The organism is Arthrobacter sp. NicSoilB4 (assembly GCF_019977335.1).
Lineage (GTDB): Bacteria > Actinomycetota > Actinomycetes > Actinomycetales > Micrococcaceae > Arthrobacter.
In genome coordinates this window covers 915,442-973,112 of record NZ_AP024653.1, presented here as the reverse complement: position 1 = coordinate 973,112, position 57,671 = coordinate 915,442, and the positions used below count along the sequence as shown (strand labels likewise).

General features: G+C 66.9%; 47 protein-coding genes and 3 rRNA genes (2 of these 50 only partly in view). 32 read left to right on the top strand and 18 right to left on the bottom strand.

The genetic code is table 11. The features are described from left to right. The 4 genes in view from LDO13_RS04425 to LDO13_RS04410 are tightly spaced (at most 9 nt apart) and all read left to right on the top strand, a layout consistent with a single transcriptional unit that may run on beyond the window. Positions 1-826: the final stretch of an ABC transporter ATP-binding protein gene (locus LDO13_RS04425; RefSeq protein ID WP_224048852.1), read on the top strand. Its footprint begins 878 nt before the window's first position; the window shows 826 of its 1,704 coding nt (coding positions 879-1,704); the start codon falls outside the window, past its left edge; the stop codon is at positions 824-826. Then, complete coding sequence (locus tag LDO13_RS04420) at positions 823-1,776, top strand: LD-carboxypeptidase (protein ID WP_224048851.1); 954 nt, start codon at positions 823-825, stop codon at positions 1,774-1,776. The genes LDO13_RS04425 and LDO13_RS04420 overlap by 4 nt, the downstream gene beginning before the upstream one ends. After that, positions 1,776-2,873 carry a serine hydrolase domain-containing protein gene (locus LDO13_RS04415; RefSeq protein ID WP_224048850.1) on the top strand — a complete coding sequence of 366 codons (1,098 nt, stop codon included), beginning with the start codon at positions 1,776-1,778 and terminating at the stop codon, positions 2,871-2,873. The genes LDO13_RS04420 and LDO13_RS04415 overlap by 1 nt, the downstream gene beginning before the upstream one ends. 9 nt (positions 2,874-2,882) lie before the next feature. Next, positions 2,883-3,737, top strand: a complete 855-nt coding sequence (locus LDO13_RS04410; RefSeq protein WP_224048849.1) for a serine hydrolase — start codon at positions 2,883-2,885, stop codon at positions 3,735-3,737. Here the strand turns inward: LDO13_RS04410 and LDO13_RS04405 are convergent. Both LDO13_RS04405 and purH read right to left on the bottom strand, forming a co-directional pair. Then, entirely contained in the window at positions 3,721-4,899 is a 1,179-nt protein-coding gene (locus LDO13_RS04405) for an enolase C-terminal domain-like protein (protein WP_224048848.1), read from the bottom strand. The genes LDO13_RS04410 and LDO13_RS04405 overlap by 17 nt on opposite strands. Before the next feature lie 37 nt (positions 4,900-4,936). Then, on the bottom strand, positions 4,937-6,631 hold the full coding sequence (purH, locus tag LDO13_RS04400; RefSeq protein ID WP_224048847.1) for a bifunctional phosphoribosylaminoimidazolecarboxamide formyltransferase/IMP cyclohydrolase: 1,695 nt from the start codon (positions 6,629-6,631) through the stop codon (positions 4,937-4,939). Positions 6,632-6,793: 162 nt separating this feature from the next. Here purH and LDO13_RS04395 point away from each other — a divergent pair, with 162 nt between their 5' ends. After that, positions 6,794-8,146, top strand: coding sequence for an MFS transporter (locus LDO13_RS04395; RefSeq protein WP_224048846.1), 1,353 nt, complete (start codon positions 6,794-6,796; stop codon positions 8,144-8,146). Between the two features lie 74 nt (positions 8,147-8,220). On the opposite strand, the gene purN is transcribed toward LDO13_RS04395, so the two are convergent. Next, the gene (purN, locus tag LDO13_RS04390; protein ID WP_224048845.1) at positions 8,221-8,805 is read right to left on the bottom strand and encodes a phosphoribosylglycinamide formyltransferase; all 585 of its coding nucleotides are present in this window, start codon (positions 8,803-8,805) and stop codon (positions 8,221-8,223) included. 39 nt (positions 8,806-8,844) lie between these two features. On the opposite strand from purN, the gene LDO13_RS04385 reads away from it, so the two are divergent. Then, the gene (locus LDO13_RS04385; protein ID WP_224048844.1) at positions 8,845-9,282 is read left to right on the top strand and encodes a hypothetical protein; all 438 of its coding nucleotides are present in this window, start codon (positions 8,845-8,847) and stop codon (positions 9,280-9,282) included. A gap of 24 nt (positions 9,283-9,306) precedes the next feature. Here the strand turns inward: LDO13_RS04385 and LDO13_RS04380 are convergent, their stop codons facing one another. Continuing rightward, complete coding sequence (locus LDO13_RS04380) at positions 9,307-10,623, bottom strand: DUF6350 family protein (protein WP_224048843.1); 1,317 nt, start codon at positions 10,621-10,623, stop codon at positions 9,307-9,309. A gap of 142 nt (positions 10,624-10,765) precedes the next feature. Between LDO13_RS04380 and LDO13_RS04375 the strand changes: the two genes are divergently transcribed. From LDO13_RS04375 to fdxA, 11 genes are all read left to right on the top strand, one after another. Continuing rightward, the gene (locus LDO13_RS04375; protein WP_224048842.1) at positions 10,766-11,968 is read left to right on the top strand and encodes an acyltransferase; all 1,203 of its coding nucleotides are present in this window, start codon (positions 10,766-10,768) and stop codon (positions 11,966-11,968) included. 103 nt (positions 11,969-12,071) lie between these two features. Continuing rightward, entirely contained in the window at positions 12,072-12,476 is a 405-nt protein-coding gene (locus LDO13_RS04370; protein WP_263422143.1) for a DUF4383 domain-containing protein, read from the top strand. A 607-nt stretch (positions 12,477-13,083) separates the two neighbouring features. Continuing rightward, on the top strand, positions 13,084-13,692 hold the full coding sequence (locus LDO13_RS04365) for a cupin domain-containing protein (protein ID WP_224048840.1): 609 nt from the start codon (positions 13,084-13,086) through the stop codon (positions 13,690-13,692). Between the two features lie 176 nt (positions 13,693-13,868). After that, positions 13,869-15,200 carry an MFS transporter gene (locus tag LDO13_RS04360; RefSeq protein WP_346347037.1) on the top strand — a complete coding sequence of 444 codons (1,332 nt, stop codon included), beginning with the start codon at positions 13,869-13,871 and terminating at the stop codon, positions 15,198-15,200. An 11-nt stretch (positions 15,201-15,211) separates the two neighbouring features. Then, positions 15,212-16,594, top strand: coding sequence for an FAD-dependent oxidoreductase (locus tag LDO13_RS04355; RefSeq protein ID WP_224048838.1), 1,383 nt, complete (start codon positions 15,212-15,214; stop codon positions 16,592-16,594). Continuing rightward, positions 16,591-17,868, top strand: coding sequence for a CaiB/BaiF CoA-transferase family protein (locus LDO13_RS04350; protein ID WP_224048837.1), 1,278 nt, complete (start codon positions 16,591-16,593; stop codon positions 17,866-17,868). The genes LDO13_RS04355 and LDO13_RS04350 overlap by 4 nt, the downstream gene beginning before the upstream one ends. Continuing rightward, positions 17,865-18,686, top strand: a complete 822-nt coding sequence (locus LDO13_RS04345; RefSeq protein ID WP_224048836.1) for an enoyl-CoA hydratase-related protein — start codon at positions 17,865-17,867, stop codon at positions 18,684-18,686. Before LDO13_RS04350 ends, LDO13_RS04345 begins: the two co-directional genes overlap by 4 nt. A 32-nt stretch (positions 18,687-18,718) precedes the next feature. Next, positions 18,719-19,663, top strand: coding sequence for a dihydrodipicolinate synthase family protein (locus LDO13_RS04340; protein ID WP_224048835.1), 945 nt, complete (start codon positions 18,719-18,721; stop codon positions 19,661-19,663). Next, positions 19,663-20,451, top strand: coding sequence for an SDR family oxidoreductase (locus LDO13_RS04335; protein ID WP_224048834.1), 789 nt, complete (start codon positions 19,663-19,665; stop codon positions 20,449-20,451). Before LDO13_RS04340 ends, LDO13_RS04335 begins: the two co-directional genes overlap by 1 nt. Before the next feature lie 37 nt (positions 20,452-20,488). Continuing rightward, positions 20,489-21,973: an aldehyde dehydrogenase family protein gene (locus LDO13_RS04330; protein ID WP_224048833.1), complete on the top strand. Its 1,485-nt coding sequence runs from the start codon at positions 20,489-20,491 to the stop codon at positions 21,971-21,973. Positions 21,974-21,979: 6 nt separating this feature from the next. Beyond that, positions 21,980-22,300, top strand: coding sequence for a ferredoxin (fdxA, locus tag LDO13_RS04325; protein WP_224048832.1), 321 nt, complete (start codon positions 21,980-21,982; stop codon positions 22,298-22,300). A gap of 73 nt (positions 22,301-22,373) precedes the next feature. Here the strand turns inward: fdxA and LDO13_RS04320 are convergent, their stop codons facing one another. Then, on the bottom strand, positions 22,374-22,568 hold the full coding sequence (locus tag LDO13_RS04320; RefSeq protein WP_224048831.1) for a hypothetical protein: 195 nt from the start codon (positions 22,566-22,568) through the stop codon (positions 22,374-22,376). A 55-nt stretch (positions 22,569-22,623) separates the two neighbouring features. Between LDO13_RS04320 and LDO13_RS04315 the strand changes: the two genes are divergently transcribed. Continuing rightward, the gene (locus LDO13_RS04315) at positions 22,624-23,493 is read left to right on the top strand and encodes an HNH endonuclease (RefSeq protein ID WP_224048830.1); all 870 of its coding nucleotides are present in this window, start codon (positions 22,624-22,626) and stop codon (positions 23,491-23,493) included. Positions 23,494-23,615: 122 nt separating this feature from the next. Here the strand turns inward: LDO13_RS04315 and LDO13_RS04310 are convergent, their stop codons facing one another. After that, positions 23,616-24,998, bottom strand: a complete 1,383-nt coding sequence (locus LDO13_RS04310; RefSeq protein WP_224048829.1) for a phenylacetate--CoA ligase family protein — start codon at positions 24,996-24,998, stop codon at positions 23,616-23,618. A 1,075-nt stretch (positions 24,999-26,073) separates the two neighbouring features. Here LDO13_RS04310 and LDO13_RS04305 point away from each other — a divergent pair. The 5 genes from LDO13_RS04305 to LDO13_RS04285 all read left to right on the top strand — a co-directional run bounded on the left by LDO13_RS04305 (position 26,074) and on the right by LDO13_RS04285 (position 35,354). Next, positions 26,074-27,240 (top strand): glycosyltransferase family 1 protein, encoded by a 1,167-nt coding sequence (locus LDO13_RS04305; RefSeq protein ID WP_224048828.1) that lies wholly within the window; start codon positions 26,074-26,076, stop codon positions 27,238-27,240. Further along, positions 27,237-28,715: a UDP-glucose/GDP-mannose dehydrogenase family protein gene (locus tag LDO13_RS04300; RefSeq protein WP_224048827.1), complete on the top strand. Its 1,479-nt coding sequence runs from the start codon at positions 27,237-27,239 to the stop codon at positions 28,713-28,715. The genes LDO13_RS04305 and LDO13_RS04300 overlap by 4 nt, the downstream gene beginning before the upstream one ends. A gap of 177 nt (positions 28,716-28,892) precedes the next feature. After that, entirely contained in the window at positions 28,893-31,067 is a 2,175-nt protein-coding gene (locus tag LDO13_RS04295) for an EAL domain-containing protein (protein WP_224048826.1), read from the top strand. Positions 31,068-31,218: 151 nt separating this feature from the next. Continuing rightward, complete coding sequence (locus tag LDO13_RS04290; RefSeq protein ID WP_224048825.1) at positions 31,219-33,321, top strand: EAL domain-containing protein; 2,103 nt, start codon at positions 31,219-31,221, stop codon at positions 33,319-33,321. Between the two features lie 191 nt (positions 33,322-33,512). After that, positions 33,513-35,354: a bifunctional diguanylate cyclase/phosphodiesterase gene (locus LDO13_RS04285; protein ID WP_224048824.1), complete on the top strand. Its 1,842-nt coding sequence runs from the start codon at positions 33,513-33,515 to the stop codon at positions 35,352-35,354. A 99-nt stretch (positions 35,355-35,453) separates the two neighbouring features. Here the strand turns inward: LDO13_RS04285 and LDO13_RS04280 are convergent, their stop codons facing one another. The 5 genes from LDO13_RS04280 to LDO13_RS04260 all read right to left on the bottom strand — a co-directional run bounded on the left by LDO13_RS04280 (position 35,454) and on the right by LDO13_RS04260 (position 43,241). Continuing rightward, on the bottom strand, positions 35,454-36,302 hold the full coding sequence (locus tag LDO13_RS04280) for an SDR family NAD(P)-dependent oxidoreductase (RefSeq protein WP_224048823.1): 849 nt from the start codon (positions 36,300-36,302) through the stop codon (positions 35,454-35,456). Between the two features lie 165 nt (positions 36,303-36,467). Further along, a 5S ribosomal RNA gene (gene rrf, locus LDO13_RS04275) occupies positions 36,468-36,584 on the bottom strand. A 230-nt stretch (positions 36,585-36,814) separates the two neighbouring features. Further along, positions 36,815-39,951 (bottom strand): 23S ribosomal RNA (locus LDO13_RS04270). 479 nt (positions 39,952-40,430) lie between these two features. Then, positions 40,431-41,954, bottom strand: a 16S ribosomal RNA gene (locus LDO13_RS04265). The 16S, 23S and 5S rRNA genes sit together here, the layout of an rRNA operon. A gap of 642 nt (positions 41,955-42,596) precedes the next feature. Continuing rightward, complete coding sequence (locus LDO13_RS04260) at positions 42,597-43,241, bottom strand: hypothetical protein (protein ID WP_224048822.1); 645 nt, start codon at positions 43,239-43,241, stop codon at positions 42,597-42,599. Between the two features lie 138 nt (positions 43,242-43,379). On the opposite strand from LDO13_RS04260, the gene LDO13_RS04255 reads away from it, so the two are divergent. Beyond that, entirely contained in the window at positions 43,380-43,562 is a 183-nt protein-coding gene (locus tag LDO13_RS04255; protein ID WP_224048821.1) for a PspC domain-containing protein, read from the top strand. A 126-nt stretch (positions 43,563-43,688) separates the two neighbouring features. On the opposite strand, the gene LDO13_RS04250 is transcribed toward LDO13_RS04255, so the two are convergent. After that, positions 43,689-43,883: a hypothetical protein gene (locus tag LDO13_RS04250; protein WP_224048820.1), complete on the bottom strand. Its 195-nt coding sequence runs from the start codon at positions 43,881-43,883 to the stop codon at positions 43,689-43,691. Positions 43,884-44,013: 130 nt separating this feature from the next. Here LDO13_RS04250 and LDO13_RS04245 point away from each other — a divergent pair, with 130 nt between their 5' ends. Continuing rightward, entirely contained in the window at positions 44,014-45,822 is a 1,809-nt protein-coding gene (locus LDO13_RS04245; RefSeq protein ID WP_224048819.1) for an SARP family transcriptional regulator, read from the top strand. 198 nt (positions 45,823-46,020) lie between these two features. Here the strand turns inward: LDO13_RS04245 and LDO13_RS04240 are convergent, their stop codons facing one another. Then, on the bottom strand, positions 46,021-46,224 hold the full coding sequence (locus LDO13_RS04240; protein ID WP_024365339.1) for a cold-shock protein: 204 nt from the start codon (positions 46,222-46,224) through the stop codon (positions 46,021-46,023). A 328-nt stretch (positions 46,225-46,552) separates the two neighbouring features. Between LDO13_RS04240 and LDO13_RS04235 the strand changes: the two genes are divergently transcribed. Further along, on the top strand, positions 46,553-46,936 hold the full coding sequence (locus LDO13_RS04235) for a TfoX/Sxy family protein (protein WP_224048818.1): 384 nt from the start codon (positions 46,553-46,555) through the stop codon (positions 46,934-46,936). An 88-nt stretch (positions 46,937-47,024) separates the two neighbouring features. Here the strand turns inward: LDO13_RS04235 and LDO13_RS04230 are convergent, their stop codons facing one another. The 3 genes from LDO13_RS04230 to LDO13_RS04220 all read right to left on the bottom strand — a co-directional run bounded on the left by LDO13_RS04230 (position 47,025) and on the right by LDO13_RS04220 (position 50,446). Beyond that, positions 47,025-47,762 carry a hypothetical protein gene (locus tag LDO13_RS04230; protein ID WP_224048817.1) on the bottom strand — a complete coding sequence of 246 codons (738 nt, stop codon included), beginning with the start codon at positions 47,760-47,762 and terminating at the stop codon, positions 47,025-47,027. A 149-nt stretch (positions 47,763-47,911) separates the two neighbouring features. Beyond that, positions 47,912-49,138, bottom strand: a complete 1,227-nt coding sequence (locus LDO13_RS04225) for an acyltransferase (protein ID WP_224048816.1) — start codon at positions 49,136-49,138, stop codon at positions 47,912-47,914. Positions 49,139-49,159: 21 nt separating this feature from the next. After that, on the bottom strand, positions 49,160-50,446 hold the full coding sequence (locus LDO13_RS04220; RefSeq protein WP_224048815.1) for a S8 family serine peptidase: 1,287 nt from the start codon (positions 50,444-50,446) through the stop codon (positions 49,160-49,162). Between the two features lie 203 nt (positions 50,447-50,649). On the opposite strand from LDO13_RS04220, the gene LDO13_RS04215 reads away from it, so the two are divergent. The 4 genes from LDO13_RS04215 (at position 50,650) to LDO13_RS04200 (ending at position 53,609) form a co-directional block, all read left to right on the top strand. Next, positions 50,650-51,129, top strand: coding sequence for a hypothetical protein (locus LDO13_RS04215; RefSeq protein WP_224048814.1), 480 nt, complete (start codon positions 50,650-50,652; stop codon positions 51,127-51,129). Between the two features lie 137 nt (positions 51,130-51,266). Further along, complete coding sequence (locus tag LDO13_RS04210) at positions 51,267-52,847, top strand: alkaline phosphatase D family protein (protein WP_224048813.1); 1,581 nt, start codon at positions 51,267-51,269, stop codon at positions 52,845-52,847. 43 nt (positions 52,848-52,890) lie between these two features. Continuing rightward, a complete protein-coding gene (locus LDO13_RS04205; protein ID WP_224048812.1) occupies positions 52,891-53,040 on the top strand; it encodes a hypothetical protein in 150 nt (49 codons plus the stop codon). 116 nt (positions 53,041-53,156) lie between these two features. After that, on the top strand, positions 53,157-53,609 hold the full coding sequence (locus tag LDO13_RS04200) for a DUF4383 domain-containing protein (protein WP_224048811.1): 453 nt from the start codon (positions 53,157-53,159) through the stop codon (positions 53,607-53,609). A gap of 219 nt (positions 53,610-53,828) precedes the next feature. Here the strand turns inward: LDO13_RS04200 and LDO13_RS04195 are convergent, their stop codons facing one another. Both LDO13_RS04195 and LDO13_RS04190 read right to left on the bottom strand, forming a co-directional pair. Next, the gene (locus tag LDO13_RS04195) at positions 53,829-55,070 is read right to left on the bottom strand and encodes a glycosyltransferase (RefSeq protein ID WP_224048810.1); all 1,242 of its coding nucleotides are present in this window, start codon (positions 55,068-55,070) and stop codon (positions 53,829-53,831) included. Positions 55,071-55,175: 105 nt separating this feature from the next. Continuing rightward, positions 55,176-56,024, bottom strand: a complete 849-nt coding sequence (locus LDO13_RS04190) for an alpha/beta fold hydrolase (protein ID WP_224048809.1) — start codon at positions 56,022-56,024, stop codon at positions 55,176-55,178. 408 nt (positions 56,025-56,432) lie between these two features. On the opposite strand from LDO13_RS04190, the gene LDO13_RS18575 reads away from it, so the two are divergent. After that, entirely contained in the window at positions 56,433-56,561 is a 129-nt protein-coding gene (locus LDO13_RS18575) for a hypothetical protein (protein WP_263422142.1), read from the top strand. An 11-nt stretch (positions 56,562-56,572) separates the two neighbouring features. After that, on the top strand, positions 56,573-57,671 hold the 5' portion of the coding sequence (locus LDO13_RS04185) for an NAD(P)/FAD-dependent oxidoreductase (protein ID WP_224048808.1). Its footprint extends 167 nt past the window's final position; 1,099 of the gene's 1,266 nt are visible here — the first part of the coding sequence; it begins with the start codon at positions 56,573-56,575; its stop codon lies off the right edge, out of view.

Genomic DNA, 57,671 nt, shown 5'->3' with positions numbered 1-57,671 from the left:
GTTCACGGCACCGGATCCGGCGGACGTGGTGCTCGAGGCCCGGAACCTGTCGGTGACGTTCGCCGGCCGGGGCGGCAACGTCAAGGCCGTGGACTCGGTCAACCTCACATGCGGCCGCGGCGAAATCGTGGCGCTCGTGGGGCAGTCCGGCTCCGGCAAGACCACCCTGGCCCGCACCCTGCTGGCCCTGCAGCGGCCGAGTGCGGGCGAGGTGCTCTTCGAGGGCAAGGTCCTCTCCCACGACCGGAAGGCCCTCAAGGACTACCGGCGGAGCGTCCAGTTCGTGCTCCAGGACCCGTCCGCGGCGCTGAACCCCAAACACTCGGTCTATGAGGCCGTCGCCGAGGGCCCCCGGCTGCACAAGCTGCCCGGCAACGAACGGGACATCGTCGCAGCGGCACTGCGGAAAGCGGAGCTGAATCCGCCGGAGCGCTACCTCACCGCCATCCCGCAGGAGCTCTCCGGCGGGCAACGGCAGCGCGTCGTCATTGCCGGCGCCCTGGCCCTGGACCCGGAATTCCTCGTGGCGGACGAGCCCGTGGCCAGCCTGGACGCCTCCGTGCGCGCCGAAATCCTGGCCCTGCTCCTGCGGCTGCGCTGCGAGCTGGGCCTCGGCGCCCTGGTCATCACGCACGACCTCGGCCTGGCCTGGAACATCGCCGACCGGGTGGTGGTGATGTTCGAGGGCCGGATCGTCGAGGAGGGCCGGGTCGAAGACGTGCTGCTGAACCCGCAGCACGAGTACACCCGGAAGCTGCTCAGCGTGGTGCCCACCAACAACGTCGTGGAGGACGACGCCAGCGTCGCGATCGGCGCCGGATCATGACGGCACCGCTGGGCATGTCCCCCGCGCCGGCCGCCGGACCGGCCCTGGCACCGCTCAGGCCCGGCGACCGGGTCGGGCTCGTGGCGAGCTCGGGGCCGCCGCTGCCGGCCATGCTGGAACGGTCCATCGCCTTGCTCGAATCGTGGGGCCTCGTGCCGGTGCCCGGGGAGAACCTCCGGGCCACGCACCCCCGCGCGGCGTACCTCGCCGGCGCGGATGCCCAGCGCGCCGCCGACCTGCAGGACGCGTGGTGTGATCCGACGTTGTCCGCCGTTTTCGTGATCCGCGGCGGTTACGGCGCAGTGCGCCTCCTGGACCTGCTCGACGTCGACAAGCTCCGCGCCGCCGCCCCGAAACCGCTGTTCGGGTCCTCCGACGTCACCGGGATCCACGAATTCTGGGCCGAACGGCTGGACATGCCCTCCTGGTTCACGCCCATGCTCGCCACCGGCGCGCTGCTCGATGACCCCGCCGCGACCGCCAGCCTGAAGCAGTCCGTGTTCGAACCCCATGCCGGCCGCCGCTACACAGCGGAGGCCGCCGAGACCCTCGTCCCGGGCACCGCCCACGGAACCCTGACCGGCGGGAACCTGAGCCTGCTCGGGATGACCCTCGGCGCCCGGGGCAGGCCGCCCCTGGACAACGCGGGCCGGATCGGCCTGCTGGAGGATGTCACGGAAGCGCCCTACAAGATTGACGGGATGCTCCACTCGCTGCTGCGGGCCGGCTGGTTCGACGGGCTTGCCGGACTCGCCCTGGGCTCCTGGCAGGACTGCGGCGACCTGACCGAGGTCAAAGACCTCTGCCTCGAGCTGCTCGCCCCGCTGGGCATCCCGCTGGTCTGGGAACTCGGTTTTGGCCACGGCCCGGCGGCCCACAGCATCCCGCTCGGCGTTGCCGCCACCCTGCACGCACCCGCCGCCGGCAGTCCCAGCCTGGTGCTCGGCTGATGGCGGCCCTTCCCGAACTGCACGCCGGGCTCCAGCGCCTCCTCGACTCCGCCGTGGCGGACGGCATCACACCGTCGGCGGTCTGCGCCGTCGCGGTCGACGGCGAACGGCTGCCGGTCATCACCGCCGGTGACGGGGTGCGCTTCGGCCCTGACGGCGTCGAACTCCCGGAGGGACAGCGCACCGCGGCCGACGCCGGGACGTACTACGACCTCGCCTCCGTCACCAAGGTGTTCACCGCGGTCACGGCCCTGGCCCTGGTGGACGGCGGTGTGCTGGCGCTCGACTCACCGGTGCCGGTCCCGGTGGGCCGATCCGGCGTGACGCTCCGCCATCTCCTCACCCACACCTCGGGGCTGCCCGGGATCTGGGAAGGCTGGCGCGCTCCGCTGGCCGCCGGGGCGGGTTTTGACCGGGGGGCGCTGCTGGCGGACCTGCTCGCCCTGGAGCCCGTGCACCCACTGGGGACACGCTTCGAGTACTCCTGCGCCGGGTTCAACACCATCATGGTCCTGGCCGAACAGGCCACTGGACGGCCGTGGCCGGAGCTGGTCGCTGAGCATGTCCTCTCCAGGCTGGCCCCGGATGCCGCGCTGACCTTCGTCCCGGACCCCGGGCGCAGCGCCGCGACCGAATACCAGCCCGGACACGGCCGGGGCATGGTCCGCGGCACCGTGCACGACGAGGCGGCCTGGTCCCTCGGCGGGGCCAGCGGCAACGCCGGCCTGTTCGGCACCGCCCCGGCGCTGCTGGACTTCGGCGAGGCGCTGCGGTCGGGCCTGCCGGGCATGCTCTCCCCCACGACGGCGGATGCCATGTGGACGGACCAGCTCCCGGCGGTGCTGGGCGCGTCCCTGCCGACCTCCGGCGCCGAATACGGCCACGGCCTTGGGCTGCGGATTGGGCAGGCCGCGTGGATGGGCTCCCCCACCGCCCGCGGCCACAACGGTTTCACCGGGACCTCGCTGCTGGTTGACCGCGACGCCGGAATCAGCATCGCCCTGCTGAGCAACCGGGTCCACCCGCGCCGCGAGCTCTCCGACGTCCAGCCCGTCCGCCTGGCCGTGTCCCGCGCGGTCTACTCCGCCCTCAGCTAGGAGCACCCCGTGCCTGTTACCTCCGACTACAGCGACGGTGTCCCCGCGATCGCCTACTGCCTCACGGCGATGGACGGCACCGTCCTGGCGCAAAGGGACGCGGACCTGCCCTTCTATTCAGCGAGCACCATCAAGCTCGGCGTGCTGGTGGCAGCCATCCAGGCGGTGGAACACGGCGGGCTGGACCTGGCGCAGCCGGTCGCCGCGGCACACACCTTCCCCTCCGGCGCCGGCGGAGGGGAAACCTTCAGCTTCGAGCCCGGGGAGCGCGACGCCGGCATGCCCTCCCCAGGAACCGCCATGCCCCTGGGTGCCGTGCTGCGGCGGATGATCACAGTCTCCTCGAACGAGGCCACCAACCTTGCCGTGCAGCTTGTCGGGCTGCCGGCGGTCAACGCTGCCCTCGCCGCCTGCGGCGCCGGCTCGTCGCGGATGGAGCGGCTGATCGGTGACATTCCGGCGCTGCGGGCCGGACTGAGCCACCAGGTCACGGCCCGGGACCTGACCGCCGTCGTCCGGGCGATCGTCACCGGGGCCGCCGCCGGCCCGGCGCTGACCCGGCTCATGACGGAGTGGCTCGCCGCGCAGGAGTACGGCGACCTCGGCGCGGAGCTGGACGCCGCGGGCGCCGACGCCGTCTGGGGCAGCAAATCGGGCTGGGTCACCGGAATCCAGCACGACGTCGCGTTTGTCGCCCCGCGCGGCGCCCCGCTCAGTGCGGGGTACGTGCTGGCCGCCTGCACCCGGGCGTACGCCGAACAGGACGCGCTGCCGGCCATCCGGTCGATCTCGCGGCTGGCCTGGGAACTGCACGGGTTGAAGGCGCCGGTCCCCGCTCCGTCGGACCTTAGCTCAGCGCGGTGATCCCCAGCCCGGGAGCCGGGGCAAGCCGGATGGTCCGGCCGCTGTAGCCGGCGCCGCCGAGCACGGGGGACGCGGCCAGCCACAGTCCGCCGTCAAGGTCCTGGGCTGCGGACCGGCCTGTGGTGGCCGGGAGCAGCGAGGCCAGCGAGGCTGCCGAGGCGATCCCCACCGAGCTTTCCAGCATGCAGCCGATCACCACACCCAGACCCTCCGCCCGGGCGCGTTCCAGCAGCCTGCGGCCATGACGCAGTCCGCCGGATTTCGCCAGTTTGATGTTGACCAGGGGCGCGGCCCGGTGCTTGAGCAGCCGGTCCAGGTCCGCGAGGGTCCAGAGGCTTTCGTCGGCCATCACGGGGGTGTCGACGGCGGCGCTGACCTGCGCCAGTGCCGCCCAGTCACCGGCCGGTACGGGCTGTTCCGCGAGTTCGATCTCCAGCCCGGCGTCTTCCAGTCCGCGGATGATCCGGATGGCCGTCCCGGCGTCGAACGCCTGGTTCGCGTCGATCCGGAGCACGACGTCCGGCCCCGCCGCGGCCCGCACGGCGCGCAGCGACGCGAGGACGTCCATCCGGGCATCCAGTTTCACCTTCAGGCAGCGGAAACCGGCGGCCACGTGCGCCGCCGCCTTCGCCGCGAGTTCCTCCGGCGGCGCGACGGAGAGCGTCATGTCCGTCTCGACAGTTACGGCGGGAGCTGTCCCGGGATCGCCGGCCCCGGGCCCGGTCCCGGGCCCGGACTCAGACGCCGCCCCTGCCCCGGCAAGGTATGCGCCGAGCGTCAGCCCGAGCTGCTGGGCGGCCAGGTCATGCAGGGCACAGTCCACCGCCATCCGGGCCGCCGCCGGTTCGCTGCTTTGTTCCAGCCCTGCCAGTACCCCGTCGATTTCCTCGGCGGCGGGGCCGGCTGCACCGGTTCCTGCTGTTCCAGCGGGCCGGCCCAGCACCAGGGCAGCCAGCGGGCCCTGGATGCTGGCCACCGCCTGCTCGGTGGAGAGCCGGGTGACCCGGCTGATCGGCGCCTCGCCCCAGCCGCTGCGGCCGTCGGAATCGACGGCTTCCACGAGCACGGTCTCCAGTTCCGTCGCGCTGCGCACGGCGGTGGTGAAGTGCCCCACCAGCGGCACGCGGACGCGGTGGACGCGCAGCCCTGTCAGCCTGGCCATCCGGCTCCTCTCCCCCAATTTGTCCGGTTGGTGCAGCCTAGTGGAAGAAGTGCCGGGCGCCGGTGAAGTACATCATGATGCCCGCGGCGTTGGCGGCGGCGATGACTTCCTCGTCCCGGACCGAACCGCCGGGCTGGACGACGGCGCGGACGCCGGCGTCGATCAGGATCTGCAGGCCGTCGGCGAACGGGAAGAACGCGTCGGACGCCGCCACGGCACCGCGGGCACGCTCGGGGGCGCCGGTGGCGCCGGTGGCATCAGCGTTGGAGGCACCGCCGGCGCCCTCGACGTCGGAGTCCACCGAAACGCCCAGCGAGTTGGCCCGCTCGACGGCGAGCTTGCAGGAATCGAGCCGGTTCACCTGGCCCATGCCGATGCCCACGGCGGCACCGTGGTTGGCCAGCAGGATGGCGTTGGACTTGGCCGCGCGGCAGGCGGTCCAGGCGAACGCGAGATCGGCCAGGGTGTCGGCGTCGGCGGCTGCACCGGCGGCGAGGGTCCAGTTGGCGGGGTTGTCGCCCTCGGCGTCGACCCGGTCCGACATCTGCACCAGCACGCCGCCGGACACCTGGCGGATTTCGGAGGGGTAGCGGCCGTAGCCCTCGGGCAGGGCCAGGAGCCGGATGTTCTTCTTCTTGGACAGGATCTCCACGGCCTCGTCCTCGAAGCCCGGGGCAATGACGACCTCGGTGAAGATGCCGGCGACGGTCCGGGCCATGCCGGCGGTGACCGTGCGGTTGGCAGCGATAACGCCGCCGAACGCGGAAACGGGATCGCAGGCGTGCGCCTTGGCGTGCGCGTCGGCGATGGGGTCCGCCGCGGCGGCCGAACCCACGGCCACGCCGCAGGGGTTGGCGTGCTTGATGATCGCGACGGCGGGCTCGGCGAAGTCGAACGCGGCGCGCAGGGCGGCGTCGGCGTCGACGAAGTTGTTGTAGCTCATGGCCTTGCCGTGCAGCTGGTCGGCCTGCGCGATGCCGGCCGGGGCGGCCTTGTCCACGTAGAGGGCGGCCTGCTGGTGCGGGTTTTCGCCGTAGCGGAGCACCTCGGAGCGCTCCAGGGCCAGGCCGGCGTAGGCGGGCCAGTCGATGACGCCGTCGCCGTCCTCGTCGAGGAACTGGCTCGCGGTCCAGCTGGCCACGGCGGTGTCGTAGGTCGCGGTGTGCGCGAAGGCCTTGGCGGCGAGCCGGCGCCGGGTCTTCAGGTCAAAGCCGCCGGACGCGGCGGCAGCCACGACGTCGTGGTACGAGGACGGGTCCACCACAATCGCGACGGCGGCGTGGTTCTTCGCGGCGGAGCGCACCATCGCGGGGCCCCCAATGTCGATCTGCTCGACGACATCGTCCTGCGCGGCGCCCGACTTCACCGTTTCCACGAACGGGTAGAGGTTCACGACGACCAGGTCGAACGGCTCGATGTCCATGTCCTCAAGTGTCTGCATGTGGGCCGGGACGCGGCGGTCGGCGAGGATGCCGCCGTGGACGCGCGGGTGGAGGGTCTTGACGCGGCCGTCCAGCATTTCCGGGGAGCCGGTGACTTCCTCGACTTCCTGCACCGGGATGCCGGCGGCGGCGATCTTCTTAGCGGTGGAACCGGTGGAGACGATCTTGACGCCGGCGTCGTGCAGGCCCCTCGCGAGCTCCTCCAGACCGGTCTTGTCGTAGACCGAAATCAGGGCCCGGCGGATGGGAACACGGTCGATGGATACACGGTCAAGCTGCGTGAAGCTCACAAAAGTCTCCGTCTTATATCGCGGCGGGGCCGCGGGTGGTGGGGATGCGGCCAGTTTATCGCGTCGGCGCGCCCTACCTCCCCGCGGCCTGCCAGCGCGCCGGAGTATGAAGCGCACCGCACCCCGCGCCCGGGCCACGTAGAGTTTTCCCAGGAGGCTGAGATGAATACGTACACCACTGTGCCCAGCGGCGAACAGGTGGTCCAGGAACTGCCCTGGCGCTGGAAAGTGCAGGGCCGGATCTTCCTGATCGGCGGCCTGGGCTTTATGTTCGACGCCTGGGACGTCACGCTCAACGGCATCCTGATTCCGCTGCTGTCCAAGCACTGGTCCCTCAGCCCGGGCGAAGCCGCGTGGATCGGCGCCTCGAACCTGATCGGCATGGCCCTGGGCGCCTTCATCTGGGGCACCATCGCGGACACCATCGGGCGCAAAAAGGCCTTCACGGCCACGCTGCTGATTTTCTCGGTCTTCACCGTGCTCGGCGCGTTCTCCCCCGACTTCCTCTGGTTCGTCGCGTTCCGTTTTATGGCCGGCTTCGGCCTGGGCGGCTGCATCCCGGTGGATTACGCGCTGGTGGGCGAGTTCACGCCCCGCAAGCAGCGCGGCAAGGTCCTCACCGCGATGGACGGCTGGTGGCCGATCGGCGCCGCGCTCTGCGGCTTCGTGTCAGCAGGGCTCGTGGCCCTGTACGCGGACTGGCGGCTGACCATGCTGGTGATGGTGCTGCCGGCGCTGCTGGTGTTCTGGGTCCGCCGCAGCGTCCCCGAATCCCCGCTGTTCCTGATCCGCAAGGGCCGCCGGGACGAGGCCGCCAAGGTGATCGACGACCTCGTCGAAGCCACCGGGGCCGAACCCCGCGTCTACAGCCTGCCCGAGGCGCAGGACGCCCCGCGGCTCTCCGCCGGCAGCGCCTGGACCCAACTGCGCCTGCTCTGGCAGTACGACTGGAAGATCACGACGGCGGCCTGGTCGCTGTTCTTCAGCATCCTGCTGGTCTACTACCTGTCCCTGACCTGGATGCCGCGGATCCTCATCGGCGCCGGCTTCGAGGAGTACAAGGCCTTCCTCACCACCGCCTCCATGGCCGCCGTCGGGCTCCTGGGTGTGGTGGTGGCGGCGCTGCTGGTGGAGCGCGTGGGCCGCAAGTGGATCCTGGCAATCACCGGCCCGCTGTCCGCGCTGACCCTGGTGATCGTGGCGATCGTGGTGGACATCCCGACGGCGGCCGTGTTCTGGCTGCTGGTGTTCGGCTTTGTGGTGCAGGTGGCCATCCCGGTGCTCTACGCCTACGTGTCCGAGCTGTATCCGACGGAGCTGCGCGGCTCTGGCTTCGGCTGGGCCTCGACGTTTTCCCGGCTCGGGGCAGGCTTCGGCCCGCTGGTGTTCGCGGCGTTCCTCTGGCCGGAGCTGGGCCTCGCGACGTCGTTCGCCATCGCCGGTGTGCTGGTGCTGCTGAGTGTCCTGTGGATGGCGTTCTTCGCCCCGGAGACGAAACAGCGCCACCTCGCCTGAGCCCGCCCCTCCCCCGCGGATGCGCTATCACTTTTAGTGCTTCTGAGCCTCTGTGAAGCACCAAAAGTGATAGCTCAACGGGCTGTTTCGGCGGCCTTCTCCGCGGCAAGGGCGGCCAGGGTGGAGACCAGGAGCCGGCGCTCCACAACCTTGATCCGTTCGTGCAGGGAGTCCTCGGTCTCGCCATCCCCCACCGCCACGGCCTCCTGGGCGATGATCGGGCCCGTGTCCACGCCGGCGTCGGCCCAGTGCACCGTGCAGCCGGTGACCTTCACGCCATAGGCCAGCGCGTCGCGGACCCCGTGCGCGCCGGGGAAGGACGGCAGCAGGGCCGGGTGGGTGTTCAGGTACTTGCCGCCGAACGCGTCGATGAAGTCCGCGCTCACGATCCGCATGAACCCGGAGGACACGACGACGTCGGGCGAGTACGCGGCGACGGCTTCGGTGAGCGCGGCGTTCCAGGCGGCCCGGTCCGGGTAGGCCTTGAAGTCCACCACGAAGGTCGGGATTCCGGCGGCGGCCGAGCGCTCCACCCCGTAGGTTCCCGGCCGGTCCGCGCCGACGGCGGCAATCTCGACGTCGAGCCTGCCCTCTTTCACGGCGTCGATGACGGCCTGGAGGTTGGAGCCGGTGCCGGAGACGAGGACTACGATGCGCATTGTCCTAGCTTATGGGGCCGCTCGCGTAGGCTGGAAAACATGAATCCCCCGAACTCCGCCGGCAGCCAGGGCGGCCAGCCGCAGGGCCCGCACCCGCTCAGTGAAGCGGCCAAGGCCTCGGAGGCGAAAACCCACCTTCTGTTCCGCAGCTTCATCGTGGCGGTGCTGGGATCGTTCTTCGTCTACCAGCTGGACATCAATTACCTCTGGCTGAGCGCGCTCCTCACCGCGGCCGCCATCGTGCTGGGCATCATGGTGCTGGTCCGGTACGCCAAGTTCAAGGAATCCAAGTTCGTGCTGTTCGGGACGATTTCCGGCCTTGTGGTCCTGGCCGTCCAGGTGCTGCTGCTCCTGTCCTCGGCGCTGTTCTTCAACCAGGTCCGGGACTACCAGCAGTGCAGCCGCCAGGCCCTCACCCAGCAGGCAGCCTCCATGTGCCAGACCCAGCTGGAAAAGTCGTTGCCGCAGTTCCGTTAAGCCCCCGCCGGACAGCACGCCGCGTCACACGGACGCCGTCTCCAGGTCCGCTTCACGCAGCTTCTGCTGGCGTTCCAGCCACGGCCCGGCAGCGTAACCGATCACGACGCCGATCCCCACCTCCGCGGCCACGAACAGTGCCGTCTGGAGCGGGTCGGGTCCGATCTCCGTGAGCCGTCCGATGCCCGCGGAACCCCGGGCCAGCCAGGCCAGGCCTGCCGCGAACAGCCCGGCAACGCAGCCGACCATCACGCCCAGGCACAGCGTGGAGACAGCGGCGGTGAACCAGCGCGCACGGATCTTGATCGACAGCCATTCGTCAAAATGGTTTTCGCCCTCCCGCAGGAACCACCAGCCGGCCAGGGTCCCGGCGAGGACCGGCACCACCAGCGCCGCAACCCCGTAGTCCAGCGACCCGGCCGGCAGCGCCGCGAAGACCGGGATCGACGGCAGCGGCCCGACGGCGGTCCCGAGCGCCCCGGCCTGGGACCCGACGCCGAGGGCCACGCCCGCACCGGAGGTCCAGGCGAGCGCGAACACGGCAAGGTTGGGCAGGAAGCCGAGTTGCGCGATGGTGAGCACGGCACCGCCCAGGGCGCCGGCGTCGAGCGCTTCATAAACCGCGATCACAAGGTTCCAGTGGATGATCACCGTGGCGGCGAGGAGCGCGCAGGACATTGCCAGGCTGGCCAGGACCGCCACGAAGCCGGCTTTGACCGCGGAGCCGAGGTAGGAGCCGGCCCAGCGAGAATGCTGGCTGGTGCGGGAGAGCCAGGCGACGGCGTCGACGCCGATCAGCCGGCTCCAGGAACCTGCTTCGCGGCGGGCGCCGATCACCATGCCGAGTCCGAACGGGATCAGCGGAATGAGGGCGGCGGACCAGAGGCCCACGCCGACGTCGTCCGTGCGGCAGACGAAACCAGTGGCCAGCCCGAACCCGGCGTACATCAGCCAGGACCCGAGCAGCGCCTGCCAGAGCTGGTCCGTGTAGGACGCCCGGGCGAGCCGCCGGCCCGCCCGCCAGGCGAGCAGGAACGGGATGAGGGTCAGCCCGAGCGGCGTGAGCGACAGGACGCCGGATTCCGGCTGGGCGGCGGAGCCGGCACCGACCGTTTCGAGCAGCAGCGGAACGCCGTGGATCAGCAGCCAGGCCTGGCCGGCGAGGCGGGCCAGGACGTCGGCCGCGCCATTCAGGAAACCCGCGGTGGCCCACACTGCGACAATCGGAGCGGCCACCACCAAGGCGGAGATGATGGCTGCCTGCGCGGACTCGAGGGCTCCCTGCAGCCACAACGGCATCGGAAGTCCACGGTCCCCGGTCTGATCAGCGCGCAGTTTCATCGTGATCCATGGTGCCACGTGCGGGGCGCGCCACCGGGATCCGACAGGCTCTTGAGGAAAATCACGACGGCGCCACCCCTCCCCCGGGGACACGCGCCGTTTTGGGGGCCGCTAACCTGTCCGAGACTCGGCATCCCCGGCTATGCTCGCACCACTATTGGTTTGGGCGGGGGCTGCAGTGGCTTTGACTGGCGGGCGTGTTCATTTACGGAGCCTCACGGGGTTTCGTTTTTACGCGGCGATGGCGGTGGTGCTGTTCCACCTTGCGCTCTATCTCCCTGGCCTCGGGCCCGCACTCGATGTATTCAGATACGGGTTCACCGGCGTGAGTTTCTTCTTTATCTTGTCCGGGTTTGTTTTGACCTGGTCGCATGGTGAGGGGGACCGGACGGGGAAGTTCTACTGGAACCGCTTTGCCCGGGTCTGGCCGCTCCACGCCGTGACCACCTTCCTGGCGGTCCTCGTTCCACCGTTGGCGTCCACAACGACCATCTGGCCTGCGCTCCCCTTCGTCCTAACCCTCACCCAGTCGTGGATCCCCGGGGGAGGCTTTGTCACGGCATTCAACGGAGTGTCCTGGTCGCTCTCCTGCGAGGCCTTCTTCTACCTGCTGTTCCCGCTGCTCATCAGGGGACTTCGAAACCACCGAAGGCCGGGGCTTGCCGCCGGAGCCCTGTTCACGGCCATGGTCGGCGTGGGAGTTGCCGTCTCGGTGTCAGTTTCCGGGCCGGTCGTGGGCTATTTGCTCGGCTGGCTGCCGCTGTATCGCCTGGGTGAATTCGCCCTGGGCATCTGCCTTGCACTGCTGATCCAGCAAGGATGGCGTCCGCGGTTTACGCTTGCCCACGCCGTCGGCTTTACCGGCGTCCTCTACGCAGCACTGCTCGCAGCATCCTTGATCACGTCCGGCAAGCCCGGTTCCGTGCCGGTAACCTATGCCGACCTCACGATGATGCCCGGGTTCCTGGCCATGATCGCGGCGGCCGCCGCGTCCGATCTGACGGGCAACGCCAGCAGCCTCAGCTCGAACACCATCGTCCGGTTGGGGCAATGGTCATTCGCCCTCTACCTGGTTCACGAACTGGTCATCCGCATGGTCAGGCCACTGGTGGCCGGGTCGCCGACTGGGGTCGTGCTCATCGCGTCGGCACTTGTCATTGCAGCCTCCGTGGTTCTCTCCGGCGCGTTGCACGAACTGGTGGAGAGGCCCGCTGAGCGCTGGCTCAGAGCGTGGGGAACCACCAGGAGGGGGCGGCATCGGACAGGATCAAGGTCCGGCCCTCCCCTAGCCGGCGATTGCCAATCAGGGCCCTCCGGCGGCGCTTTTTCCGCTACTCAGCCGTAAAATTGTACTGTCCGCAATCATTGGTTGGAGGCAGAAAATGACTACCGCATCTCCACATGCACATGGCGTTCACTTCGGACGGACAGATGTCCAGAACGTCGGCATGGGTGTAGGTATTGTCCTTATTGTCGTGGGCATCCTGGGGTTCATCCCCGGCATCACCACGCAGTACAACTCATTGGCGATCATTGGACCGAATTCCACGGCCCTGTTCCTGGGCCTGTTCCAGGTATCGATGCTGCTGAACGTTATTCAGGCCCTCATTGGCACCATCGGCGTGGTGATGTCCCGGAACAACCCCATGGGCGCCCGGAACTTCCTGATGGGGTTTGGCCTGCTGTACGTCGTCCTCAGCGTCTACTCGCTCATTGTCGGTGTGGGGGCAGCGGCCAATTTCCTGTCGCTGAACGTCATGGGTGCGTGGGGCTTTATGATCTTGGGCGTAGCAATGGTCCTCGCCGGCTGGCTGATGTCAAGGCATCTGGCCGACGACGCAAAAACCCGGTAAGCGAACACCGGGACAAAGGGAGCCGCGAATGAGTAACGTTTCATAGCAATCTGAAAATTCGTACTACCTGCTGGTGCAGTCGCCTCGCGGAAACGCAGCGACTGCACCAGCTTTCTTTGTGTGTGGGGCGCTGTGCTGTGGCGCGGGCGGGTTGGTCGTGGGCGGGGTGTGGGTGCCGTGGGACCCAAGCGGTCGAACCCTCATCCATTCACCACGAATGGCCGCTACGAACGTCCGCATAGCGGCCACATGCGTCAGATCGCCGTGTGCGCGTCGCAAGAACTCACCCGCGACGCCGAGACCATGGCCTAGCCCATCCATTCACCGCAAATGGCCGCTAAGAACCAGGCACCCTTGCCCATTCACCACAAGTGGCCGCTATGAACCTCCGAATAGCGGCCACATGCGTCAGATCGCCGTCTGTGAGTCGCAAGAACCGACTTCGTCGCGCCGGTCCACCGACCCCCGCCGCCAGGGCGTCGATGAGCGCGCACGCACCAAACCGCACTCCTGTAAATATTTTCACTTTACTTAAGACGGAATCATTGACCTGCTAAAAATCTTCACTATAGTTATGTGAGTCAGGTCACCAAGTGAAGGACATCGAATGACCACCGAGAGCGTCACGAGCAGTGCCCCGCTTGCTACGAGCGCCCTGTTGGCCACGGTCGGCAATAAGGTGCGCTCCATGCGCAAGGAAAAGGGCATGACGCTCGCCAAGCTCTCGGAGATCACGGGCCTCAGCCCGGCTATCGTCAGCCAGATCGAACGCGGCCTGGCGAATCCGTCCTTCACCACCCTGGCGCAACTGGCCCACGGCCTGGACATCCCGGTCGGGAAATTCTTCATCGGCCAGGAAGAAACCAGGTCCCCCGTGGTCCGCAAGGCCGATCGGCGCAACCTGAAAGGCGTCACCAAGAAGTCCGTCGGCGAGGCAGTCTATGAACTGCTGACCCCGGACCTCAACGGCGCCTTGGAAGCCCAATGGATTGTCAGCCCGCCCGGCCATGACACCAGCGACACTCCTTTCCGCCACAGCGGCGAGGAATTCGGCATCATCCTCTCCGGCCGGAAGGACATCTTCCTGGACGGCGAGTGCTACACACTCGAGGCAGGCGATTCCATCACCTTCTCCTCGGACACCCCGCACTGGTACAAGAACAGCTACGAAGAGGTATGCGTAGCGATCTGGGTCAACGCACCTCACGCGTGGTAGCGGCGCCGACCCCAAGCGGCCCCTACCGTTCCCCACTGTCGCGGTCCCCAATGACCCGCTGACAGTCCTTGCCACATTCGCAGCCACCGCCCCTTAACCCCGGACGGCGATGCGTCATACCCTCCCTCGCCTCCCATTGGCGTCAGCGTAAGGACACTTCCATGCTCGACACACCCATGCTTGACAACACCAGGCCCGACAGCGCAGTCACGGCCCCGGACACTACCAAAGAAACCACAAGAAACCACAAGAAATTCACCCCCGAAGTCCGCAAAGGCCTCCTGGGCCTCGGCCTCGGCAACGCCCTCGAGTGGTACGACTGGATGGTCTTCGGCCTTCTCTCGGCCTTCATCGGCCCCAACTTCTTCCCTAACACCGATCCCCTCTCCGCCACGCTGAACGCCCTCGCCGTGTTCGCCGTCGGCTTCGCGTTCCGGCCGCTGGGCGGCATCATGCTCGGCACCCTCGCGGACCGGATCGGACGACGGCGGGTCATGCTGCTCTCGATCATGCTGATGGCCGGCACCACCCTGGTCATCGCCGTCTGCCCCAGCTACGAGCAGATCGGCGTCTGGGCCGGCATCATCCTCGTGGCGTGCCGCATCCTGCAGGGCATCTCCACCGGCATCGAAGCTCCGCTCTCCACCTCCCACGCGGTGGAACTCGTACCGGAGGGCCGTGAAGGCTACGTCGCCGGCATTATGTCCTTCTACGTCAACATCGGCATCCTGCTCGCCTCGCTGGTCAGCTTCCTGTGCAGCCTCACCCTCGGCGGCGCCGTTATGGCCGAATGGGGCTGGCGCGTGCCGTTCATCATCGGCGCGGCCTTCGGCTTCGTTGTCGTCTATCTCCGCCGGGCCCTCCCGGAAACCCTCAAGCCGGAAGAAATGGCCAACAATTCCTCGGGCGCCGTCTGGACCGGGGTCCGCAAGCACTGGCTCTCCGTCCTGGCCATCATCTTCGTCGTCGGCGCGGCCCAGGCCTACAACTACGCCTGGAACGTCGGCCTCCCCAGCGCCGCCCGCAGCGGCTTCAAGGAAGATCCGACGGCGGTCTTCGCCCTCACCACCGCACTGGGCGTTGTCCTCGTGGCCGGCAGCTGGATCATCGGCAAGCTGGCCGACGGCAAGTCGATGTCCCGCTGGTTCCTGATCACCCGCATCCTGGCCATCCCCTCCGTGTTCCTGATGCTTATGTACGTCCAGCCCGGCATCGGCGGCTTCGCTGCGGTCCTGCTCGGCGGGTCCCTGGTCCTCGTCCTGAACATGACCCTCTACAACGTGGTCAGCACATCCCTGATGCCCAAGAACTGCCGCGGCACCGGTGTTGCCCTCGGCTACGGAATCGGCGTCGCCCTCTTCGGCGGCACCGCCTCCTTCCTGCTGGTCTGGCTCCAGTCCCTGGGCCTCACCTGGGTCTTCCCGGTCTACGTCGCCGTCCTCTCCATCCTCAGCATCGTCTTCTACCTCGCCGCCCGCCGCGCCAACGGCATCTTCGTCGGAAACTAAGGATCCCTTCCATGAACTCGCTTGACTCCCAAATCTCCCTGGACCTCCGCACGACGACGGCGGACCTCACCGCTCCCGTCATCTCCCGCTCCGACGTCCTCGTGGTGGGCGGTGGCCCCGCAGGCGTGGCCGCCGCCGTCACGGCAGCCCGTTCCGGCGCCTCCGTCACGCTGCTGGAACGCTACTCCTCGCTCGGCGGCCTCGCCTCCGGCGGAATGGTCCTGGTGCTCGATGACATGATCAACGGCCAGGAAATCACTGTCACCGGCATCGTCTCCGAGTACGTCGAACGCCTGCAGAAGCTGGGCCTGGCGATCGTGCCGCCGGCCGATGACCGCAAGACCTCGGAGGAACTCTGGAACAAGTGGGGCCGCTACGGCACCTTCGACTTCCACTCCCACACCACCCCGAAGCCGGTCTGCTATGCCGCCGCATTCGACCCGGACGGCTGGAAGCGCGTCTCCAACGACCTCGTCCGCGAAGCCGGCGTCAACCTCCGCCTGCACTCCTGGTTCTCCCGCCCCATCGTGGACAACGGCGTTATGAAGGGCGTCATCTGCGAGACCAAGTCCGGCCCGCAGGCCTTTATGGCCGACATCGTCATCGACACCACGGGCGACATCGACGTCGCGTCCCGGGCCGGCGCCAGCTACGTCAAGGACAGCTACCTCACCACGCTCGTCTTCCGCCTCGGCAACGTGGACACGAATGCCGCCGAAGCCTTCGAGCAGGCCAACCCGAAGGAAGCCCGCGCCATCAACCGCAAGATCAAGCGCCTTCTCGGCGGCGCCTGGGAACTGTGGTGGCTCAAGACCCCCATCGACGGCGTCGTCTGGTGCAACGCCCCGCACATGACCGGCTTCGACGGCGTCGACCCGGCGGACATGACCGCCGCCGAGTTCGCCGCCCGGGACCGGATCTCTGAGGCCGTGGACTACGTCCGCGCCAACCTGCCCGGTTTCGAGAACTGCTACATGCTCGACGTCGCCTCCCAGATGGGCGTCCGGCAGACCCGCCTGCTCGAAGGCGAATACGTCATGACCAAGGACGACGTGACCACGCGCCGGCACTTCGCCGACACCGTGGCCCGCGGCCGCGACTACTACTACCCCTACCGCTCGCTGCTGCCCAAGGAAGTGGACCAGCTCCTGGTCGCCGGCCGGCACTACTCCGCCACCCCCGAGGCGCAGAAGATGTCCCGCGAGATCCCGCCCTGCATGGCCATGGGCCAGGCCGTCGGCGTCGCCGCCGCCCTCGCCATCGAAAACGGCACCCTCGTCCGCGACGTCTCCGCCCTGGACATCCAGCAGGGCATGCGCCGGCACGGCGCGGACCCGGGCGACGTCCCGTCGTCGAACGCCACCCTGGACCTGGAAGCAGTGGTGGGGGCATGAGCACCGTGATCGACGAACTGCTGGCATCCGCTGACAGCACGACGGCGGCCCCCGCCGCCGCCGGACCCGACACCAACGCTGAACGCCCGGGCACCCCGCTGCCGCTGGGCGGCATCAAGATCGTGGACTTCACCCAGGTGTTCATGGGCCCGTCCTGCACCCAGCTGCTGGGCGACTACGGCGCGGACATCATCAAGGTGGAACGCCCGGGCACCGGGGACATCTCGCGCAACTCGTTCCCGGACAAGGACGGCCAGGACAACCCGATCTTCCTGTCCATCAACCGGAACAAGCGCAGCATCTCCGTGGACACCCGCACGGACGAGGGCAAGGACGTGCTCCGCCGCCTGCTGGCGGACGCCGACGTCGTTGTCAGCAACTTCCGCTCCGGCGTGATGGAACGGATGGGCTTCGGCTACGAGGACCTCCAGGAGCAGAACCCGGGCATCATCTGGGCCTCCGGCACGGGCTTCGGCCCGGAGGGTCCCTACTCGCACAAGGGCGGCCAGGACGCAATCGCACAGGCCTACTCCGGTGTGATGTGGCGCCGCGAGTCGGATGACCAGAAGCCGTCGATCTACCCCACCACGCTCTGCGACTACATCACGGGCATGCACCTTATGCAGGGCATCCTGCTGGCGCTCCGCACGCGGGAGACCTCCGGCGTCGGGCAGAAGGTGGAGGTGACGATGTACGACTCCATGCTGCACCTGCAGATGCAGGAGGCGTGCATGCAGCTCAACCGCGGCTACGAGGTCAACTGGGGCGCCATGCCGCTCAGCGGCGTCTTTGAAACCACCGACGGCGCCGTCTGCATGGTGGGCGGCTTCACCCCGGACCCGCTGGCCCGGATCTCCGAGGCCCTGGGCCTGGACGAGGACCTCACGCAACGGCCCGAGTTCGCCAACCTGGAGCAGCAGTTCGAGAACAAGCCGGCACTGCAGGCGATCTTCCGCGAGCGCATCGCCACCAACACCACCGAGTACTGGACCGGCAAGCTGGAGGACAGCGGACTGCTCAATGCCCCCGTGCACACCCTCGAGCAGACCCTCGCCGATGCGCAGACACACGCCAACGGCATGATCGTCGAGGCCGAACACCCCGGCGTCGGCACCGTGAAGATGCTCAACGCGCCCATCCGGCTCTCCGCCACCCCGCCCACCATCCGCCGCGTCGCGCCGCGGCTCGGCGAGCACAACGTGGAGGTCCTGCTGGAGAACGGCTTCGACGCCGAGGCCATCGAGCGCCTGCAGCAGCTGGGGGTCCTCCGGTGACCGCCGTATCCGAAGCCCGGACCACCGAGACACTCGTTGACCAGGTCACCCTGACCATTGAGAACCACGTCGCCACCGTGGTCATCGACCGCCAGCACGTGCTCAACGCCGTCGACGGGGGCGCCCAGGCCAGGCTCAACGACATCTGGGACCAGCTGGAAACCGATCCCGACGTCCGCGCCGTCGTTATCACCGGCGCCGGGACCCGGGCGTTCTGCGTCGGGGCGGACATGTCCTCCTCCGCGGTGGACAAGACCGGGCTCGAGTACTGGGCGGGCCTGGACCCCAACGGCTTCGGTGGGCTCAGCCTGCGCACCACATTGGACGTGCCGGTCATCGCCCGGGTCAACGGCTACGCCTTGGGCGGCGGCATGGAGATCGTGCTCGGCGCGGACATCGTGGTCGCCGCCGACACCGCCCGCTTCGGCCTGACGGAACCTCGTGTCGGGCGGTTGGCGCTCGACGGCGGCATCCACCAGCTGGTGCGCCGCATCCCCTACACCCAAGCGATGGGCATGCTCCTCACCGGGCGGAAGGCCGAGGCCGCGGAGATGCAGTCCATGGGTCTGGTCAACGAGGTGGTCCCCGCGGAGGAGCTCGACGCCGCGGTGCGGCGTTGGCTGGACCAGATCCTCGCCTGCGCCCCCACCTCCGTCCGGGCCGTCAAGCAGATGGTCACCCAGACCGGGCATCTGACCGCCGCCGAGGCCCGCGGGCTCCGGGTGCCCGCCCTCATGGCGGCGCTGGACAGCGAGGACTCCGCCGAGGGCGTCCGCGCCTTCCAGGAAAAGCGCCCGCCCGTGTGGCCGGGACGCTGACAATGCAGGAAAAACAAGCTAAGGAGAAACCGATGCGGGAGTCACTGGCACCCGGTGTATGGGGCGTTGTCGCCACGCCGTTCCAGGGCAGCACCCTGGACGTGGACACGGACAGCCTGGCCGGGCTCGTGGAGTACTACGAGTCCATCGGGGCCACCGGCCTCACGGTCCTGGGCGTGTTCGGCGAGGCCGCGGCACTGACGGCAGCCGAACGCAGCCTGGTCCTGGAGGTAGCCGTCGAGGAAACGGGTCTTCCCCTGGTCGTGGGCGTGACCTCGCTGTACACCGGCACCGCCGTCGAGGAAATCCGGGCGGCGCAGGCCATTGCCGGCGAGCGCCTGGCCGCCGTCATGGTGCAGGCCAACTCCGCCAACCCCGCTGTGGTCATCGCCCACCTGAACGCCATCCACCAGGCCACCGGCGCCAAGGTGGTGCTGCAGGACTATCCTCTGGCCAGCGGCGTCAGCATCAGCACCGAGGCCCTCATCAGCGTGGTGCAGGCCTGCCGCTTCATCATCGCGGTCAAGGCGGAGGCACCGCCCACGTCCGTGGCTATTGCCCGGATCGCCGCGGCCGTGGACGTGTCCGTCTTCGGCGGCCTCGGCGGCCAGGGGCTGCTGGACGAGCTCGTGTCAGGGGCGGCCGGGGCCATGACCGGGTTCTCCTACCCGGAAGCGCTCATCGCCTGCGTCCGGGCCTGGCAGACGGACGGGTACGAGGCGGCCCGGGACGCCCTGCTGCCCTACCTGCCGCTGATCAACTTCGAGCAGCAGGCCCGGATCGCCCTGCCCGTCCGCAAGGAATGCCTGCGCCAGCGCGGGCTCATCGCCGACGCCGGCGTCCGCGCCCCGGGCGCACCGTTCCCGGAGGCCCTGCGGCCGAGCATGCTCAATCATCTGGCCGAGGCGGCCGCGGCTTTGGCAGCTCGCCCTTCCGTAACCACAACGGCGTCCCTCACCACGGCAGGAGTTCTCTAATGGACCTCGGGATCAGCGGCAAGACCGCCCTCGTCGCAGCGTCCACCGGCGGCCTGGGGCTCGCGATCGCCCGAGCCCTCGCCGCGGAAGGCGTGCGCGTCGCCATCACCGGCCGGCGCCAGGTCCGCGCCAAGGAAATCGTTGCCGAACTGACCGACGCCTACGGGCCGGGCGCCGTCGCCATCGAGGCGGACCTCAGCACCCCGGACGGCGTGGCAACCGCCGTCGAACAGACCGTGGCGGAACTCGGGCCCATCGACATCCTGGTGCTCAACGGCCCGGGCCCCAAACCCGGAGCCGCCGCCACCCTCAGCGCAGACGATATCGCCGCGGCGTTCGAGCTGCTGGTCAAGCCGCACCACGCGCTCATTTCCGAGGTGCTGCCCGGCATGCGGGAACGGCGCTGGGGACGGATCCTCGCCGTCGGCTCCAGCGGCGTGGTGGCGCCCCTGCCCAACCTGGCCGTGTCCAACACCGGGCGCGCCGCCCTGGCCGGCTACCTCAAGACCCTCGCCGCCGAGGTGGCGCTGGACGCCGTCACGGTGAACATGCTCCTCCCCGGCCGGATCGCCACCGACCGGGTGGCCGAACTGGACCACGCCGCCGCCAAACGGCGCGGCACCACGGTCGAGGAAATCCAGCTCGAGTCCCGCAAGACCATCCCCGCCCGCCGCTACGGCGAACCCGAGGAGTTCGGCGCCGCCGCGGCGTTCCTCTGCAGCGCCCCGGCGTCGTACATCACCGGCGTCGCGCTCAGGTGCGACGGCGGCCTGATCCGCAGCCTCTAGACCTTCCCGCCCTGTCCCCACCAACCGAAGGAACACCATGACTTCCACGGCAACAGACCACTCCACGTCCACCGGGATCCCCACCGACCGTGCGCTCATCACGGCCCGGCACCTCATCAACGGCGAATGGCTCGGCGAAGCGGACACCGAGCGGATGAACCCGGCCCACCCGGGCCAGCTCGCCGCCCTCTCGCCCAGCGGCACCGCCGCCGACGTCGACGCCGCCATCACCGCGGCCGCCGCCGCGCAGCCCGCCTGGGCTTCCCTGCCCGCTCCCTCCCGCGGCGCCATCCTGATGGCCGCCGGCAACCTCCTCCTGGACCGCCAGACCGCGATCGCCGAGGACCTGGTCCGGGAGGAAGGCAAGACCCTCGCCGAGGCCAAGGGCGAGGTCAAGCGCGCCTCCGACGTGCTGCGTTTCTTCGGCTCGCTCGGCTGGGCCGCCACCGGCGAAGTCCTGCCCAGCGGCCTGCCGGACACCACCATCACCACCCGCCGCGAGGCGCTCGGCGTGGTCGGGCTCATCACGCCGTGGAACTTCCCCATCGCGATCCCGGCATGGAAGTCCGCCCCCGCGCTGATCAGCGGCAACGCCGTCGTGATCAAGCCGGCCGAACTCACCCCGCTCTCCGCCACCCACCTCGCCCGGGCCCTGCAGGACGCCGGGCTGCCGGCCGGCGTGTTCAACGTGGTGCACGGCAAGGGCCGCGTGGTGGGCGACGCCCTGGCCCGCGACCCGCGCATCGCCGGGCTATCCTTCACCGGCTCGACGGCGGTGGGCCTGGGCCTGCAGGAAATCCTGAACGCCCGCCGCGCCCGGGTGCAGCTGGAGATGGGCGGCAAGAACGGCGTGCTGGTCCTGGACGACGCCGATCCCCGCAAGGCCGCCAAGGTGGTCGCCGCCGGCGCGTTCGGGCTCACCGGCCAGGCCTGCACCGCAACCTCCCGCGTCTACGTCACTCCCGGGATCCGGGCCGCATTCCTCGAGGCCCTCACCGCGGAAGCCGCCGCCTACACCCCCGGCGACGGCATGGAATCGGCGATGGGGGCCGTGGTGAGCCGGCAGCAGTTCGAGCAGAACCAGGCGGCGGTGCGCGCCGCCGTCGAACGCGGTGCAACTCTGCTGTGCGGCGAGCACGACGGCGACCCCGCCGGGCCGCTGACCTTCCCGGCCGCGGTGCTCACCGACCTGCCGTTCGACGATGGCGCCGTGACCGAGGAGATCTTCGGACCGGTGGTGGCCGTGCTGGAGGTTCCCGACTACGAGACGGGCCTGGCCGCGATCAACGATTCCCGCTACGGCCTCACCGCCGGCATCTGCACCGACTCGCTGGCGTTGTCCACGGACTTCGCGGCGCGCGCCCAGGCCGGCGTCATCAAGGTCAACCGTCCGACGGCGGGGCTGGACCTCAACGTCCCGTTCGGCGGCGTGAAGGACTCCTCCACCAACACGTTCCGGGAGCAGGGGAAGTCCGCGCTGGACTTCTTCACCTGGGGCAAGACCGTCTACACGGGTGTGTAGCGCGCCGTGACGTACGTGATCGCACAGCCCTGCGTGGATGTGAAGGACAAGGCCTGCATCGACGAATGCCCGGTGGACTGCATCTACGAGGGGGAACGCGCGCTCTACATCCACCCGTCCGAGTGTGTGGACTGCGGCGCCTGCGATCCGGTCTGCCCGGTGGAGGCCATCTACTACTCGGACGATGTTCCGGAGGAGTGGGCCGACTACGTCCGGGCGAACGTGGAGTTCTTCGAGGAGCTGGGGTCGCCGCAGGGCGCCTCGGCGCTCGGGAACCTGGGGCGCGACCATCCCGTGGTCGCGGCCGAGCCGGTGGGGGCCCGCTGACTGATCATCCGTTCGCCACAAACGGCCGCTAAGCCTCCTCGCTTGGCGGCCGTTTGCGTCCAATCGCCCTCACTCAGGGGGCGAAGACCTGGACGCGGACCTGCGAGTACGGGATGCTCGGCAGGTTCCCCGCGGTCCAGGGGCGGTCCGATTTTTCGATTGGAATGTTGCCGCGGCCGTCGCGGATCACCAGCACCACCGTGCCAACGATGGCGAGCACGGAAACCGCCGCCAGGATGATCAGCAGCACCACAAAGGACCCGGTCATGTCCAACACCTCTGCTGTCAATTTTACTGCGGTCCGCGCCTGCGAGAATGGCCAGATGACCGCCATCATCCTGGGCTGGAACCCGGACCGCTGGAACCGCTGGAACTATCCGGCCGCCGTCGAACGCGTCGCCTCGACGGGACTTCACCTGGAGCGGTGGAGCGTGGGCCGGCACCGGAACATCGCCGCGGGCACGGACGCCTGGCTGCTCCTGCAGGGAGATCGCGGCCGCGGACTCATCGGCCACGGCGTCGTCCTCTCGGAGCACCCCGAACCCGGGCCGCACTATGCCGAGCCGGCGAAGACCGCGATGTACGTGCAGGTCGGGTTCGATTCCCTCCTTCCCTTGGGCGATCAGATAGCTTCTGCAATTCTCAAGGAGGCTGTGCCCGGGGTCCCTTGGGGCAGCGTGTTCGGTTCAGGGCTCACCGTCGAACCGTCAGAGGAAGCCAATATCCGCGCGCTGTGGGGCGATTTCCGGCTCCAGCCAACGCCAGATCCCACAGAAGCCCTGCCGGGGACCTACCCGGAGGGCGCAGTCACCAGAGTCGAGGTCAACCGCTACGAACGAAGTCCGGAAGCCCGCCGGGCCTGCATCGCCCATTACGGCTCCAGTTGCGCTGCCTGCGGGTTCTCCTTCGAACAGAAATACGGCGAGATCGGCAAGGACTTCATCCACGTCCATCATGTCGTCCCAGTGTCCCAGCTCGGCAGCAGCTACGAGCTCGATCCCATCTCTGACCTCATCCCGCTCTGCGCCAACTGCCACGCCATGGCGCACCAAGGCGTGGGCACCCCGCGCACCGTGGCGGAGCTGCGGCGGATCATCGGCGACGCCGGCTTCCTCCGCGGAAGCACGGTCAGCCCCGAGGAGTTGGAGGCACAGCGTGCGGCCCGGGAGCTCCTGGGCCCGCAGCAGCCGTAGCCGTTCGCCACATATGGCCGCTATGCGCGCTTCCATAGCGGCCATATCTGGCGAATCGTGCGTCCACTGGTCGGCGTCTGTCGGCGTCCGCGCCCATCACGACGTCGGCCCGGTTCAGCGCCTCAAGCGGACCAGACCTGCCGGAACTTGCCGCTGCGGTCGGCCCGGGGCGGCTCATCGGAATGTTCGACGTCGATCGTTGCGGTCCCCTGGTCCGCGAAGAAGCTGCCCAGCCGCTCCTCGACTGCCGTCTGCACGTGCTCCCTGTCGGCGCCGTCCTCGGTCTCCAGCCGCAGGCGCAGAGTCCGCGGCCCGGTGCGGATCGCCTGGAACCGGCGAACTCCTGGGGTCTCCTCGATCACCGTGCCCAGTGCCAGCGGGAGGACTGTGACCGCTCGCCCGTCCGGCGCCGCAAAGGACACGAGATCCCCGGCCCGTCCCTCGATTTTCACCGCAGGGAAGGGACTGCCGCACAGGCATGGGGATGCTGCGAACGTGACCCGGTCGCCGAGGTCGTAGCGGATGATGGGCTGCACCCGGTTGACCAGGTGGGTGACGAGTACGGTGTGGGACGTGACGCCGGCGGGGACGGGTTGGTAGTTCGCGTCGACCGGTTCCAGGATGTACCAGTCGGCATTGACGTGGAACGAGCCAAGCCGGCACCGGCTGGTCAGCGCAGGGACTTCAGAGGACAGATAGCGGTCTGTCACCCGGCAGCCGAGCGACGCTTCGATGTCCGCACGTCCGGCGGCGGACAGGTTCTCGCCGGAACTGATGGCCAGGACGGGACGGATCCTGAGCCGGCCGGCCTGCTGCTCCGCGGCCAGTTGGGTCATGGCGCTCGGATACCCGTAGAGAATGGTGGGATTGAATGCATTCAGTTCCGCCACCAGCTCCGGAAGCGGCCTCAGCACGGAGAAGACCCTGACCCGCCGGGCGATGGCGGGGGCTCGCCGTCGGGCGGATTCCGTCAGGACCACGCCGGCGAAGTGTCCGCCTCCCGCGACGAGGGCCGCGGCCCGCAGACCGCGGCGCAGAAATGTTCGCACTTCCGCGCGCCTGACCAGGGTCCGTCGCTCGCGGATCCGGACCACCAGGTTCACCACCACCCACGAGGTCCGGTCGTGCACCAGGACGGCCGGCTCCCCTGTTGTGCCGGAGGTGGTCACCACTAGGTACTGCCCGCGGTAGGACCTCCCGAGCTGGGTGAGGTCGGAGAGCAGTTCTGACTTCAGCTTCGCCAAGGTGATGTGCGGGTCCGTCACCCAGTCGTCGAAGTTCTCCATCAGCTCCCTCTTGCCGACGGGCGGAAGCTGACGCACATCCGCGACGTCGTCCGGCACGTCCCGGTACAGGTGGCGGTAATAGGGCGAAGCGGACCGGGCAAAACCCACGAGTTCCGCAAGACGGGCTTGCTGCCGGCGGGCGATCCCTTCCGGGCCTCCCCGCTCCGCGCGCCAGATGTCCCAGGCGATCCCGACCAACGTTCCGGATACACCGCGCATAGCGAATTCCCTTTCCGGGCCGGCCCGTGTCAGGTCTTGGGCGACGGAACGAACGTAGTAGTCACAGCCGAAAGCGGCTCGCACGTCACGCTTTGAAGCTGATTCCGGGCGTTGATAACGACAATGAGACGTTCCCCTGAGTACGCACCGACGGCGCTCGGGAGCCCCGGAGCCTCAGAGATGTTCACGGGACGCCCGTCCTGTCCAGAGACGGTTTGCGTGTTTTGCACGGTGAACCGGATATGAACGGCTAGCCCTTGGTTCGAGTACAGGTAGTCGAGGCCAAGGGCTGGACAGTCTGTGGCGAACACTTCTGCATCCGTGAATCTGCTGGCCATTGACGTGTTCGGGATATTAAATCGCTCGAGTTCCACGCGCCACAGGCCGTTCACATTGACGCCAGGGATTCCGGGTTGCCTGCAGCCTTCAATGAGGTACTTCTGCTCGCCTGCGGGGACCAGCTTCCCTGTTGCGCCGGGGTTTCGGGCACTGCATTCTGCGACGACGTCAGGTTGGGGCTGCGCCAAGTAGGTCCCCAGCAAGGCCGTCAATAGGGCAATCAGGGCAGGAATGACGATTTCCGGGCGCCTCCAGAAGTTGCCCCAAGTCATCTGACCTCGGTCGCGGTGCGGTGCGTTGCTCGTCTCTGAGTTCCCCGCTTCCGTCATATCGGGGAGTATCCGCGCATGCCGTCGCGCGGTCAACCCATCCTGCGACGCTGCCGGCAAATCCATTATCGGGGCGTGCCGTCCAGTGAACATGCCCATTCCTCGTGCCCACGAAAGGGCATAAGGCACTATGTCCAGCCTGGGCCCAGCCGGGGGACATGCCCAACGGCCCGGGCAGCCAAGCAGCGGTCAACGGACCGCACACCCGTTGGACATGCCCATTCCTCGCAGCCACGAGAGGGCATAAGGCACTATGTCCAGCCTCAGACCCGGCCGGAGGGCATGTCCCGTGGTTCCGTGCCCGCACGCCCGTACCCCCATCCGCACCACACCCCGTTAACCCACTCTTCCTCCGCCCGCCACCCGCCCCACCCCGCGCCGAAAGCCAGCCCGCGCAGGGTGGAGGGGTGAGGATCGCAATTGTTGCTGAGTCATTCCTGCCGCTGATGAACGGGGTAACCCACTCAATCCTGCGGGTCCTGGAGCATCTGCAGGGGCGCGGGGACGAGGTGCTGGTTATCGCGCCGTCTACGCTGGACACGGAAGCCCCCACGGAGGTCTACGGGGCGCATGTCCACCGGCTGCCCTCGGTTCCGCTGGCCGGCTACGCGAACGTCCGGGTGGCGCTGGGCGGTGTCTATCGGGTCAAGCGAATCCTTGCCGACTATGCACCGGACGTGGTCCACTTGGCGTCCCCGTTCGTGCTCGGCTGGCGCGCGGCGCAGGCCGCCCACCAGCTGGGGATCCCCGCCGTCGCCGTTTACCAGACCGAGGTCCCGGGCTACGCCGGGCGGTACGGAGTCCCCTTCCTGGAGAACTGGGCCTGGAACCGGGTGGAGAACATCCACCTGCTGGCCTCCCGGACCCTCGTCCCGTCCAGCTTCGCGCTCAACCAGCTCCGCGGCCGCGGCATTCCGCGGGTCGAGATGTGGCGGCGCGGCGTGAACACACAGCGGTTCTCCCCGGACAAGCGCGACGCCGGATGGCGGGGCACCGTCGCCCCGGCCGGCGAGCGCATCATCGGCTACGTGGGCCGGCTCGCCGTCGAAAAACAGGTGCAGGACCTCGCCGTGCTGGCCGATGTCCCCGGCACGCGGCTGGTGATTGTGGGCGACGGACCCCAGCGGCCGGCCCTCGAGGCCGCCTTGCCGGACGCGGTTTTCACCGGGTTCCTCGGGGGCGGGGAGCTGGCCCGTGCGGTGGCGTCCTTCGACCTCTTCGTGCACCCCGGCGAGTTCGAGACCTTCTGCCAGACCATCCAGGAGGCCATGGCCTCGGGTGTGCCGGTGGTCGCCACGGGCCGCGGCGGCCCGCTGGACCTCGTCGAAAACTCCCGCACCGGCTGGCTGTACGAGCCGGGCGACCTTGCCGCGCTGCGGTCCCGAGTGGCGGACCTGATGGGCGACGACGCCAAGCGCCGCGCGTTCGCAGCGGCGGCCCACGCGTCGGTCCAGGGGCGCACGTGGTCCGCGCTCGGCGCCGAGCTGGTGGAGCACTACAACGCGGTCCTCGCAGCCCACAGCCCACGTCCAAGCAGTACAACCAGCGCTACCCCTCAAGGAGTCACCCTGTGAAAATTTCCGTTATCGGCTGCGGCTACCTCGGAGCCGTGCACGCCGCAACCCTCGCGTCGATGGGCCACACCGTGGTGGGGATCGAAGTCGACGCCGCCAAGGCGGGGCAGCTGGGCCGGGGCACGGCACCGTTCTTCGAGCCGGGGCTGGACGAACTCCTGCGCGACGGCATCGCCACACGCCGGCTCAGCTTCTCCACGGACTTCGCCGACGCCGCCGGAGCCCAGCTGCACTTCCTCTGCGTGGGCACGCCACAGTCCAAGACCTCCGACGGCGCCGACCTCCGCTACCTCGTCGCCGCGACGGAGGCGCTGCTCCCGCACCTGGCCGCAGGGTCCGCCGTCGTGGGCAAGTCCACTGTCCCGGTCGGAACGGTGGACATGCTCCGCGGTGTGTTGTCCCCTCGGCCGGACGTGCTTCTGGGCTGGAACCCGGAATTCCTGCGCCAGGGCACCGCGGTCAAGGACTCGCTGGTCCCGGACCGCCTGGTCTACGGCGTCCCGGAGGACAGCGCCCAGGAGGACGGCGCCACCGGAAGCGGCAACCGCGACGCCAGCCCTGCCCCCACCGGGACCCCGAAGACCGGCGCAGCCATCACCGCAGCTCTCGACGCCGTCTACGCTCCCCTGCTCGCGGCCGGAATCCCGCGGCTGGTCTGCAACTTCGCTACGGCGGAACTGATCAAGTCAGCGTCGAACGCGTACCTCGCCACGAAGCTCAGCTTTATCAACGCCATGGCCGAGCTCTGCGACGCCACGGGCGCCGACGTGAAAATGCTCGGCGCGGCCATGGGGCTGGATCCGCGCATCGGCGGCCGGTACCTCCACGCCGGCCTGGGGTTCGGCGGCGGCTGCCTGCCCAAGGACATCCGCTCGCTCCGGGTCCAGGCGGCGGGCCTGGGCGTGGACTCGGTGGACCAGTGGATGGACGTGGTGGATTCCATCAACCGGGACCAGCGTTCCCGCACGGTCGGGCTCGCCCGGGAACTGTGCGGCGGCCAGCTCAGCGGACGCCGCGTCACGGTGCTCGGCGCGGCCTTCAAACCGGACACGGACGACATCCGCGACTCCCCTGCCCTGGACGTCGCCCTCCAGCTGGCGGCGGCCGGCGCCCACGTCACCGTCACAGACCCGGCCGCGATCAACAACGCGTGGCTCCGCTACGCGCAGCTGCGCTTCGAGCCGTCCACGGCCCAGGCGCTGGACGGGGCGGAGCTTGTGCTGCTGCTGACCGAGTGGGACGAATACGCCACGCTCTCGCCCGCCGACGCCGGGGCGCGCGTACGACGCCGGACCCTCCTGGACGCCCGGAACGTCCTCGACGCTTCCGTCTGGGAGGCGGAGGGCTGGACGGTCCGCGGGCTGGGCCGGGGCCGGGCGGCGGGCACCACCGCGGCCAAGCCGGGCCGCACCGCCGCAACCACACCCACTCCCAGCGCTACCCAACTGAGCGCCGCCGGACACCGGACCGGGTGACATGCCGGCGTGACCTGCACCCCGCCGCTGAAGCCCACCCGCGCCAGCACGCCCGCCAAAACGCCGCCGCGCCACCCCCGCTTGGACGCCTCCGGAACACTCGACCCCTATGATTTCCTGAGGGGAGGGCTTTTCAATGAATTACCGGTGGTCTCACATTCGCACGGCGGTGGCCGCGTGACGGCTTCCTCGTACCCTGTACCCGGCGTCGAGGCGGTGCTGGAGTCCAGCCCCGACGCCCTCCTGGTGGTCACCGAGGACGGCACCATCATCCGCGTCAACGCCGCCACGGAACGTATGTTCGGCTACTCCCGCGACGAGCTCCTGGGCCGTGACCACCGGATGCTCCTCGCCGAAGGCTTTCGCAGCGGCCTCCAGCGGATCTTCTTCGCGCTCCGCAAGGACGCCGACGCCGGCCCGGTCACCCCCGCCGCAGCCCCCACGTTCCCCAGCTTCCCGCCGGTCGAGGCCTACGGTGTCCGCCGCGACGGCACCGAGTTCCAGGGCGAAGTGGCCTGCTCGCTGCTGGCCCAGGGCAGCGACGACGTCCCCGCCACCATGGCCGTCGCCGTCCGCGACACGTCCCACCGGCTGGCCGCGGACGCAGGACTCCGCGAAGCCATGTCCCTGCTGAGCGCCACGCTGGAATCCACGGCGGACGGCATCCTCGTCGTCGCAGGCGACGGCCGGATCGCCGGCGTCAACAACCAGTTCATCACCATGTGGGGCATCCCGCGGGAGCTCCTGGCCACCCAGGACGACGAGGCCGTGATGGGCTTCGTCCTGGACCAGCTCGTGGATCCGGCGCAGTTCGTCGAGAAGGTCACCGCGCTCTACGCCGCTCCTACCGCGGAAAGCCACGACGTCCTGGACTTCCGCGACGGCCGGACCTTCGAACGCTACTCCCGCCCCCAGAAGGTCGCGGAAAAAGTGGTGGGGCGCGTGTGGAGTTTCCGGGACGTCACCCCTGCCCGGATCGCCCAGGACCGGATCACCCAGGCCATGGCCGACCTCGCAGAGCAGGCCGCCCAGCTCAAGGCCCTCGCGTTCCAGGACCCGCTGACCGGACTGGCCAACCGCCAGCTCTTCAACGACCGGCTCGCGGCCGCGCTGCCCGGGGCGGACGGTGCCGCCGTCGACGTCCTGCTCCTGGACCTGGACGATTTCAAGGAAGTCAACGACATCCTGGGCCACCACGCCGGCGACCAGATGCTGATCGAGGTGGGCCGGCGGCTGCGCGAGTGCGTCCGCCCGAACGACGTTGTAGCACGCCTGGGCGGTGACGAATTCGTGGTTTTGCTGGTCGGCTCGCCGGACGCCGAGGCGGTGGCGGGGAGGATCGTCGACTCGCTGCGCGTCCCGCTCTGGATCGACGGCACCATGCTGCGCCCCAGCCTGAGCCTGGGCCTGACGTCCCTCAACGACGACGCTGTGGACGCCTCCGAACTGCTGCGCCGCGCCGACGTCGCGATGTACGCGGCGAAAACTGCCGGGAAGAACCGGTACCTGCCGTTCCGGCCGGAGATGATGAAGTCACTCGTGGAGCGCACCGAGCTTGAGGCGGGGCTGCGCGTGGCCGTGGACGCCGGCCAGATCGCTGTGCACTACCAGCCGATCGTCTCGTCGAGGCTCGGCGTCGTCGTTAAAGTGGAGGCACTGGCCCGCTGGGAGCGCGACGGCGAAACCGTCCCGCCGCAGCAGTTCATCCCGACGGCGGAGCGCAGCGGCCTGATAGTCGAGATCGGCACCGAGGTCCTGCTGAAGGGCTGCACCGAGCTGAAGCCCTGGCTCGTGGAAGACCCCTCCCGGTCCCTCGCTGTCAACGTCTCAGGGGTCCAGCTGCAGCACGGTGACTTCGCCGAGCTGGTCCTGGCCGTCACCGAGTCCTGTGGGGTGGATCCGCGGCAGCTGGTGGTGGAGGTCACCGAGAGTGTGTTCTTCGACGACGACTGCCACGTGATCCAGCAGCTCATGGCGCTCCGAAAGGCCGGCGTGAAGGTGGCCCTGGATGACTTCGGCACCGGCTACTCCTCGCTGGGCCGGCTCCAGGACCTGCCCGTGGACACGCTGAAAATCGATCGGTCCTTCATCTCCATGATCCACACCGGCGAGGAGAACCTGCCGATCCTCAGCTGCATGATCAGCATGGCCCACGGCCTGGGACTGACCGTCACGGCGGAGGGCGTGGAAACGGCAGCGCAGGCCCAATACCTGATGAACCTGGACTGCGACTCGCTGCAGGGATTTCTGTTTTCCGGCCCGGAAGCCGTGCCGGCCCTGGCGTCCGCGATCGCCCGGTCCGCCGGGGCATTCGCCGCCCTCCGGGGAGATCGGGTCGCCGGACTCCGCTGACCCGAAAGAGTGGCCCGCAAAAGTCCGGTGCCGTGGTGCTGGACATGAGCGCAACGGACCCTATGATTCAGGAAACGCTTAGTCCGCGGCGCCGCCGTCGGACTTTTAGTCACGTACGTCAACATCCGTCGCTTTGGGGGCCGGTATCGCCGTGGGAACTGGGATTGAAGAGAGCCTGCTCGAGCAGGGCCCCGATGCTTATCTGCTGCTAACCGCGGACGGAACCATCGCGTTCGTGAACGCGGCCGCGGAGCGCCTCTTCGGCTATCCGCGCGAACAGCTGCTCGGCGTCGGGCACAACATCCTGCTCTCCGAGGACGAGCGCGGCGGGTTCCTGCGGGTCTTCGGCCGGCTGGGCCGGGGCAGCGACGCCGGCCGGCGCCCGTTCGCGGCGGCAGGCCGGCGTCGTGATGGCAGCGAACTGCCGCTGGAGATCACCTGCTCGCTGGTAACCGTCGACGCCGGAACGGCCATGGCGGTTGCCGTCCGTGACGGCAGCCACCGGGAGGACACCGACTCGGGCCGCCGTCTGGCGGTCTCGCTGCTCGATGCGACGCTGGAAACCACCGCCGACGGGATCGTGGTGGTCTCCAATGAAGGGCTGATTACCGGGGTCAATGACCAGTACCTGAAGTTGTGGGGCATGCCGCCGGAGCTGATCGCGGCAGAGGACCCGACGGCGCTGGTCACCTTCATCGCCCAGCAGCTCCTCGATCCGGACGACTTCCTGCAGAAGGTCACGGAGCTGCACGCCGACAGGGGCAAACAAAGCCACGATGTGCTGGAGTTCATCGATGGCCGCACCGTGGAGCTGTACTCCCGGCCGCAGAAGGTCGCCGACGAGATCGTGGGGCGGATCTGGAACTTCCGCGACATCACCACGCGGCAGCGCGCCCAGGACCAGGCCCGCCGCGCCATGGATGAACTCGCCGAGCAGACCGACAAGCTGAAGGAACTTGCCTTCCAGGACCCCTTGACGGGGCTGGCCAACCGGATGCTCTTCAACGAACGCGCCGCCGCCGCGCTGCTGACCCCCGGGCCCGTGCACGTGCTGCTGCTGGACCTGGATGACTTCAAGGAGGTCAACGATGTCCTGGGCCACCATGCCGGGGACGAGATGCTGGTGGAGGTCTCGCGGCGGCTGCAGAAATGCGTGGGGCCGCACGGCACCGTGGCGCGGCTCGGCGGGGACGAATTCGTGGTGCTGCTGGTGGACTGCAATGACTCCGACACGGTGGCCCAGCGGATCGTTGCCACGCTGAACGCGCCGGTATCCATCGAGGGAACCCTTATGCGGCCGGGCCTGAGCCTGGGCGTGGCCTCGCGGGGTCCCGGGACCATGACGTCCTCCGAGCTGCTGCGGCAGGCGGACCTGGCGATGTATGCGGCCAAGGAAGCGGGCAAGAACTGCTACGTGCACTTCCGGCCGGAGATGCTCGCCGCGCTGCTGGAGCGCACCCAGCTGACCGCCGGGCTGCGGCGTGCCGTGGAACTGGGGCAGATCAATGTGCACTACCAGCCGGTGGTGTCCTCCGAGCAGCTGGAAGTAGTGCAGTTCGAGGCACTGGCCCGCTGGCAGTGGGAGGGGCGGCTGATGCCCCCGGACCAGTTCATACAGACCGCGGAACGCAGCGGCCTGATCCGGGACATCGGGGCGGAAGTGCTGCGGCGCAGCTGCACCGAGCTGCAGCCCTGGCTCGCGGAGGACCCGCGCCGGACCTTGGCCGTGAACGTCTCCGGCGTGCAGCTGCAGCATCCGGACTTCGCCGAACGGGTCCTGGACATCGCGGCGTGGAGCGGCGTGGACCCGCACCAGCTGGTCCTGGAGGTCACGGAGAGCGTCTTCTTCGACGCCCAGTGCCACGTCATCACCCAGTTGGTGACCCTGCGCGGGGCCGGAGTCCGGGTGGCCCTGGACGACTTCGGCACCGGCTACTCCTCGCTGGGCCGGCTGCAGGAGCTCCCTGTGGACATCGTGAAGATCGACAAGTCGTTCGTCTCCATGCTGCGCACCGGGACGGAAAAGCTGCCCATCCTGACGTCGATGATCCACATGGCTCTCAGCCTCGGGCTGAAGGTCACCGCCGAGGGCATCGAAACCCCGGAGCAGGCCCGCTACCTGATGGATCACGGCTGCGACGCCCTGCAGGGCTTCCTGTTTTCCCGACCCGAGCCCGAAGCCCGGCGCGAGCTCGGCATCCGCAACTCCCTCGCCGCCATCGCGGCACTGGAAAGCGTCCCGCTACCCGCGTAGCGGCGGCGCTGTCCGGCGGGGCGGCTGCAGCGGGGGCCGGAAGACGCGGGTGCGACACAATCCCGGCGTCCGCATGACGCGTATCACGTGCAGCGCCCGCACCACATATGATTCAGTGAGCGCAGCCCGCCTTGTTCTCCGCAAGGACGGCTGCCACTTCGCATCCGGCGCTTGGGGGGCAAGCAAAACACATGGAATCTGGACTCGCACAACTACTGCTGGAGCACAGCCCGGACCCGCTGCTGCTGCTGGATCCGGACGGGTCCATCTCGTTCCTGAACGCAGCCGCTGAGGAGCTCTTCGGTTACTCCCGGTCGCAGCTGCTGGGCGCCGATTCGTCCCTGCTCCTGGCCGAGGACTCCCGCGAACCATTCCATGGAGTCCTAGCCGGTCTGGGCGCCTCGGCACCGCGCTCCGGCCAGCCCTTCGCCGGCTCCGGACGCCGCGCCGACGGCACCGAACTCCCCGTCGAGATCACCTGCTCGCTGCTGCCGTCCAACGCCGGTTCGGGCGCGGCCGCCCGGTCCGTCGCGCTTGCCGTCCGCGGGGCGGGCCACCGTCGCGCTGCGTCGTCCGGCACCGGCCAATTCGGCACCGGCCAGTCCGACGCCGGAGCTTTCGCCGGCACTGCCGCGCGCACGGGTGCCGCGGCGGACGCCGCAACGCACCGCCGTCGTACTGCTGCTGCTGCGTCTACGGCCGTTCCCGCAGCCTTCGCCGGACACGACGACCAGGTGCGGGCCGGGGTGCTGCGGGACCCCCTGACTTCGCTGCCCAACGGCACGCTCTTCAACGAGCGGCTGGCCGCGGCGCTGCGGCGGCCGGACCCGGTGGACGTGCTGCTGCTGAACGTGGATGACTTCAAGAACCTCAACGACATGCTGGGCCGCTCCTCCGCGGACGAACTTCTAGTGGAGGTCGCCAGCCGGCTCCGCAACTGCGTCCGGCCGCACGACACTGTGGCCCGGCTGGGCGGCGACGAATTTGTTGTGCTCCTGACGGAATGCCTCAACGCGGACGCGGTGGCCAAGCGGATCGCCGAGTCGCTGTACGAGCCGCTGCGGGTGGGCGGCTCCCTGGTCCGGCCGGGCGTGAGCATGGGCCTGGCCTCCCGGACCTCCGGGACGCTCGACGGCGCGGAGCTAATGCGGCAGGCCGATGCAGCCATGACAGCGGCGAAAACCGGGGGCAAGAACGCCTGGCTACGGTTCCGGCCGGAGATGCTGAACACGGTCACCGCCAAGGCGGACGGCCAGGCCGGGCTGCGGCAGGCCGTGGAGCTGGGACAGATCTCGGTGCACTACCAGCCGGTGGTGTCCCCCGGGCTTGGCGCGGTGGTGCAGTTCGAGGCGTTTGCGCGCTGGGAGCGGCATGGCCGGCTGGTCCCGCCCAACCAGTTCCTGCCCGTGGCCGAGCAGAGCGGCCTGATCCGCGAGATCGGCGACGAGGTCATGCGCCGGGCATGCGCGGAGATCCGGCCCTGGCTGGCCGGCGACGACGCGTACAGCGTCGCGGTGAACGTCTCAGGCCTGCAGTTCCAGAACCGCGACTTCGCCACGGACGTGCTGTCGATTGTTGCCTCCACCGGGGTGGATCCGCGCCAGCTTATGCTCGAACTGACCGAGAGTGTGTTCTTCGAGTCGGACTCGGACGTGCTGCGCCAGCTGCGCCAGCTGCGGGAGGCCGGCGTGCGGATCGCGATGGACGACTTCGGCACCGGGTACGCCGCACTGGGCCGGCTCAAGGAATTGCCGCTGGATAAGGTCAAGATCGACCGCTCCTTCGTGGCGATGATCAAGACCGGCCAGGAACAGCTGCCGTTCTTCGGGACCATGATCAACGCCGCGCACGCCCTGGGCCTGAAGGTGACGGCCGAGGGCATCGAGACGCCAGCCCAGGCCCGGTACCTGATGGACCGCGGCTGCGACTCCCTGCAGGGCTACCTGTTCGCCAAGCCGGCCCCGGCCAGCGACCTGGCCGGGACGATGGAGAGCGCACTGACGGCGATCGACAAGGTCGACGCCGGGCGGTAAGTCTGGCAACGCTCCAACACGTCCGGCGGCAAGTCCGTCGGCGCTCCCGCAGGTCCGGCGGGAGTAGCGGCGACGCTCGAACGTAAGGTCCGGACGTCGTTAAGCCGGGGAGTCGAGCTTGTCGACGTCCCTCGTGACCATGGCCGCGCTGCGCTCCCACAGCTCCCGTGCCAGCTCGGCGTCGTATGCCTGCTTGTTGGCCTTCGCCAGCGCCCGCTTGGCGTAGTAGGCGCCGGAGATCCAGTCCTGCCCGGGCGTGGCCGTGGCGAGCCACACCAGCGTGTCCGCGCCCTGTTCGGGACTCAGCATGAACCGGCTGAGGAAGCTCCGGTACAGGAACCTGAACGGGCTGGTGGTGTCCGCGGCAAAGTTCGTGGCCACCACGCCGGGGTGGAAGGCCGCCGTGGTGATGCCGGCCGCCTGGTAGCGGTGGTTCAGCTCGGCAGTGAAGAGGATGTTCTCGAGTTTGGCATTGCCGTAGGCGAGGTTCGCGGAATACTTGTTGGCCGTCTCGAGGTCGTTGAGGTCCAGCTTGCCGTAGAGCGAGTTCGCTGCGCTGGAGGTGTTGATGACGGTGGCCCGGCTGGCCGTGAGCACGTCCATCAGCTCGGTGGTGAGCAGGAACGGGGCCAGGTGGTTGATCTGGAAGGTCTTTTCGTGGCCGTCCACGGTGAGCTCGCGCTGGCCCATGATGCCGCCGGCGTTGTTGGCCAGGACGTCGATCCGCGGGTACTTTTCCTTCAGCTGAGCGGCGAGTTGGCGCACCTGTGCCAGTTCCGCGAAGTCGCTGACGAAGTAGTCCGCACCGATCTCCTTGGCGATCCGCTCCGTCTTCTCCGCGGAGCGCCCGACGACGACCACCCGCTCCCCCTGTTTGCTCAGGGTCCGCGCGGCGGACGCACCGATGCCGTCGCTGGCGCCGGTGATGACAATGGTCCGTGCAGTCATGAAAAAGTCCTTTGAGCGGATGCGGTAATCGGGCTGTCGGAATCGAGCCTACCGAACTCCAACGACGCCGGGATGACCAATGTTCCCTATGTGGATTTTGGTTTTGTGGGTTAAATGCGGGAGAGCCCCAACCTGGTGGTTGGGGCTCTCGACCGTGTAATGATGTTCCGGCGGTGACCTACTCTCCCACACCCTCCCGGGTGCAGTACCATCGGCGCTGTGGGTCTTAGCTTCCGGGTTCGGAATGGGACCGGGCGTTTCCCCCACGCTATGACCGCCGTAACCCTTGCTCCCGTACCCCTGGGGGTGGGAAATCTGTGGTTACAACATGCTTCCTGCACTTTTGGGGTGCAGTTGTGGTGTTGTTATTTTGTTGTCGGTTCCTGCAACGCTGCCGTCTGGTGACGGGTTTGTTGGTTGGGAACCACATAGTGGACGCAAGCAGTCTTGTTTCTTTTTACCACCCTTGGCGGGTAAACCTCTTTTGAAGGTTTGGTTTACCCAGGTGGTGTGTGGTGTAAGTTATCGGCCTATTAGTACCGGTCAGCTTCACGAGTCTTTAGTCCTCGCTTCCACATCCGGCCTATCAACCCAGTGGTCTGGCTGGGGGCCTCTCACACACAAGGTGTATGGAAATCTCATCTCGAAGCGAGCTTCCCGCTTAGATGCTTTCAGCGGTTATCCCATCCGAACGTAGCTAATCAGCGGTGCACTTGGCAGTACAACTGACACACCAGAGGTTCGTCCGTCCCGGTCCTCTCGTACTAAGGACAGCCCTTCTCAAATTTCCTGCGCGCGCAGCGGATAGGGACCGAACTGTCTCACGACGTTCTAAACCCAGCTCGCGTACCGCTTTAATGGGCGAACAGCCCAACCCTTGGGACCTACTCCAGCCCCAGGATGCGACGAGCCGACATCGAGGTGCCAAACCATGCCGTCGATATGGACTCTTGGGCAAGATCAGCCTGTTATCCCCGAGGTACCTTTTATCCGTTGAGCGACGGCCATTCCACAATGTACCGCCGGATCACTAGTCCCGACTTTCGTCCCTGCTCGAGATGTCTCTCTCACAGTCAAGCTCCCTTGTGCACTTACACTCGACACCTGATTGCCAACCAGGCTGAGGGAACCTTTGGGCGCCTCCGTTACTTTTTAGGAGGCAACCGCCCCAGTTAAACTACCCATCAGGCACTGTCCCTGACCCGGATTACGGGCCGAAGTTAGATGTCCAAAGTGACCAGAGTGGTATTTCAACGATGACTCCACCCGAACTGGCGTCCGGGCTTCAACGTCTCCCACCTATCCTACACAAGCCACTCCGAACACCAATACCAAACTATAGTAAAGGTCTCGGGGTCTTTCCGTCCTGCTGCGCGTAACGAGCATCTTTACTCGTACTGCAATTTCGCCGAGTTTATGGTTGAGACAGCGGGGAAGTCGTTACTCCATTCGTGCAGGTCGGAACTTACCCGACAAGGAATTTCGCTACCTTAGGATGGTTATAGTTACCACCGCCGTTTACTGGGGCTTAAATTCTCAGCTTCGCCTTGCGGCTAACCGGTCCTCTTAACCTTCCAGCACCGGGCAGGAGTCAGTCCGTATACATCGTCTTGCGACTTCGCACGGACCTGTGTTTTTAGTAAACAGTCGCTTCCCCCTGGTCTCTGCGGCCCCTGCACGCTCCGGACAGCAAGTGTCCATCACGATGGGGGCCCCCCTTCTCCCGAAGTTACGGGGGCATTTTGCCGAGTTCCTTAACCATAATTCTCTCGATCGCCTTAGTATTCTCTACCTGATCACCTGTGTCGGTTTGGGGTACGGGCGGCTAAAACCTCGCGTCGATGCTTTTCTCGGCAGCATAGGATCACCGAATCCCCCCCTACGGGGGTCCCATCGGGTCTCAGGCATCATGAACGGCGGATTTGCCTACCGTTCGCCCTACATCCTTAGACCGGGACAACCATCGCCCGGCTCGGCTACCTTCCTGCGTCACACCTGTTAATACGCTTGCCTCCCAGGATCAGGTCCCGCGCTCCACCAAAACCCTTCACCCACAAGGGGTGTCGGGCAGGTTTCGGGCGGTTAGTATCCCCTGTTCAGCATGGGCGGTTTTTCGCCGGTACGGGAATATCAACCCGTTGTCCATCGACTACGCCTGTCGGCCTCGCCTTAGGTCCCGACTTACCCAGGGCAGATTAGCTTGACCCTGGAACCCTTGATCATTCGGCGGACGGGTTTCTCACCCGTCTTTCGCTACTCATGCCTGCATTCTCACTCGTGTAGGCTCCACCGCTGGTTTACACCGCGACTTCACTGCCCACACGACGCTCCCCTACCACTCCAGACGCCTGAACCAACCCCGCAAGGGGGCGGCTTAGCTAATATCTGAAATCCACAACTTCGGCGGTGTACTTGAGCCCCGCTACATTGTCGGCGCGGAATCACTTGACCAGTGAGCTATTACGCACTCTTTTAAGGATGGCTGCTTCTAAGCCAACCTCCTGGTTGTCTTCGCAACTCCACATCCTTTCCCACTTAGCACACGCTTAGGGGCCTTAGTTGGTGGTCTGGGCTGTTTCCCTCTCGACTATGAAGCTTATCCCCCACAGTCTCACTGCTGCGCTCTCACTTACCGGCATTCGGAGTTTGGCTGACGTCAGTAACCTTGTAGGGCCCATTAGCCATCCAGTAGCTCTACCTCCGGTAAGAAACACGCAACGCTGCACCTAAATGCATTTCGGGGAGAACCAGCTATCACGAAGTTTGATTGGCCTTTCACCCCTACCCACAGCTCATCCCCTCCATTTTCAACTGAAGTGGGTTCGGTCCTCCACGACGTCTTACCGTCGCTTCAACCTGGCCATGGGTAGATCACTTCGCTTCGGGTCTAGATCACGCCACTGCAACGCCCTATTCAGACTCGCTTTCGCTACGGCTTCCCCACACGGGTTAACCTCGCGACGTAACACTAACTCGCAGGCTCATTCTTCAAAAGGCACGCCGTCACAACTACAAGGTTGCTCCGACGGATTGTAAGCACACGGTTTCAGGTACTGTTTCACTCCCCTCCCGGGGTACTTTTCACCTTTCCCTCACGGTACTGGTCCGCTATCGGTCATTAGGGAGTATTTAGGCTTATCAGGTGGTCCTGACAGATTCGCACGGGATTTCTCGGGCCCCGTGCTACTTGGGATACTTCACCGGGCGGTACACAACATTTCGGTTACGGGGCTCACACCCTCTCTGGCCGGCCTTTCAAGACCGTTCACCTATGCCTGTACTACTCACCCCACTGCCCCGGCAGAGACAGAATGGGAAGTCCCACAACCCCGACCATGCAACGCCCACCGGCTATCACACATGGAACGGTTTAGCCTGATCCGCGTTCGCTCGCCACTACTGACGGAATCACTATTGTTTTCTCTTCCTGCGGGTACTGAGATGTTTCACTTCCCCGCGTTCCCTCCACGCACCCTATGTGTTCAGATGCGGGTCACCAGGTAACTCGCGCCCCTGGCGGGGTTTCCCCATTCGGACACCCTGGGATCACAGTCCGGTTATCGACTCCCCCAGGCTTATCGCAGATTCCTACGTCCTTCTTCGGCTCCTAATGCCAAGGCATCCACCGTGTGCTCTTAAAAACTTGACCACAAAAGATCAAAAACGCTAATTTTCGAGAGAACCACGAAAACCAACCCACACACCCCAAAGGGCGCCCGGGCCAGATCCAGGTTCATATTCTTGGAAATTGCTTCTTATAAAAGATGCTCGCGTCCACTATGTAGTTCTCAAACAACAACCCCGTACCACACACCCCACACACTCACGTGCGCGCTCGGTGCAGCCAGGAAACCAGAAACACAAGTCCCGGGGTTACCCCCGGTCCTGTTGTCTCAGGACCCAACAGTGTGCCAAACACTAAACCGCCGTTCCCCCCGCCGCACCGTTCCAGGACCACTCTCAAGAGAGCATCCGTACTGGGTGCCGCGAAAAACGCAGCGGCCGCTATTTGCTGATATTCCACCCGTGAGCACCCGCCGCAGAACTAGCGTCTGCGCAACGGGCGTACTCCTGACAACCCCTCCACACCCAAATGCATGAGGCAAGGTGGTTGTAGGTGCTCCTTAGAAAGGAGGTGATCCAGCCGCACCTTCCGGTACGGCTACCTTGTTACGACTTAGTCCCAATCGCCAGTCCCACCTTCGACAGCTCCCTCCCACAAGGGGTTAGGCCACCGGCTTCGGGTGTTACCAACTTTCGTGACTTGACGGGCGGTGTGTACAAGGCCCGGGAACGTATTCACCGCAGCGTTGCTGATCTGCGATTACTAGCGACTCCGACTTCATGGGGTCGAGTTGCAGACCCCAATCCGAACTGAGACCGGCTTTTTGGGATTAGCTCCACCTCACAGTATCGCAACCCTTTGTACCGGCCATTGTAGCATGCGTGAAGCCCAAGACATAAGGGGCATGATGATTTGACGTCGTCCCCACCTTCCTCCGAGTTGACCCCGGCAGTCTCCTATGAGTCCCCGCCATAACGCGCTGGCAACATAGAACGAGGGTTGCGCTCGTTGCGGGACTTAACCCAACATCTCACGACACGAGCTGACGACAACCATGCACCACCTGTAAACCGACCGCAAGCGGGGCACCTGTTTCCAGGTGTTTCCGGTTCATGTCAAGCCTTGGTAAGGTTCTTCGCGTTGCATCGAATTAATCCGCATGCTCCGCCGCTTGTGCGGGCCCCCGTCAATTCCTTTGAGTTTTAGCCTTGCGGCCGTACTCCCCAGGCGGGGCACTTAATGCGTTAGCTACGGCGCGGAAAACGTGGAATGTCCCCCACACCTAGTGCCCAACGTTTACGGCATGGACTACCAGGGTATCTAATCCTGTTCGCTCCCCATGCTTTCGCTCCTCAGCGTCAGTTAATGCCCAGAGACCTGCCTTCGCCATCGGTGTTCCTCCTGATATCTGCGCATTTCACCGCTACACCAGGAATTCCAGTCTCCCCTACATCACTCTAGTCTGCCCGTACCCACCGCAGATCCGGAGTTGAGCCCCGGACTTTCACGGCAGACGCGACAAACCGCCTACGAGCTCTTTACGCCCAATAATTCCGGATAACGCTTGCGCCCTACGTATTACCGCGGCTGCTGGCACGTAGTTAGCCGGCGCTTCTTCTGCAGGTACCGTCACTTTCGCTTCTTCCCTACTGAAAGAGGTTTACAACCCGAAGGCCGTCATCCCTCACGCGGCGTCGCTGCATCAGGCTTTCGCCCATTGTGCAATATTCCCCACTGCTGCCTCCCGTAGGAGTCTGGGCCGTGTCTCAGTCCCAGTGTGGCCGGTCACCCTCTCAGGCCGGCTACCCGTCGTCGCCTTGGTGAGCCATTACCTCACCAACAAGCTGATAGGCCGCGAGTCCATCCAAAACCACAATAAAGCTTTCCACCCCCCACCATGCGATGAGGAGTCATATCCGGTATTAGACCCAGTTTCCCAGGCTTATCCCAGAGTTAAGGGCAGGTTACTCACGTGTTACTCACCCGTTCGCCACTAATCCCCCAGCAAGCTGGGATCATCGTTCGACTTGCATGTGTTAAGCACGCCGCCAGCGTTCATCCTGAGCCAGGATCAAACTCTCCGTTGAAGTAAAACAGACACACCATGCGCCCCCGGGAAAACGGGATGCACACAATGCACAAAATTTGAAACCAGCTGTAAAAACCAGACCATCCACGGGGTGGACAACCCGGTCAATTCAACCAATTCAATACAATAAATTGGTATCAACAAACTTGGCACACTATTGAGTTCTCAAACAACAGACACACCCGGCACCACCACAACCTCAGCCGTGGATCGCTCCGGAGCAACTTATCTAACTTACCCGAACCCGGGAACCTAAGCAAATCAACGTTTCCGCGACTCACAACTCCACAAGCAGGATCCCCACCCAATAATCAGCGCGTAAAAACCGCACCATATTCCAGGCCGTTCAGAAGGGGGTCGGTCGCTATCTTTCCGCATCAGCGGCGGCGACTCGAACAACAATACACGCGACACCGACCCCACACAAATCCACCCCCACACCCCACCCCACACCCCCAAAAACCCCGCCACCACACCGAAACCAGCAACCAACCACGCCTCCCCCCGGCCAAAACAAGGACACCGGGCTTCTATGTACTGGCTCACACCTACCGGCCAGTCCCCCGCCGTCGTGGATGCTGGCCGCAACACCCTCTCCCCCGGAACCGGCGGGCCCGGAAAAGACGAGCTGCTGAGCGGGCTACGTCGCGCGGCGGGCTACCGATTTCTCTTTGCTGTTCGCCCAGGCGAGCATTGCCTCGTACGCCGGAATAGCCGGCGAAACTACACTTTGCGCCCCAATGGTTACCGTGCCGGTGGCAGTGCCCGCCCGGCTCTTGGTTTCAGCCGACGAAACAAAGCGGATGCCGTCGGAAACGAATTTGGTCTTTGCAAACGTCTTGGTCGCCCGATCCGTCGCCCGGAAGGACACGTCAGCGGTCATCGGCGAAACTACCGGGTTGGCGGGGTCGGCATAGTTCGTGAATTCCAGGGACATCGTCAGTTGCCCTTTGGCCAGCCCGTTCGGAACGATCAGGTTCAGGGCATCCGTCTCCCCATCCCCGTTGATCAGTGTTGTTTGTGTGCAGGTGTTAACCTGCGTGACCGCCACAAAGCCTATTTTTTCGGGCGTAGTTGTTCCGCGGACCGTTATGACGCCGCCGAACACGCTGACCCTCGTCTGGATGCACCCATCCGTGTGGTCGAATTCCGCGGTCAGTACCTCGCCTCGCACCACGGTTTTCGCAATGACGCGCCGCTCCGCCGCGGTGCTCGGTCCCGCGCTGGCGATTTGAAGGGCGAGTGTTCCGGCCAGCGCCAGTACTCCGAATGCTGTCTTTTTCATGGCGCCTCTCTTTCCCAGAACCGCGAGTCCTCACGGCCTTCGGATCCTACGGGCCTGAGGTTGGGAAAATCTTGGAATGGCGCCCCGGACTGGGCACCGGCTGTTCTCCTGACGGGCCCGCACTGCTACCTTGGCTGGATGGAACGATCACTGGTGAGGCCAAGGAACCGCAAGATCCTCGCTGGCGTGTGCGCTGCCCTCGCCGACCGCTTCGGCATCTCCGTGAAACTCGTCCGCCTCGGCTTCGTCCTGTTCGGCTTCTTCGGCGTCGGCGAGCTCGTCTACATCGCGCTGTGGATCCTCATCCCCAAAGCCAATTAGCGGCGGGGTCAATGACGGCGCCCGGCTGAGTGCCTGCGCACACCGCGGGGCGGCGGGCCACCGGCCCGCCGCCCCGGACTTTTCACCGCACTGGCGATCTGGCTGTGCGAGGCCAGCGGCTGCGCCCTACTGCACCCGCGACCCCGGCAGGTACCAGGCCAGGGATGACGTGAAGGGTTCGCTGGGCAGGTTCCCGGCGCTCCACGACTCGGTGGACCGCACTACTGGGTGGTGGCCGTGACCGTCCTTGAGCACGGCACGGACCGTGGCTGTGCCGGCAACAACCACCAGTGCGAACAGCAGGACTACGAACAATTCCATTTTTGGTTCCTCAGAGGGAGAGCGGATTGGATGGCTCCAGTGTCGGCAGCCGCCGTGTGAGCAACCGTGTGACTCCCAGCAGCTGAATTCCCCGGGACGCTAAAGAGCCCCGCGGCGTAAAATGACTCCTATGGCCGAGACGTGGATTCGCCTCCTCGGTCCGCCAAAGATCGAGTCCCCGGGCACCACTCCCCCACAGCCCAAAGGCCGCAAAGCCTGGGCCGTGCTGGCCTACCTTGCCCTGCAGCCGAACGGCATCAGCCGGTCCCGGACCGCGATGCTGCTGTTCCCGGACGCCGCGGATCCGCTGGGTGCGCTGCGCTGGAACCTGTCCGAGCTGCGCCGGACCCTGGCCGGCGTCTCCATCGCCGGCGACCCGCTGCGGCTAACACTCCTGCCGGCCTGGCACTGTGATGCCCTCGAGCTCATCGGCTCGGCCAACGGCCACGGCCTGGACCCGCGGACGGTCAACGGCCAGCTCCTGGAGGGGCTTTCATTTGCGGACAACGCCGTCTTCGATTCCTGGCTGGCGGACCAGCGGTACCGGCTCGACAACTGCGTCCAGTCGCTGCTGTACGAGGGGGCTCTGGCCGCCCTCGCCTCGGGCGCTCCCGCCGACGCCGTCGAACTCGCCTCGCTGGCACTGCGCCGGGATGCCTTCCACATCGACTGCACCGCCGTCCTGGTGAAAGCTCTCGTCGCCCTCGGCGATCACCGCCGGGCGCGGGAGGAGGTGGCCAAGTGCGCGGACCTTTACCACCGGGAGCTGGGCCTGCCCCTGCCGGCGGAAGTCCGGCGCGCCCTGTCCGACTCTGAGCCGGTCGCCGACCCCGAACTGCACGCCACCGTGGCCACCGTCCGGTCCTATCTCGACGCCGGGAGCGCCTCCCTGTCCGCGGGCGCCGTCGACCGGGGGCTCGACCAGCTGCGCCTCGCCGTCGTCCTGGCCCAGCGGACCACTGACCGGCACCTCGTGGCCGAGTCGCTGGTGACGCTGTCCGGGGCGCTGATCCACCAGGCCGGCGGCCGCGGCGCCGAGGTGGCCGATTTCCTGCACCGCGCGCTGTCCGCGGAAGCGCCCGACGGCGTCTCCCGGACTGCCGCCGCGGCGTACCGCGAGCTGGGCTACTTGTCCGTCCAGCGCGGGGTGCCGGACCGCGCGGCCGGCTGGCTGGACCGGGCGATGCAGGCCGCCGAAGGGATCCCGGAGGAGCAGGCCCGGATCCTCGCGATCCAGGGCATGCTGGCCTCGGACACCGCACACTACGGCGATGCCGTGGCTGCCTTCGCGGAGTCAAGGAGGCTCGCTAAGACGGTCCGGAACCGCCGGCAGCTGGCGTTCAGCGAGGCGCTGCTGGGCCGTGTGCATCTTTTGCGGGGAGATTTGGAGCTGGCGGCCGCCGCCCTGGACCGTGCACTGGACGGGGTGGCGGCGGAACACTGGACCGCGTTCGAACCGTTCGTAGCCGGGGTCCGGGGTGAGACCTACCTGGCCGCTGGGCGGCTGGAGGAGGCGGCGGACCTGATCGACCGGTCCTGGGTCATGGCCGAACTCGCCGGCGACCACTGCTATCTTGCCCTGGCCGCGGGTGCCGAGGCGCGGCTGTTCCTGGCCCACGGGGACCTGGCCGCCGCCGAGCACTGGATCGACCGGGGCCTGGAGCCCAAGCCGTGGTATCTCTGGTACACGGCCCGGCTGCTCGATGTCGCGGCCGAAGTCACCATCGCCACTGGCTCGCCGCGGGCATCCCAGTTCACAGAGCGGCTGGCCAGGCTTGCCAGCCGGAGCGGCATGCGGGAGTTCGTGGTCCGGGCGCAGTCGCACCGGGCGGCGCTCGGCGACGAGGCGGCAGCCCAGTCCGTGCCCTGGCTGGCCAAGGAAATCGACAACCCCGCGCTGACCGCGTTCCTGGCCCGCCGGCACAGCGTCACCCTGTGAGCCGACCGGCAGTGAGTTAGGCGGCCCACCCCAACTGACTGGCAGCAGGGGCCGTTTTGAGGGCTCAAAACGGCCTTAACTGCTAGCTACTTGGGAACCAGCACATCCGGGTTAAACAAAAGCAGGGCCCGTCAATGACGGACCCTGCTCGAAACCTGTAAGGTTCCGGACTCAGAAGAGTTAGCTGGAAGCTAAGTCTTAGAGAGCCTGGATGTTTACGGCCTGGGGACCCTTGGGGCCCTGCTCGGTTTCGAAGGAGACCTTCTGGTTCTCTTCGAGGGAGCGGAAGCCGGAAGAGGCGATCGCGGAGTAGTGTGCGAAGACGTCCTGTGAGGAGTCATCGGGGGAAATGAAGCCGAAGCCCTTTTCAGCGTTAAACCATTTGACGGTACCAGTAGCCATTATTTTTTGTCCTTCGTGAAGGTGGAGGAAAAGTCCCGACTTTCGGGTCCTCCGGTGTGGGGTGCTCAAAACCGCTGCTTCAGAAGAACAAGGTCTTTCAACCTTGCGTACTGCCTGAACTACGAACTGCATAAACACAACAACAGGATCAACACTACAGGAGATTTGCGGGACGGCTTACCACGGCCCCGCCTTCGGGCCGTCCGGGGCAGCCCGCCCGGCCCCTGCCCGCCCGCACTGACGGCCCGGCGGGCCGCCTGTGCCGTGCCGGGCCGCGGGCATATCCTGCAGGAACATCAGCCCGACACCCGTGACTCGAGGAAGACTTATGGAAATGCCGAAAGCGTCCGACGCCGACAAGGAACACTTCCGCTCGGTGCTGCCTGACCATCCCGAGGTGGTCGTCAAGCCGATGTTCGGAAACCTGGGGGCCTTCGTGAACGGGAACATGTTCGCCGGCCTGTTCGGCCCCACCATTGGCGTGAAGCTGGCCGAGGCGGACAAGGAGACGCTTGAGAGCACCGAGCGGACCGTTCCGTTCGGGCCGGCCGAGCGCCCCATGGGCGGCTACACCGGGCTGCCGGAAGTCTGGAACGCCGAGGGCGACGGCGATCAGGCGCGCGCCAAGGCCTGGGTCGAGAAAGCATTTGAGCACGTGTCCGGCCTGCCGCCCAAGGAGCCGAAGGCTTCCAAGGCGCGGCCCAAGAGGTAGCCGCCGACGTCGGGCGCCTGAATGCCGCGCCTGGCCTCCTCTCCCATACGGAGACGAGCCGGCTGAAGGACGATGCGCTGTTCAGCGGCTACGGCTGGACAACATTCACGAGTTCCGACCGGCTCCCTGTCTCCAGGTCCTCGGTCAGGACCAGCGCACCGACCTCGGGGCAGTGGTATTTGTACTCCCGCGCATTCTTTTCCAGCGGCGTCCAGTCGTAGACCTTGACGCAGTCGGTGTAGGTGCCGGATTTCGTCGTGACGGTCTCGCCGGTGGCGATGGTGTCCCGGATGTCTTCGGCATGGCCAACGTAATATTCCTGCCGGTAGGAATCGCCGATGCGCTGCTCAGCCTTCATCCAGATGCCGGCTTTTGCCCCGTCTTTTCCGTGCAGGAAGCTGCCGGAGTGGTTCAACAACATCCCGTTCCAGTAGTTGTCCACTTCCTCGCCGAAGTACCAGACGTCGCCGTTCTTGTGTTGCGCCAGGTAATCCCGGGTTTCCTCGACGAGCTGCCCGTTCTTGTATTCCTTGTCCAGATACACCACGGTCTCCACGCCCCCTATGGTCATGGTCTCCGGCAGGATTTCGATCTCAACCCTCTCGGTGACCTTTCCCTGCTCGGCGGTCTCGTACGTCATTTTTTTGCCGACCGGGAGGGCGAAGTATTGGTTGGTGATGTTGGTGGTGAAATCGGCGGGGTTGATCTGCGGGTTGTACTCCGCGGCCCTGCTCCTGTTGGTGTTGTTGAACCCAAAGAGCGTCACCCCGCCAACAACCAGCATCAGGACGATGACACCAAGGAAGATTCTGGTGCGTGAATTCATGACCTTCCCACTCCTTGAGTAGAAATTCCTACACGGGGTCAGAGCGCCGTTGTTTACCCATGGCCATAGAAAAAATGTAGTGCAGCCGCACTGAACCAAAACACCCTTGACGAACACGGCACTGTGAGAGGCATGCCTTCCTATGGCGGCTACCGGTGGCCCGACGTCGCGTCCGCCATCACCCGGACGGGCTGGCGCTCAACCGGGGCCGGCGCCGCCGCCGGGGTGGCCGGAATGTACGGAGTTTCCACGCGCTCGCCGCGGCGGGTCCGGCGCTCCACCGCACGCCCTGCCGCCGTCGAGAGCCGGTGGGCGGGTTGTTCCACGTAGCGGAAGAACAGCTCGGCGATCACGAACGAGGCAACCACCGAGACGGCGAGCGCCAGCGGGAGCGATACGGATCGCAGCAGGGTGACGCCGGCCAGGATGATCGGAAGGTGCACCAGGTAGAGGCTGAAGGACACGCGTCCCAGCCATTGCGCCACGGCCGTGTCACCGAGTTTCTTGGCCGAGCCGCAGGACACGAACAGCAGGACGATCAGCAGGGCGCCCACGGTGACGACGGCCTCGACGCCGGGGATCGGCTGCTCGGGGCTGATCCATTCCGCGTTGGCCAGGAATATGCCAGCGGCGGCCACGACGAACCAGCCGCCGCGGGGCCAGGACCGGGTCAGCGCGCTGATCCGCTCGCGCTCGGCGCCGAGGACGGCTCCGATGGCGAAGATCGGGAGGTAGGACAGCCAGTCCACGTCCTGCAGGGCTCCCACCACGGCGAGCAGGAGTGCGATGCCGATCTTCACGTGCCAGAAGCGCCGCCAGCGGAGGGCGATGAAGACGTAGGCCGGGAGCAGGAGCGAGAACGCGACCTCCCACTTGAGCGACCACAGTGGCGTGTTGATGGTGCTTGCGCTCAGCATGAGCAGGGAATCCTTGAAGACCTGGCCCACGCTGGGGTCGATCACATACATGTCCGCCCACGGGCTCTGCAGCGGCGACGCCGTCCGGGGAATCATCAGGATCAACGCAACGGCCACGGCCAGGGACGCCCAGGCCGGCAGGTAGAGGCGGAAGAAGCGCTTGGCGTAGTACTGCGCCCAGCTCTTGGCCGCCCCCGGCCGGGTGAACGGCAGGACCAGCACGAAGCCGGAGAGCACAAAAAAGACGTGGACAGCCGGAGTGCCGTTCCAGAGGACGTGCAGTGGAGAAAAGACAGCCCATGACTCCGCGGCGGTGAGTTCCGCGGAGCGGTCGCCGCTGACAGCGCTCCCGATTCCGGGGAGCGTCGACATGACGTGGCAGGCGACGACCACCAGGGCGGCAATCCCCCTGAGGCCGTCCAGTTGAGTGACTCTTGATTGACCAGACTTAGAGCGCATTCACCTTATGTTACCAGTTCGTTACATTGCGGGCGGCTCTACCGGCGGATACCGGACGGCCTTGTCGGCGTTTACCCGCCCATGTTCCCAGAAAGTGCCCGTGCCGGAAATATCGTCGGCGGTTGATTCGATGATTGCGCGGACGGTGGCGTTCGTGGCGCTCTTGTGAGAGCTCCAGGCAAGCGCGGCGGTGGCAGCGACGATGGGCGAGGACATGGAGGTGCCGTTGCCGACGTCGTACCCGAAGGAGCGCTTGTTCTGCGTCCCAAGGACAAACGTGTGGTTCGGGAACGTGGAGTAGACATTGACTCCGGGTGCCGCGACGTCCACCCAGCTGGCCCCGTAGGTGGAGAACGATGCTTTGGCGTCGGTGTTGTCCGTGGCGGCGACGGCGATGACGTTGGGGTAGGCGCCCGGGTAGATCTTGGTCTGGTTGCTGCCGTTGCCTGCTGCGGCTACGAGCACCACCCCCTTGCTCCAGGCGTTGTTGACGGCGGCTTCGAGGGTACGGGACGCCCGCACGCCGAGGCTCATATTGATGACTTTCGCGCCGTTGGTCACGGCCCAGTTGATGCCGTTCGCAAGGCTCGAGCTGGAGCCGACCCCGCTGTCGTTGAGGACTTTGCCGTCCAGGATGGTGCAGCCCGGGCACACGCCGGCGACGCCAACCGTGTTGTTGGCGGTGGCGGCAACTATGCCGGCAACGTGCGTGCCGTGCCCATAGTTGTCTTCACCGGCTTTCCCGTTGGTGAAGTTGGCGCGCGCAGCGACCTTCGGGGTGATGTCGGGGTTGTCGCTGGCGACCCCGGAATCGAGGACGGCGACTTTGATGCCGCTGCCCGTCGTTAAGCCCCAGGCCTCGACGGCGTCGACATCAGCGTCCGCCGTGCCCTGGGCCACGGACAGCGTGCCGGCAGTGTTGGTGAATGCCTGGCCGTTGTTTTGCAGGGCGTACTGGCGGGGGAAATACTCGTCCGAGGAAGCAGCGGTAACGGTCTCGTCCGGCTCGGCGTACTCAACTGCCGGGTTCCGGCTGAGGGCTTCGATGAGCTGGAGCTCCCGGCCGGCCGGTACGTTGACGAGTCGAGCGCCAGTGCTCCCGATGCCGGGTCCCTCCCCAAGGCCGTGCTGGCTCAGTACGCCTGCTGCCGCGCCGTTGTCGCGGAACTTGACCATGATGTGCCCCGCGACGGATGACGACCGGGTCGCCGCGCTGCTCGCGGTCGCCGCGTTGCCCGGGGCCGCCAGCGTGATGGTGGAGCAGCCCAGGAGGATGACGGCGAGGCCAGCTGTAACGGTTGTTTTCATGCGGAGTATCTTGCTTCAATCTGCGCCAGCTAGATAGGGTCTGGCGGCACATTACGTGCAGGCTTCCCAAAGGGTGCGGGAGGTCCATAGCCCCTCGATGTGTACCTCCCCGAGAAATAGTCCCGCATCACCGGACTGGATGCTCCCCGCGGGTCTAGGGTGAGACGGTCGGCACCCGCCGCGAAAACCCTCAAGGAGGGTGCATGACTTCCAGCCAGTCCAGCTCCGAACAATTCGGACAGCATCTGAAAAGCGTCGGCGGCTCAGAGGCAGACGCCAACGGTTCCGCGTACGTCGTCACGGAGGAAGACACCGTGGAAAGCGTCGTCTCGGGCCTGCGGATGAAACAGCAGGAGCACGGAAATCAGGCCAGCGAGCCCTCCATCCTCCATGCGTCGGCCCAAGTCCTCATCAGCAGGCGCGATGAGAAGGATCCGGCCCATCACGCCGGGACCTCCCAACCGGGGACGTATCAGCTGGACATTCACTTCGGCGGCGGCCACAGCACCCGGGAATCCATCCCCGAAAAGGACCTGGAAACCGCCCAGATTTGGGCACAGGGACGGATCGACGCCCAAGGTGCGGACTTCGGTGCCATCTACTTTCCCTCCGGCGGCGGCATTGCCCCCGGAACGGGTGCTCTGGAGTGCAGCTACGACCGCGCGGTGGGCTGGTACCGGTAGGCTGCGCGCCCTCGGCGTGACTGAGCCTGGCGAAACCGGGCTTGCCGAAACCCAGTCAACAGTTCTTGTCACGTAGTTAACCGCCCATTCACATCGTCCTCAGACCTTGTCCAACCGGCCGCCGTACGGTCGACGGCATGGACAACATTTCACGCAGATCCGTTCTTTCCGCCGGCCTAGGGGCTGGGCTCGTCGCGGCCTGGCCGGGTGCCGCCGTCGCCGTTTCCACCGCGGACGACGCCGGTCTCCGCACCGATCCGTTCCTGCTGGGCATCGCCTCCGGCGAGCCGTGGCCGGACGGCTTCGTGATCTGGACCCGGCTGGCGGTGGACCCGGTGGCCGGGGACGGCCTGGGCGGGATGCCGTCGCGCAACGTCGCGGTGGCGTGGGAAGTGGCGGAGGACGCGGGCATGCGCGCGGTGGTGGCCCGCGGCGTCGAGCAGGCCCGGATCGAAACGGCGCACTCCGTGCACGTGGAGCTGCGCGGCCTGCGGCCGGGGCGCGAATATTTCTACCGGTTCCGCACCGGCCGGCACGTCAGCGTGGTGGGCCGGTCGCTCACCAGCCCGGCGCCGCACGAGACGCCGGCGGCTCTGGCCATGGCGTTCGCCAGCTGCGCGCAGTACGAGCACGGCTACTTCACCGCCTACGCGCGGCTGGCGCAGGACCACCCGGACCTGGTGCTGCACCTGGGCGACTACCTGTACGAGTACAAGAAGGACAGCTATGTGATCGGCGGCGGCAACCCGCGCGACCACGAGGGTCCGGAGACCACCAGCCTGTCCGGCTACCGGCAGCGGCACGCCCAGTACAAGGCCGACGCCGACTTGCAGGCCGCGCACGCGGTGGCGCCGTGGCTGGTGGTGTGGGATGACCACGAGGTGGACAACAACTGGGCGGACGAGGTCCCGGAGAACCGTGACGCCGGGCAGCTGAACGACACCACCGAGCGGTTCCGGCAGCGCCGTGCCGCCGCGTTCCAGGCGTACTACGAGAACATGCCGCTGCGGGCGTCGTCCGTGCCGGCCGGGTTCGACATGAAGATCTACCGCACCATCCAGTGGGGCCAGCTGGCCAACTTCCACATGATGGATACCCGGCAGTACCGGGACGACCAGCTGGCCGGCGACGGCTGGAGGAAGAACGTGGCCGGGCGCCTCGCCGAGGACCGCACCATCACCGGCGCGGAGCAGGAAAAATGGCTGCTGGACGGCTTCCGGAACTCCACCCAGCGCTGGGACATCCTGGGCCAGCAGGTGTTCTTCGCCGAGCGGGACCGGGACAAGGCGCCGGAGATCGACGACGTCTCCATGGACGGGTGGGACGGCTACGCCGCGTCCCGCCGCCGCATCACGCGGGGCTGGGTGGACGCCAACGTGCGCAACGCCGTCGTGCTGACCGGCGACGTGCACCGCAACTGGGCCAACGACGTCAAGGTGGACTACAAGGACCCGGCGTCGCCCGCGGTCGGGACGGAGCTGGTCTGCACGTCAATCTCGTCCACCGGCAATGGCTCAGGATCCACGACTGACCCGGTGATGGCCTGGAACCCGCACTTGAAGTTCTACAACGACAACCGCGGCTACGTGAATACCCGCATCACGAAGGACGCGATGACCGCGGACTTCAGGGTGCTGGACTACGTCACGACGCCGGGGGCGCCCGTTTCCACGAAGGCATCGTTTGCGGTCCAGGACGGGATTCCGGGGCTTCAGTAGCAGGAGGCGCGCGCCAAGGCCTGGGTGGACAAGGCGTTCGAGCATGTTGTCACGCTGCCGCGAGAACCCAAGGCCCGCAGCCGGAAGGCCTGACTCTGCCTCCGGCCTCCTGACTCCGCTCCGCCGGGCCAGCCCGGGCATCGCCGTCGTCGATCAGGGAGCACCCGCCGTCGTCGACAAGGAATCTGTATAGAGCAGCCCGCGGCGAGCAATCCCAAGCCCAGTGCCCTCCGAAGTACTGACATAAGCACCAGATCGGCCGCACCATCGGCCGCTCCATCACTTGAAGCCCGCACCCAAGGAGCCAACATGACAACCACGAACCGCACCCAAACCTCAACCCGCACCACCGTCCAGAAGGCCAGTCTCGCCGTCGGCGCCGTCTTCCTGCTGGTCGGCATCCTGGGCTTCGTCCCGGGACTCACCACCAACTACGAGTCGCTGCAGTTCGCCGGCCACCACTCCGAGGCGATGCTGCTGGGCCTGTTCCAGGTCTCGGTCCTGCACAACATCGTCCACCTGCTCTTCGGTGCCGCCGGCCTGTTGCTGGTCCGCACCGCCACCGGCGCCCGCGCCTTCCTGCTCTACGGCGGCGTCATCTACCTGGTCCTGTTCGTGTACGGCCTAGTGGTCCCCGGAGATTCAGCCGGCAACTTCGTGCCGCTGAACACCCCGGACAACATCCTGCACCTGGTGCTCGGCGCTGGCATGATCGCACTGGCAATGATCCTCACCAAGGGCCACGCCAAGGCTCGCGCCTAGGCCAGAGCCCGCACGGAGAACCGCACCTCCCAACAACCGCGCCCACCGAACCCCGGTGGGCGCGGTTGTTCTCTGTTGGGGTGGGTGCGGCCGGTGAGTCCATCCACTCTTCACCCCAAGCACGCTCCGGCCAAGAAACGGACAGCAACACCGCAAGCGCACCAATTCAGGAGCCTCCAAGGGGCGGGCTCTCCAAGTGGGACGGGTTGCTGCCTGTAGTCATACCCCGCTCAACGGGAAGGACTCGAGGTGACGGACGGCCGTGGCCACACCGTTCTCGGCGCGGATCCGGGTGCCGAGGTCGGCGGCGCGGCGGGCCATGGCGTCGTCGGTGGTCGCGGTGCGCAGCGCGGCGCCGAGGTTCTCCGAGGTCAGCCGCTTGCGGGGGATGGGTCTGGGCCCGACGTCAAGAGCGACGACGCGCGACGCCCAGAACGGCTGGTCGACGGCGAAGGGAACGACGACCGACGGCACCCCGGCGGTGAGTGCGGCGCCGGTGGTACCCGCACCGCCGTGATGTACGACGGCGGCCATCTGCGGAAACAGCCAGTCGTGTGGGACTTCGCTGGTGACGAAGACGTCGTCGCCGCCCTGGTCGGCGAGCCCGCCCCAGCCTGACAGGAGCACCGCGCGGACGCGGGCGCGGCGGACTGACTGGAGGATCAGGTCGCTGAGCCTCTCAGGATCGCGGCTGGACATGCTGCCAAAGCCGATGCAGACCGGTGGCGGTCCGGCGGCGAGGAAATCAACCAGGGCGTCGGGTGGCGTCCATCCCGGGGCGGCGGGCAGTGACCAGTAGCCCGTGATCTTGCGCTGCGGTCCCCATTCGGGAGGCTGTGGGACCACCTGTGGGCTGAAGCCGTAGACCGCGGGCAGGGTGCCGCTGAGCGGGGCTGGCCGGACGGGAAGGCCCAGCTCGGCCCGGATCTGCCGTGAGCCGGCGCTGAGCATGCTCCGCAGCGCGAGGGCGGTGATCCGGTGGCTTGCCTTGCGCCCTGCGCCGCCGAGCCAGGCCGGCACTTGCGGGAGCAGCGGGCCGGGGAAGGCTGCGGTGGGTGGGCCCAGCGGCTGCAGGTGTGCTTCCAGGAAGGGGATGCCCAGCTTCTCGGCGACCGGGCGTCCGGTCAGGGAGCCGCCGATGCCGGCCATGACCACGTCGGAGCCCCGGGCTCCGGCGAGCACTTCGGCCGCGGTCCGCCCGGCGGTGGCCTGCATCTGCTCGCGCATGAAGCGGCCGCGTTCCCGCGCGCTAAGCTCGGCCGCACCTCCCATCGCCCGGACAGTGGCCTCGGTGTCGCCGGTGGTCGCGGCGAAGGTGACTCCGTGCCCGGTGACGAGGTCGCCGAAATCGGCGGTGGTGATCATCGTGACCTCGTGGCCAGCCTGCTGCAGGCCGAGTGACAGGGCGACATAAGGTTGCACTCCCCCGCGGGTGTCGAAGGCGAGGACGGCGATTCTCATGGTGGGCTCCTCAGGAGGTGGGGCGGGCTCGGGGGGCTTGGAACCCGCACCTGAAGTCTTACACCGGCACCCGCGGCCACTCCCCCGGCCCGCCGCCACTCTCTACTAGATGCAGTTGGGCTGGTAGGCCGGATCAGCGGGACCGGACACCCTGCCCAGCGAGTGGGCGACGAACTGGTGCACCACAGGGTCGTTTGGCGCCTGGTCATGTTCGATCTGATCGGCCGGGCACTTGTCCTGGATGGTGATGTTGGTGACCTGCCGCGCCGGCCCGTTGAGGAACTGGCTGTTGTAGGGAATCACCACTTCGTCGTTCACGGTGGAGATGACGGTGTAGGAGGGGCCCGCCACCGTATCGCCGATGGAGTTGAGCTTCTGCATAAAAGCCGACCCCGCCTGCTGGTCTGCACAGGCGGCACAGCCCACGCCGGTGTAGTTGGGGTCGGGGACGGCGCCCGGCTGCGGGACGATCACACCTTCGGTGCCGTGGTTGGAGGGTGCGAGCCCGATGAGGTGATGGACATTCTTGGCGCCGCCGAGGAAGCCCATGTAGTAGCGGGGCATCATGCCGCCCTGGCTGTGGCCGACGAGATCCACCTTCTTGGCGCCGGTGGCGGCGCGCACCTTGTCCACGAACGGGGCGAGCTGCTGCGCCGAATCGGCGACCGGTGCGGTGGCGTACACGCCGTTGGTCTCGCCGTAGTTGAGGGCGAAGACGCAGTACCCGGCGCTCTTGAGGTAGGGCGAGAGGGTGGACCAGTTCTTGTCCATGCTCTCGAAGGTTCCCGGCACCAGGATGACCGGATAAGGATGCTCGGCGCTTGGCTTGCAGGACCAGTCGTTGGCGCCCGGCGGGGAAATCTCAACAGGGCCCGCATGGGCGGGGGCCACGGCCAGCGAGCCGGCCAGGACGGCAGCGGCGGCGGTGGACAGGACTTTGGCGAGCAGCGACATTTGAAACCTCTTTGTTCGTGTGTCAGCGGGCTGCGGGGCCGGCAGTAACCGTTGTACTGCGGGTCGGCCAAGATTGCCCGGTTACTCAACAGTAGGCAGCCCGCAGCCCGGTCCAGCCATGATTTTGCACGAATGTGCACAAAAACCGGCTCCGCGGGCGAATCCTGCCAGTCCTGGGATGACGTCCCCTCGAGAAGCAAAGCTACTGGTCAGTACCTTCTTTTCGCCCGAAACGCTCTGAGAAAACGGCCAACCACGCCTGCACAAACGTTCAATCAACGGGACGCCGGCGGCGCCAGGCGCGTCGTTCGCCAGCTGCGCCCCGTACGAGCACACCACCTGTACCGTGCCGGGCCGCGGGCATATCCTGCAGGAATACCCACAGTTGTCAGAGGAAGACCCCCGGAGATGTCTAAAGCGTCCGACGCCGACAAGGAAGACTTCCGCTCGGCGCTCCCGGATCACACGGAGGAGCACGTGGCCGGGCCGCCAGCGAAGACTCCGAAATCCCAGAAGGCTCCGACGGCGAACGACTGAAGGGAGTAGCCATGCAATCCCGCGTCGAACAACCGGGCACGAGCGTTAACACACTCATCGTCGGGGCCGGGCAGGCCGGCCTGGCCACGAGCTACTGGCTGAGCCGGCACGGCGTCGACCATCAATTACTGGAGCAGCGGCCGGAACTGGGCGGCGCCTGGCAGGACCGCTGGGATTCGTTCTACCTGAACACCCCGAACTTTTCGTTCCTGTTGCCGGAGCTGAGCTACGACGGTCCCGAGCCGGAGGCTTTCCTCCCCCGGGACGAGGTGATCGACCTCTTCCGTGACTACGCTGCGCGGATCAATGCCCCGGTCCGGCTCGGCACGGAGGTGACCCGGGCCGGCGTCGTCGACGGCCGCTTTATGGTGGAGACCAATCAGGGCCGCTGGCACGCACGCAATATGGTTCTCGCGAACGGCGCCTTCCAGCGTCCGCGGATTCCGGCGTCGGCCGCCAACCTCCCCGGGCACATCCGCCAGCTGCACAGCCACGACTACCGCAACGCACAGCAGCTTCCCGCAGGCGCCGTGCTGGTGGTGGGCACCGGGCAGTCCGGCGGTCAAATCACCGAGGACCTGCTCGACGCCGGCCGGGAGGTCCACCTGTCCGTCTCCACGTGCCCCGAGGCCCCGCGGCGGTACCGCGGGCAGGACGTTTTCTACTGGATCCTGGAGGTCAACCTCCGTGGCCCCGAGTTCGGCATTAACGGCCTCCAGGCGGACCGGCTGCCCTCACCGGCCGCGCGTTTTATGTGCAACCCGCTAATCTCCGGCAACGGCGGCGGCCACAGCATCCACCTCCGCGACCTCGGCCGCCGCGGTGTCCGGCTTCACGGCCGGTATGAGGGGACAGACGACGGCGCCCTCGTCTTCAGCGACGACCTCCCCGCACGCCTCGCCCTGGTGGAGGCGGGGTTCCGCGAGCGGCTGGGGCGGATGGCCGACGCCTACATAGCCGCGGCTGGCATTGACGCCCCGCCCGCGGACCACGTACCAGCGGACAACTGGCTGCCCGCAGAATCGGGGGCGCGCCTGGACCTGGCTGCCGAGGGGATCACATCAGTCATCTGGTGCACCGGCTATGGCCTCGACTTCGGTTTCCTCGACA

Coding starts and splice junctions, on each gene's coding strand:
- LDO13_RS04350 (WP_224048837.1), top strand. CDS start 16,591: ATGAGCACCGTGATCGACGAACTGCTGGCATCCGCTGACAGCACGACG.
- LDO13_RS04245 (WP_224048819.1), top strand. CDS start 44,014: ATGGCCGAGACGTGGATTCGCCTCCTCGGTCCGCCAAAGATCGAGTCC.
- LDO13_RS04235 (WP_224048818.1), top strand. CDS start 46,553: ATGGAAATGCCGAAAGCGTCCGACGCCGACAAGGAACACTTCCGCTCG.
- LDO13_RS04240 (WP_024365339.1), bottom strand. CDS start 46,224: ATGGCTACTGGTACCGTCAAATGGTTTAACGCTGAAAAGGGCTTCGGC.
- LDO13_RS04405 (WP_224048848.1), bottom strand. CDS start 4,899: ATGGCCAGGCTGACAGGGCTGCGCGTCCACCGCGTCCGCGTGCCGCTG.
- LDO13_RS04340 (WP_224048835.1), top strand. CDS start 18,719: ATGCGGGAGTCACTGGCACCCGGTGTATGGGGCGTTGTCGCCACGCCG.
- LDO13_RS04370 (WP_263422143.1), top strand. CDS start 12,072: ATGGGTGTAGGTATTGTCCTTATTGTCGTGGGCATCCTGGGGTTCATC.
- LDO13_RS04360 (WP_346347037.1), top strand. CDS start 13,869: ATGCTTGACAACACCAGGCCCGACAGCGCAGTCACGGCCCCGGACACT.
- LDO13_RS04380 (WP_224048843.1), bottom strand. CDS start 10,623: ATGAAACTGCGCGCTGATCAGACCGGGGACCGTGGACTTCCGATGCCG.
- LDO13_RS04375 (WP_224048842.1), top strand. CDS start 10,766: ATGCTCGCACCACTATTGGTTTGGGCGGGGGCTGCAGTGGCTTTGACT.
- LDO13_RS04200 (WP_224048811.1), top strand. CDS start 53,157: ATGACAACCACGAACCGCACCCAAACCTCAACCCGCACCACCGTCCAG.
- LDO13_RS04385 (WP_224048844.1), top strand. CDS start 8,845: ATGAATCCCCCGAACTCCGCCGGCAGCCAGGGCGGCCAGCCGCAGGGC.
- LDO13_RS04210 (WP_224048813.1), top strand. CDS start 51,267: ATGGACAACATTTCACGCAGATCCGTTCTTTCCGCCGGCCTAGGGGCT.
- LDO13_RS04335 (WP_224048834.1), top strand. CDS start 19,663: ATGGACCTCGGGATCAGCGGCAAGACCGCCCTCGTCGCAGCGTCCACC.
- LDO13_RS04415 (WP_224048850.1), top strand. CDS start 1,776: ATGGCGGCCCTTCCCGAACTGCACGCCGGGCTCCAGCGCCTCCTCGAC.
- LDO13_RS04355 (WP_224048838.1), top strand. CDS start 15,212: ATGAACTCGCTTGACTCCCAAATCTCCCTGGACCTCCGCACGACGACG.
- LDO13_RS04310 (WP_224048829.1), bottom strand. CDS start 24,998: ATGCGCGGTGTATCCGGAACGTTGGTCGGGATCGCCTGGGACATCTGG.
- LDO13_RS04420 (WP_224048851.1), top strand. CDS start 823: ATGACGGCACCGCTGGGCATGTCCCCCGCGCCGGCCGCCGGACCGGCC.
- LDO13_RS04220 (WP_224048815.1), bottom strand. CDS start 50,446: ATGAAAACAACCGTTACAGCTGGCCTCGCCGTCATCCTCCTGGGCTGC.
- LDO13_RS18575 (WP_263422142.1), top strand. CDS start 56,433: ATGTCTAAAGCGTCCGACGCCGACAAGGAAGACTTCCGCTCGGCGCTC.
- LDO13_RS04250 (WP_224048820.1), bottom strand. CDS start 43,883: ATGGAATTGTTCGTAGTCCTGCTGTTCGCACTGGTGGTTGTTGCCGGC.
- LDO13_RS04205 (WP_224048812.1), top strand. CDS start 52,891: ATGTTGTCACGCTGCCGCGAGAACCCAAGGCCCGCAGCCGGAAGGCCT.
- LDO13_RS04320 (WP_224048831.1), bottom strand. CDS start 22,568: ATGACCGGGTCCTTTGTGGTGCTGCTGATCATCCTGGCGGCGGTTTCC.
- purN (WP_224048845.1), bottom strand. CDS start 8,805: ATGCGCATCGTAGTCCTCGTCTCCGGCACCGGCTCCAACCTCCAGGCC.
- LDO13_RS04225 (WP_224048816.1), bottom strand. CDS start 49,138: ATGCGCTCTAAGTCTGGTCAATCAAGAGTCACTCAACTGGACGGCCTC.
- LDO13_RS04395 (WP_224048846.1), top strand. CDS start 6,794: ATGAATACGTACACCACTGTGCCCAGCGGCGAACAGGTGGTCCAGGAA.
- LDO13_RS04190 (WP_224048809.1), bottom strand. CDS start 56,024: ATGTCGCTGCTCGCCAAAGTCCTGTCCACCGCCGCCGCTGCCGTCCTG.
- LDO13_RS04255 (WP_224048821.1), top strand. CDS start 43,380: ATGGAACGATCACTGGTGAGGCCAAGGAACCGCAAGATCCTCGCTGGC.
- LDO13_RS04280 (WP_224048823.1), bottom strand. CDS start 36,302: ATGACTGCACGGACCATTGTCATCACCGGCGCCAGCGACGGCATCGGT.
- LDO13_RS04365 (WP_224048840.1), top strand. CDS start 13,084: ATGACCACCGAGAGCGTCACGAGCAGTGCCCCGCTTGCTACGAGCGCC.
- LDO13_RS04230 (WP_224048817.1), bottom strand. CDS start 47,762: ATGAATTCACGCACCAGAATCTTCCTTGGTGTCATCGTCCTGATGCTG.
- LDO13_RS04260 (WP_224048822.1), bottom strand. CDS start 43,241: ATGAAAAAGACAGCATTCGGAGTACTGGCGCTGGCCGGAACACTCGCC.
- LDO13_RS04330 (WP_224048833.1), top strand. CDS start 20,489: ATGACTTCCACGGCAACAGACCACTCCACGTCCACCGGGATCCCCACC.
- LDO13_RS04215 (WP_224048814.1), top strand. CDS start 50,650: ATGACTTCCAGCCAGTCCAGCTCCGAACAATTCGGACAGCATCTGAAA.
- LDO13_RS04195 (WP_224048810.1), bottom strand. CDS start 55,070: ATGAGAATCGCCGTCCTCGCCTTCGACACCCGCGGGGGAGTGCAACCT.
- LDO13_RS04285 (WP_224048824.1), top strand. CDS start 33,513: ATGGAATCTGGACTCGCACAACTACTGCTGGAGCACAGCCCGGACCCG.
- LDO13_RS04315 (WP_224048830.1), top strand. CDS start 22,624: ATGACCGCCATCATCCTGGGCTGGAACCCGGACCGCTGGAACCGCTGG.